At 70.8% G+C, this 57671-nt stretch carries 45 protein-coding genes (2 of these 45 only partly in view); 29 read left to right on the top strand and 16 right to left on the bottom strand.

What is annotated here, in order from left to right:
* The 4 genes from SPR02S_RS18030 to SPR02S_RS18015 all read left to right on the top strand — a co-directional run.
* Positions 1-958: the 3' portion of an anti-sigma factor family protein gene (locus SPR02S_RS18030; protein WP_078622927.1), read on the top strand. It extends 38 nt beyond the left edge of the window; 958 of the gene's 996 nt are visible here — the last part of the coding sequence; its start codon lies off the left edge, out of view; its stop codon occupies positions 956-958.
* A gap of 539 nt (positions 959-1497) precedes the next feature.
* Positions 1498-3579: a S1C family serine protease gene (locus tag SPR02S_RS18025; RefSeq protein ID WP_373283328.1), complete on the top strand. Its 2082-nt coding sequence runs from the start codon at positions 1498-1500 to the stop codon at positions 3577-3579.
* Between the two features lie 212 nt (positions 3580-3791).
* The gene (locus SPR02S_RS18020; protein ID WP_019058386.1) at positions 3792-4232 is read left to right on the top strand and encodes a sec-independent translocase; all 441 of its coding nucleotides are present in this window, start codon (positions 3792-3794) and stop codon (positions 4230-4232) included.
* A gap of 244 nt (positions 4233-4476) precedes the next feature.
* Entirely contained in the window at positions 4477-5136 is a 660-nt protein-coding gene (locus tag SPR02S_RS18015; protein WP_019058385.1) for a hypothetical protein, read from the top strand.
* Between the two features lie 77 nt (positions 5137-5213).
* Here SPR02S_RS18015 and SPR02S_RS18010 read toward each other — a convergent pair whose 3' ends face one another.
* From SPR02S_RS18010 to SPR02S_RS18000, 3 genes are read right to left on the bottom strand one after another with little or no spacing between them, the layout of a single operon-like run.
* Positions 5214-6347, bottom strand: coding sequence for an Mrp/NBP35 family ATP-binding protein (locus SPR02S_RS18010; RefSeq protein WP_026150655.1), 1134 nt, complete (start codon positions 6345-6347; stop codon positions 5214-5216).
* Positions 6348-6390: 43 nt separating this feature from the next.
* Positions 6391-6996 (bottom strand): DUF1003 domain-containing protein, encoded by a 606-nt coding sequence (locus SPR02S_RS18005; RefSeq protein ID WP_019058383.1) that lies wholly within the window; start codon positions 6994-6996, stop codon positions 6391-6393.
* Positions 6986-8386, bottom strand: coding sequence for a magnesium transporter MgtE N-terminal domain-containing protein (locus SPR02S_RS18000; RefSeq protein WP_019058382.1), 1401 nt, complete (start codon positions 8384-8386; stop codon positions 6986-6988). The genes SPR02S_RS18005 and SPR02S_RS18000 overlap by 11 nt, the downstream gene beginning before the upstream one ends.
* 245 nt (positions 8387-8631) lie before the next feature.
* Here SPR02S_RS18000 and SPR02S_RS17995 point away from each other — a divergent pair, with 245 nt between their 5' ends.
* Positions 8632-9351, top strand: coding sequence for a LolA-like protein (locus SPR02S_RS17995; RefSeq protein ID WP_019058381.1), 720 nt, complete (start codon positions 8632-8634; stop codon positions 9349-9351).
* 6 nt (positions 9352-9357) lie between these two features.
* Here the strand turns inward: SPR02S_RS17995 and SPR02S_RS17990 are convergent, their stop codons facing one another.
* Together SPR02S_RS17990 and SPR02S_RS17985 are read right to left on the bottom strand one after the other, a co-directional pair.
* The gene (locus tag SPR02S_RS17990) at positions 9358-9873 is read right to left on the bottom strand and encodes a hypothetical protein (protein ID WP_019058380.1); all 516 of its coding nucleotides are present in this window, start codon (positions 9871-9873) and stop codon (positions 9358-9360) included.
* 23 nt (positions 9874-9896) lie between these two features.
* A complete protein-coding gene (locus SPR02S_RS17985) occupies positions 9897-11015 on the bottom strand; it encodes a magnesium and cobalt transport protein CorA (RefSeq protein ID WP_019058379.1) in 1119 nt (372 codons plus the stop codon).
* 536 nt (positions 11016-11551) lie between these two features.
* On the opposite strand from SPR02S_RS17985, the gene SPR02S_RS17980 reads away from it, so the two are divergent.
* Complete coding sequence (locus tag SPR02S_RS17980; RefSeq protein WP_019058378.1) at positions 11552-12148, top strand: suppressor of fused domain protein; 597 nt, start codon at positions 11552-11554, stop codon at positions 12146-12148.
* A 54-nt stretch (positions 12149-12202) separates the two neighbouring features.
* Here SPR02S_RS17980 and SPR02S_RS17975 read toward each other — a convergent pair whose 3' ends face one another.
* The gene (locus tag SPR02S_RS17975; protein WP_019058377.1) at positions 12203-13459 is read right to left on the bottom strand and encodes an MFS transporter; all 1257 of its coding nucleotides are present in this window, start codon (positions 13457-13459) and stop codon (positions 12203-12205) included.
* Between the two features lie 171 nt (positions 13460-13630).
* Between SPR02S_RS17975 and SPR02S_RS17970 the strand changes: the two genes are divergently transcribed.
* The 3 genes from SPR02S_RS17970 to SPR02S_RS17960 all read left to right on the top strand — a co-directional run bounded on the left by SPR02S_RS17970 (position 13631) and on the right by SPR02S_RS17960 (position 15993).
* Positions 13631-14272: a DUF6758 family protein gene (locus SPR02S_RS17970; RefSeq protein WP_026150653.1), complete on the top strand. Its 642-nt coding sequence runs from the start codon at positions 13631-13633 to the stop codon at positions 14270-14272.
* A gap of 199 nt (positions 14273-14471) precedes the next feature.
* Entirely contained in the window at positions 14472-15329 is an 858-nt protein-coding gene (locus SPR02S_RS17965) for a PHP domain-containing protein (protein WP_019058375.1), read from the top strand.
* A gap of 58 nt (positions 15330-15387) precedes the next feature.
* Entirely contained in the window at positions 15388-15993 is a 606-nt protein-coding gene (locus tag SPR02S_RS17960; RefSeq protein WP_019058374.1) for a MarC family protein, read from the top strand.
* A gap of 168 nt (positions 15994-16161) precedes the next feature.
* Here SPR02S_RS17960 and SPR02S_RS63985 read toward each other — a convergent pair whose 3' ends face one another.
* Positions 16162-16314 (bottom strand): DUF8834 family protein, encoded by a 153-nt coding sequence (locus SPR02S_RS63985; RefSeq protein WP_019058373.1) that lies wholly within the window; start codon positions 16312-16314, stop codon positions 16162-16164.
* A gap of 195 nt (positions 16315-16509) precedes the next feature.
* On the opposite strand from SPR02S_RS63985, the gene SPR02S_RS17950 reads away from it, so the two are divergent.
* Positions 16510-17403 carry an NYN domain-containing protein gene (locus SPR02S_RS17950; protein ID WP_019058372.1) on the top strand — a complete coding sequence of 298 codons (894 nt, stop codon included), beginning with the start codon at positions 16510-16512 and terminating at the stop codon, positions 17401-17403.
* Positions 17404-17410: 7 nt separating this feature from the next.
* Here the strand turns inward: SPR02S_RS17950 and SPR02S_RS17945 are convergent, their stop codons facing one another.
* Both SPR02S_RS17945 and SPR02S_RS17940 read right to left on the bottom strand, forming a co-directional pair.
* The gene (locus SPR02S_RS17945; protein ID WP_086021630.1) at positions 17411-18289 is read right to left on the bottom strand and encodes an alpha/beta fold hydrolase; all 879 of its coding nucleotides are present in this window, start codon (positions 18287-18289) and stop codon (positions 17411-17413) included.
* Between the two features lie 147 nt (positions 18290-18436).
* Positions 18437-21121: a DEAD/DEAH box helicase gene (locus tag SPR02S_RS17940; protein WP_019058370.1), complete on the bottom strand. Its 2685-nt coding sequence runs from the start codon at positions 21119-21121 to the stop codon at positions 18437-18439.
* Between the two features lie 481 nt (positions 21122-21602).
* Between SPR02S_RS17940 and SPR02S_RS17935 the strand changes: the two genes are divergently transcribed.
* Positions 21603-22340 carry a ferritin-like fold-containing protein gene (locus tag SPR02S_RS17935; protein WP_020684183.1) on the top strand — a complete coding sequence of 246 codons (738 nt, stop codon included), beginning with the start codon at positions 21603-21605 and terminating at the stop codon, positions 22338-22340.
* Between the two features lie 37 nt (positions 22341-22377).
* Here SPR02S_RS17935 and SPR02S_RS17930 read toward each other — a convergent pair whose 3' ends face one another.
* The 4 genes from SPR02S_RS17930 to SPR02S_RS17915 all read right to left on the bottom strand — a co-directional run bounded on the left by SPR02S_RS17930 (position 22378) and on the right by SPR02S_RS17915 (position 24280).
* Positions 22378-22647 carry a hypothetical protein gene (locus SPR02S_RS17930; RefSeq protein WP_026150652.1) on the bottom strand — a complete coding sequence of 90 codons (270 nt, stop codon included), beginning with the start codon at positions 22645-22647 and terminating at the stop codon, positions 22378-22380.
* A 191-nt stretch (positions 22648-22838) separates the two neighbouring features.
* Positions 22839-23066 (bottom strand): DUF3107 domain-containing protein, encoded by a 228-nt coding sequence (locus SPR02S_RS17925; RefSeq protein ID WP_019058367.1) that lies wholly within the window; start codon positions 23064-23066, stop codon positions 22839-22841.
* 144 nt (positions 23067-23210) lie between these two features.
* On the bottom strand, positions 23211-23855 hold the full coding sequence (locus SPR02S_RS17920) for a TetR/AcrR family transcriptional regulator (RefSeq protein WP_019058366.1): 645 nt from the start codon (positions 23853-23855) through the stop codon (positions 23211-23213).
* 242 nt (positions 23856-24097) lie between these two features.
* Positions 24098-24280: a hypothetical protein gene (locus SPR02S_RS17915; RefSeq protein ID WP_019058365.1), complete on the bottom strand. Its 183-nt coding sequence runs from the start codon at positions 24278-24280 to the stop codon at positions 24098-24100.
* A 217-nt stretch (positions 24281-24497) separates the two neighbouring features.
* On the opposite strand from SPR02S_RS17915, the gene SPR02S_RS55885 reads away from it, so the two are divergent.
* The 12 genes from SPR02S_RS55885 (at position 24498) to moeZ (ending at position 40388) form a co-directional block, all read left to right on the top strand.
* The gene (locus SPR02S_RS55885; RefSeq protein WP_026150651.1) at positions 24498-25703 is read left to right on the top strand and encodes an alpha/beta fold hydrolase; all 1206 of its coding nucleotides are present in this window, start codon (positions 24498-24500) and stop codon (positions 25701-25703) included.
* Between the two features lie 630 nt (positions 25704-26333).
* Positions 26334-27836, top strand: coding sequence for a DUF3152 domain-containing protein (locus tag SPR02S_RS17905; protein ID WP_086021629.1), 1503 nt, complete (start codon positions 26334-26336; stop codon positions 27834-27836).
* Positions 27837-27892: 56 nt separating this feature from the next.
* The gene (locus SPR02S_RS66150; RefSeq protein ID WP_317773309.1) at positions 27893-27985 is read left to right on the top strand and encodes an Ms4533A family Cys-rich leader peptide; all 93 of its coding nucleotides are present in this window, start codon (positions 27893-27895) and stop codon (positions 27983-27985) included.
* Positions 27986-28177: 192 nt separating this feature from the next.
* A complete protein-coding gene (locus SPR02S_RS17900; RefSeq protein ID WP_019058361.1) occupies positions 28178-29896 on the top strand; it encodes an ABC transporter substrate-binding protein in 1719 nt (572 codons plus the stop codon).
* A gap of 4 nt (positions 29897-29900) precedes the next feature.
* A complete protein-coding gene (locus SPR02S_RS17895; RefSeq protein WP_019058360.1) occupies positions 29901-31052 on the top strand; it encodes an ABC transporter permease in 1152 nt (383 codons plus the stop codon).
* The gene (locus tag SPR02S_RS17890; RefSeq protein WP_019058359.1) at positions 31049-32047 is read left to right on the top strand and encodes an ABC transporter permease; all 999 of its coding nucleotides are present in this window, start codon (positions 31049-31051) and stop codon (positions 32045-32047) included. Before SPR02S_RS17895 ends, SPR02S_RS17890 begins: the two co-directional genes overlap by 4 nt.
* The gene (locus tag SPR02S_RS17885; RefSeq protein WP_019058358.1) at positions 32044-33669 is read left to right on the top strand and encodes a dipeptide ABC transporter ATP-binding protein; all 1626 of its coding nucleotides are present in this window, start codon (positions 32044-32046) and stop codon (positions 33667-33669) included. Before SPR02S_RS17890 ends, SPR02S_RS17885 begins: the two co-directional genes overlap by 4 nt.
* Before the next feature lie 324 nt (positions 33670-33993).
* Complete coding sequence (locus SPR02S_RS17880; RefSeq protein WP_078622930.1) at positions 33994-35724, top strand: DUF3492 domain-containing protein; 1731 nt, start codon at positions 33994-33996, stop codon at positions 35722-35724.
* Positions 35721-37304, top strand: a complete 1584-nt coding sequence (locus SPR02S_RS17875) for a hypothetical protein (RefSeq protein ID WP_026150648.1) — start codon at positions 35721-35723, stop codon at positions 37302-37304. The genes SPR02S_RS17880 and SPR02S_RS17875 overlap by 4 nt, the downstream gene beginning before the upstream one ends.
* Positions 37305-37449: 145 nt before the next feature.
* On the top strand, positions 37450-38409 hold the full coding sequence (locus SPR02S_RS17870) for an NAD-dependent epimerase/dehydratase family protein (RefSeq protein WP_019058355.1): 960 nt from the start codon (positions 37450-37452) through the stop codon (positions 38407-38409).
* Complete coding sequence (locus SPR02S_RS17865; protein WP_019058354.1) at positions 38397-39146, top strand: spherulation-specific family 4 protein; 750 nt, start codon at positions 38397-38399, stop codon at positions 39144-39146. The genes SPR02S_RS17870 and SPR02S_RS17865 overlap by 13 nt, the downstream gene beginning before the upstream one ends.
* A gap of 63 nt (positions 39147-39209) precedes the next feature.
* On the top strand, positions 39210-40388 hold the full coding sequence (gene moeZ / locus SPR02S_RS17860) for an adenylyltransferase/sulfurtransferase MoeZ (protein ID WP_019058353.1): 1179 nt from the start codon (positions 39210-39212) through the stop codon (positions 40386-40388).
* 110 nt (positions 40389-40498) lie between these two features.
* Here the strand turns inward: moeZ and SPR02S_RS17855 are convergent, their stop codons facing one another.
* The 3 genes from SPR02S_RS17855 to SPR02S_RS17845 form a co-directional block, all read right to left on the bottom strand.
* A complete protein-coding gene (locus SPR02S_RS17855; protein WP_019058352.1) occupies positions 40499-42055 on the bottom strand; it encodes an alpha/beta hydrolase in 1557 nt (518 codons plus the stop codon).
* Between the two features lie 137 nt (positions 42056-42192).
* Positions 42193-43737 carry an alpha/beta hydrolase gene (locus SPR02S_RS17850; protein WP_019058351.1) on the bottom strand — a complete coding sequence of 515 codons (1545 nt, stop codon included), beginning with the start codon at positions 43735-43737 and terminating at the stop codon, positions 42193-42195.
* A 117-nt stretch (positions 43738-43854) separates the two neighbouring features.
* Positions 43855-46605, bottom strand: coding sequence for a lysylphosphatidylglycerol synthase transmembrane domain-containing protein (locus tag SPR02S_RS17845; RefSeq protein ID WP_019058350.1), 2751 nt, complete (start codon positions 46603-46605; stop codon positions 43855-43857).
* A gap of 186 nt (positions 46606-46791) precedes the next feature.
* Here SPR02S_RS17845 and SPR02S_RS17840 point away from each other — a divergent pair, with 186 nt between their 5' ends.
* The 6 genes from SPR02S_RS17840 to SPR02S_RS17815 all read left to right on the top strand — a co-directional run.
* Positions 46792-47178 (top strand): MGMT family protein, encoded by a 387-nt coding sequence (locus SPR02S_RS17840; RefSeq protein WP_019058349.1) that lies wholly within the window; start codon positions 46792-46794, stop codon positions 47176-47178.
* Between the two features lie 257 nt (positions 47179-47435).
* Positions 47436-50879: an ATP-dependent helicase gene (locus SPR02S_RS17835; protein ID WP_078622925.1), complete on the top strand. Its 3444-nt coding sequence runs from the start codon at positions 47436-47438 to the stop codon at positions 50877-50879.
* Between the two features lie 100 nt (positions 50880-50979).
* Complete coding sequence (locus SPR02S_RS17830; RefSeq protein ID WP_019058347.1) at positions 50980-54558, top strand: ATP-dependent helicase; 3579 nt, start codon at positions 50980-50982, stop codon at positions 54556-54558.
* A 70-nt stretch (positions 54559-54628) separates the two neighbouring features.
* Entirely contained in the window at positions 54629-56041 is a 1413-nt protein-coding gene (locus SPR02S_RS17825; RefSeq protein ID WP_019058346.1) for a dipeptidase, read from the top strand.
* Between the two features lie 152 nt (positions 56042-56193).
* Complete coding sequence (gene nudC / locus SPR02S_RS17820) at positions 56194-57138, top strand: NAD(+) diphosphatase (RefSeq protein ID WP_019058345.1); 945 nt, start codon at positions 56194-56196, stop codon at positions 57136-57138.
* Positions 57139-57178: 40 nt separating this feature from the next.
* Positions 57179-57671 carry the 5' portion of a class I SAM-dependent methyltransferase gene (locus SPR02S_RS17815; RefSeq protein WP_026150647.1) on the top strand. It continues 128 nt past the right edge of the window, so only the first 493 of its 621 coding nucleotides appear in the window; it begins with the start codon at positions 57179-57181; the stop codon falls past the right edge of the window.

Below are 57671 nucleotides of genomic sequence, written 5' to 3'. Positions count from 1 at the left end.
GGGAGACCGACTTTCCGCCCTGGTGGACGGGGAGCTCGGTCATGAGTCGCGCGAGCGCGTACTGGCGCACCTGGCCACCTGTACGAAGTGCAAGGCCGAGGCCGACGCGCAGCGCCGACTGAAGAACGTGTTCGCGGAAATGGCCCCACCGCCCCCTTCCGAGAGCTTCCTGGCCCGCCTCCAGGGGCTTCCCGGGGGAGGCGGAGACACGGACGGCGAGGAGCCGCCCGGTGGAGGACTCTTCGCCGCCGGGATCGGTGTCTTCGGCGTCAAAAGAGACGGGCCGCTCGACGCGTTCGAGTTCGGCTACGTCCCTGCGACCCCGCACGTCGCCAGGGCCCTGACTCCTTCCTCCTCGTCTTCGTCCCGGTCCGCCCGTGAAGGCTTCCGTATCCATGACGTCAGCCGGCACGACGCCGACCGCTCCGCCTCGCGCGGGATGCGGTTCGCGTTCGTCGCCGCCGGGGCGGTCTCGCTGGCCGCGATCGCGCTGGGCGGGGTGGCCACGGTCGCGCCGGGCGACACGGCGGCGGAAGCGCGGGGCGGTACGGGCGTGACACCGGCGCGTACGCAGGGCGCGGGCGTGGCGGCGACCACCGACGCGGGGCGTCGCCGCGCGGTCGGCCCCCTGCTCGCCCAGGGCACCAGCCAGCGCTCGATGCTCGGCGACACCGCGGTCCCGCCGACCTCGGTCTCCGCCCCCCTCCTCCCCGGAGTGCCGTCACCCGCGGCAGTCCAGGGCGACGAGGTCCTGCACACGCTGACCGCGCCGGTGATGGCCGGGGCGGCGGTCATGTCCCCCCTGATACGCCCGGTCAACGCGACCGCGCCGGTCGCCCTCACGTCCTGGTCCACGGCCCCGGAGGTCATGGCCCCGGGCCTGCTCCGAGCACCGGCTCCTGACGCCACCTCGTCCCCCTCTTCCACCCCCTCGTTCCCCGCTCACCCGCTCCGCTGACCGGCCCCTGCGCCACGGCCCGCGAACCTGGTTGAATCCGGGGAGTACGGGGTGGCGCTGCCAGTTGTGGGGGGACCATGGACGAGGGGATGCGGGAACCGGAGCCTGCGAGGACGAAGTGGTGGGGGCGGGGGCGGCGCCGGGTGGGGGAGACGGAGCCTTCGACACCGGGTGCGGCTAGGGCTGTCGCTACGGAGAGTCCGACACCGGGTGTGGTTGAGGCGGAGCCGGCGGGTGCTGGGCCGGGGGCGGTGGGTGATGCCGGGTTCCGTGGGGTTGGCGTCGGCGGGGATGTCTGTGCGGATACCGGGGGTGCCGGGGCTGACGACGGGGACTTTGCGTTGCGGCCGCCGGGGGCTCCGACTGACGGTGTGGCTACGGGTGTTGACGATGACGTCGAGTTGGGGCGTCGTGCTCTGGGGGGCTTGAGCGGCGGCGCGGCTGAGAAGGGTCGCGGCGATGCCGAGTCGGGTCGGCTTGTGGGTGGGGCGCCAACTGGGCGTGCGGTTGCGGGTGTTGGCTCTCAGTCGGGCCACCTAATGCCGGGGTTCTCGGCTGGCGGCGAGGTCGTAGACGCTGGTGGTGATTCCAAGGTGGGCAACTCCGGGTTGGTGTCCTCGCCCGGTGGTGTGCCCGTAGACGCTGGCGGTGACTTCGAGTTGGATCACCCCGCGCCAGTTCCCCCGGCCGGCAGCGTGGCCGTAGACACCGACGGCATTTCGGAGTCTGCCCACGCCGGGTCTGCCCACCCCGAGTCCGCTCACCCGGAATCGGTCTCCCCGAGCGGTGCCGAGCCTGCAAGCGCCCGCGCTGGTTTCGAACCGGAACCCTCCGTGCCCGGACCCCCGGCACTCCCCGGCGCGGTCCTCCCGGCCGCCGAGCGACCCAAGCCCCTGCACGACCCCGACCCCTACAGCACCCCGCCGTACGGCGAGCCTGGCCCGTGGGCGCCCGCGCCGCCCGTTCAGCACCCGGTGGTGACCTCTGCGCCCGGCGTGGCCGCACAGGCCGCTACAGCAGCTCCCGGCACTCCCGTTCCACCGGTGCCGTGGACCGCTCCTGCGTCTTCTGGTGTGCCTGTGCCATCGTTCGCCGACATCACGCCCCTGGGTGTTTCAGTTCCGCCGGTGCCGCGGACTGCTCCCGCGTCCCCTGGCAGCCTCGTGCCGCCCGTCGCCGACAGTGCGCTCCCGGACGTCCCCGTCCCACCGGTCACGCAGACCGCTCCCGCGCCTCCGGCCGGCGTCCCTGCGCTGTCTTTCGCCGACGCCGCGCTACCTGGCGCCCCAGCATCGGCCCTCGCGGACACCCCACCTTCCGGAACCTCTGCACTACCTATCCCCGGCGCCTCGACCCCCGGCACCTCCGCACCCCCCGTCCCCACCCCAACCGCCAACACCAACCCCTGGCACCGCTACGACCCCTGGGCACCCCCCGCCCCCCTCCAACAAACCGGCACCCCAACCCCCACCCCCGAGCAGCACCGCGCCCGCACCCGGAAACTCCTCGTCGCCTCCGCGGTCGCCCTCGCTCTTCTCTCGGGCGGGGTCGGCGGCGTCGTAGGAGCGCATCTGGAGCGGGATGGGGTCGGTGGAGACGTTGTGTTGCCGCAGGTCGGGAAGGCGGACACCGGGCGGGCGCCGGACAGCGTTGCCGGGATTGCCGCTCGGGCGTTGCCCAGTGTGGTGACCTTGCATGTGAGCGGGGATGCGGAGTCGGGGACCGGTACCGGGATCGTGTTGGACACCCGGGGGCACATCCTCACCAACAACCATGTCGTGGAGCTCGCCGGTAGTGGCGGGGCGATATCCGTCAGTTTCAGTGGGGGACAGACCGCGAAGGGCAAAGTCGTCGGGCGGGACACCGGCTACGACCTTGCCGTCGTGCAGGTGAGTGGGGTGCGGGGGCTGACACCGATGCCGCTCGGGAATTCCGACAACGTGCGGGTGGGGGACCCTGTCGTCGCGATCGGTGCGCCGTTCGATCTCGACAACACCGTGACCTCCGGGATCATCAGCGCCACGGAGCGGCCGATCACGGCCGGGGGTGAGGCCTCGGACGGGAGTGACGTGTCGTATGTCGATGCTTTGCAGACCGACGCGCCCATCAATCCCGGCAACTCCGGTGGGCCGTTGCTCGATGCGGACGGGCGGCTCGTCGGGGTCAACTCGGCTATTCGGTCCGCCGATGACGGGGCTGGGGACGGGGACGGGGACGGGGACGGGACGGAGAGTGGGCAGGGTGGGTCCATCGGGCTCGGGTTCGCCATTCCCGTGAATCAGGCCAAGCGTGTTGCCGAGGAACTGATCAACAGCGGCAGGGCCACGCATCCGGTCATCGGCGTCACCCTCGACATGGACTACACGGGAGACGGGGCGCGCGTCGCCACGAAGGGCGGCGACGACGGGCCGGCCGTCACCGCCGGCGGCCCCGGTGCCAAGGCCGGGCTCAAGGCGGGCGACGTCATCACCGAGGTCGACGGCGAGCGCGTCCACTCCGGCGACGAACTCATCGTCAGGACCCGAGCTCATCGGCCCGGCGACCAGCTGCGGCTGACGCTCGACCGGGACGGCAAAAACCTGACCGTGTCGCTCGTTCTCGGGTCCTCGACCGGTGGATGAGCCGGTGATTGACAGAAACGTCACAGGTGAGAGCCCCGCGACCCGTCCCACTAGGCAAACAACCCGGAAAACCGGTCCCGTACACCCACTCGTAGCCCCCGGGACAGTACCGGTCGGGTGGGATCGCCGGGTACCGTGGACCCGGCCCGGACCACGGAAGACCCGCACAGACCCCGAGGGCCGAGGACCGAGGACATCGCAAGGAGCTTCAGGTGTTCAATGACATAGGACCGCTCGAGCTGGTGACGATCATTGTGCTCGCCGTGCTCGTCTTCGGTCCGGACAAGCTCCCGAAGGTCATCCAGGACGTCATGCGGACGATCCGGAAGATCCGAGAGTTCTCGGAGAGCGCCAAGGCGGACATCCGCGAGGAACTGGGTCCGGAGTTCAAGGACTTCGACTTCGAGGACCTCAACCCCAAGACGTTCCTGCGCAAGCAGCTGGACAACGACGAACTGGGGCTCAAGGAGATCCGCAACGGCTTCGACCTGAAGAAGGAGATGGCCGAGGTCACGGAGGCCGTGCAGAGCGCGGACACCCCCTCGTCCTCCTCGCCTTCCGCTTCGTCGTCCAGCGGCCGGCTCGACATGACCAAGAAGCCCGAGGAGCCGGAGAAGGACGAGCGCCCGCCCTTCGACGCGGACGCCACCTGACCCTCCCGGCCTCCCGGGCACCTTCCGAGCCCCCCTCGTAATCACGTCTCACGTGACGCGTCTCATACCTTCGCCACGCCCTCGTACGGCCTGAACACGGCCTTTTCGCGCCTCGCGCGCCGGGCGCTTTCCGGGCTGCCTCGCACGAGGTGGCTATGCTGCCGAGTTGTTGTGCGGACCGGGCGAGTCGCCCGAAGGGGGGCGGGCCGCCCCGGTCCGACGAGAACGAGGAGGCGTCCGGAGCATGGAGACGACGAGTCGGGTAGGCGCGCAGGCGCCGGCCGCGGAGGGTGGACAACCACTCCCCTCCGCCCGGCGCACGGTCGACGGCTACCTGCTGGCGCCCTTCCCGTGGTACGGCCTCGACGAGGCCTTCACGGGACCGCGCTGGCTGATGCAGGTGGGCATGGCGGCGGACGGAGCCGTCGAACACGGTTCGATCGGGCACGGCGACGAGCCCTCCGTACGCAACGAAGGCACGGAGGACAAGGAGAAGTTCGCGGTCGTCGTCACCGTCGCGGGCAACCCCGCCCGGCGCACCGCCGACGGCACGGGTCTCCTGGAGGCCACCTCGGTCTCCTCCGCGGCCTGGCTCGCCGGTGTGGGGCTGCTGTCCTTCACCTGGCCCGGGCAGATGGACCACACGCTGCGGGACGACTGGCTGGAGCAGCAGACCGAGACGGCGTGGGTGCTGGCGGATGACCTCGCCGGCGACGACTGGTCGACCCTGTCCCTCCCCGTGGACGGCGTACCGACGCCCTTCCACTACCGCGAGTCCGAGTTCGGCTGGGTGCTTGCCGGGTCGACTCAGGAGGGCGTGCACGTGGGGGCGTACGGGAGGGGCATGAGCGCGTACGGGCTCGGCTTCGCCATGATCAAGGACATCGCTACCTACGCCCAGTAGCGGCGACTACGACGATGGGGGCGCCGTCCGGTGAGACGGCGCCCCCATCGTCGTAGAAAAACCGCGTAAGAAGATCCCTAGAACTTGTTTCTCGGGGTGATCCCCAGCGACATGCCCGAAAGACCGCGCTGCCGGCCGCCCAGCTTGCCCGCGATCGCCCGCAGCGCCGCCCCCGCCGGGGAGTCCGGGTCCGTCAGGACGACCGGCTTGCCCTCGTCGCCGCCCTCGCGGAGGCGGACGTCGATCGGGATGGAGCCGAGGACGGGGACCGACGCGCCGGTCGTGCGGGTCAGGCCGTCCGCCACCGACTGGCCGCCGCCCGTGCCGAAGACGTCGACCATCTCGCCGCAGTGCGGGCACGGCAGGCCCGCCATGTTCTCGACGACGCCGACGATCTTCTGGTGGGTCTGTACGGCGATGGAGCCGGCCCGCTCGGCGACCTCGGCCGCCGCCTGCTGCGGGGTCGTCACGACCAGGATCTCGGCGTTCGGGACGAGTTGGGCGACGGAGATCGCGATGTCGCCCGTGCCCGGCGGGAGGTCGAGGAGCAGGACGTCCAGGTCGCCCCAGTACACGTCCGCCAGGAACTGCTGGAGCGCACGGTGCAGCATCGGGCCGCGCCACACCACCGGTGCGTTGCCCGGCGTGAACATGCCGATGGAGATGACCTTCACGCCGTGTGCCGACGGCGGCATGATCATGTTCTCGACCTGGGTGGGCGTGCCGTCGGCGCCCAGCATGCGCGGCACGGAGTGGCCGTAGATGTCGGCGTCGACGACACCGACCTTCAGGCCGTCGGCGGCCATCGACGCCGCGAGGTTCACCGTCACCGAGGACTTGCCGACGCCGCCCTTGCCGGAGGCGACCGCGTACACGCGGGTGAGGGAGCCGGGCTGCGCGAAGGGGACCTCGCGCTCGGCCTTGCCACCGCGCAGGGCGGTCGCGAGTTCCTTGCGCTGCTCGTCGCTCATCACGTCCAGGGTCACGTCGACACCGGTGACGCCCTCGACACCCAGGACCGCCTCCGTCACGCGCTGCGTGATCGTCTCCCGCATCGGGCAGCCGGAGACCGTCAGGTACACGGTGACCGCGACCGCTCCGTCCGCACCGATCTCCACCGACTTGACCATCCCCAACTCGGTGATGGGTCGGTTGATCTCGGGGTCGTTCACCGTCGACAGCGCTTCACGCACCGCGTCTTCCGTAGCCATAGGGTCGATGGTACGGCGCCGCGCGGGGCCCGAGGTAAGTCGGTCACCGGTCGTCTACGTCACGTCCGTGCGACCGTTCTGCCGGGAATACGACGTGCTTGTGGTGACCGTTGCCGTGTCCGTCCCCGCGTTCGTCGAGTTCCTTCACCAGGTCCTGCAGCTCGGAGCGGATCCAGTCCCGGGTCGCCACCTCGCCGAGGCCGATGCGCAGGGCGGCGATCTCGCGGGTGAGGTACTCGGTGTCGGCGATCGACCGCTCGTTCTGCTTGCGGTCCTGTTCGAGGTTGACCTTGTCGCGGTCGTCCTGCCGGTTCTGCGCGAGCAGGATCAGCGGGGCCGCGTAGGAAGCCTGGAGCGACAGCATCAACGTCAGGAAGATGAACGGGTAGTTGTCGAAGCGCACATCCCGCGGCGCGAAGATGTTCCACAGCACCCACGCGATGATGACAACCGTCATCCAGACGATGAACCGTCCGGTGCCCAGGAACCGCGCGATCCGCTCCGACAGCCGCCCGAAGGCCTCCGGGTCGTACTCGGGCAGGAACCGGCGCCGGGGCGGACGCGGCTGGTCGAGCCGGGCCCGGGTCCGGGTGGTGGCGGTCGCGCCCGCCGGTGTCCGCTCGCGCGTGGACTCGCGCTCAGGAGTCATGAGCCGCCACCTCCTCCGCCTCTGCCGAAGCGTTTGCCGATGTATCCGCCGCTGCTGTCTCTTCCGATGCCTCTGCCTCGTTCTCGCGGTCGCCCTCGCCCTCGCCCTCGCCCGCGTTCTCGCCTTCGCCTTCGTCGAGGTGGAACTCGGTCTCCCGCCAGTCCTCCGGCAGCATGTGGTCCAGCACGTCGTCCACCGTCACCGCGCCCAGCAGCGACCCGGTCTCGTCGACCACGGGCGCCGCGACCATGTCGTACGTCGCGAAGAACCCGGCGATGAGCTGGAGCGTCGCGTTCGGGTCCAGCGGCTGGAGGTCGTCGTCGATGATCGCGCTGACCAGGGTGTACGGCGGGTCGCGCAGCAGCCGTTGGAAGTGGACCGTGCCGAGGTACTTGCCGGTCGGGGTGTCGTCGGGCGGGCGGCAGACGTAGACCTGGGCGGCGAGGGCCGGGGACAGGTCGGCGCTGCGGACGCGGGCGAGCGCGTCGGCGACGGTCGCGTCGGGCCGAAGGATGATCGGCTCGGTCGTCATCAAACCGCCCGCGGTGTGCTCCTCGTACGACATGAGGCGGCGTACGTCCGCTGCCTCGGAGGGCTGCATCAGGTTCAGCAGGCGCTCCTTGTCGTCCTCGGGGAGTTCGGAGAGCAGGTCGGCCGCGTCGTCCGGGTCCATCGCCTCCAGGACGTCCGCCGCGCGCTCCTCCTTCAGCTTGCCGAGGATCTCGATCTGGTCGTCCTCCGGGAGTTCCTCCAGGACGTCCGCGAGGCGGTCGTCGTCGAGGGCGGCGGCGACCTCGGCCCGGCGCTTGGGGGAGAGGTGGTGCAGAACGTTGGCCAGGTCGGCGGGGCGCAGCTGCTCGAAGGTGGCCAGGAGGCTCTCCGCGCCCTGTCCCTGCTCCTCCAGGGAGAAGCCGGTGACGGCGGACCACTCCACGGTCAGGGTCTCGCCCTTGGCCCTTCTGAAGGCGCTGCCGGTCCGGCCCTTCCGTACGAAGACCCGGTCGATCTCCCAGTCCCGGCGGGCCGGCAGGTGCTGCACCGACAGGTCGAGGACGCTGACCTCCTCGCCGGTCTCCGTGAGGGTCACGCGCCGGTCCAGGAGTTCGCCGAACACCAGCCGCTCGGTGGGCCGTTGCTCGAAGCGGCGGACGTTCAGCACGCCGGTGGTGATGACCTGGCCGGACTCGATGCCGGTGACCCGGGTCATGGGGAGGAAGATGCGGCGCCGGGTGGAGAGTTCGACGACCAGGCCGAGCAGCCTGGGGGGCCGCTGGCCGACGCGCAGCATGGCGACGAGGTCGCGCACGCGGCCCACCTGATCGCCGTTCGGGTCGAAGACGGCGACACCGGAGAGGTGCGAGACGAAGACCCGGGGAGCGCCCGCTGCCATGGCCGCACCTCCTTCTTTCTTTGCTGATCCGCTGATGGATTCTCTGGCTTCCGGATCGGTTCCCGGATGGGTCTCCGGATCGATTTCCGGATGTTCCGAAATGCCTGCTCGGACGGGCTTCAGGCTAGCCCGTCCCTATGTGATCCGCGCTGGTGGGCGGTCCGGACGGACTGGCTCCGCCGACGCCTCGCGGCCCCGGTACGCTGCCGTACGCCATCGCCCCCCGCACGGAAGGCAACCCACCTGTGACTGCGCTCCCCCAGGTCCGAAACCGTCGTGCGGCGCTGCTCGGCGCGGTCTGTGTCCTGACCCTCGCGGGATGCGGCGGCGGGGATCCGGACGCGGGGACCAACGGGGTCGGCAAGCTCGCCGCCGACAAGATCCAGTCGAAGTCGGTGACGGCCGCGGGCGCCGCCGACGCGGTACGGCTTTCGGGGACCGTCCTCACCAGCGGGAAGGCGTACACGCTCGACATGCGGCTGACGTCCGACGGCGGCAGCGGGTCGGTCACCTCGAAGGGGTCCACCTTCGGGCTGCTGCGGATCGGTGAGCAGCTGTACCTGAAGGCCGACGCGGACTTCTGGAACGACAACGGCGACTCGGGCACCGGCGACAAGCTCCACGGCAAGTACGTGAAGGTGCCGCAGGGCGACCCCTCGTACAAGAAGTTCAGTGGTTTCACGGACAAGGACGTCCTCCTCTCCAGTCTGCTGACCCTGCACGGCTCACTCGCGACGGACGGACACCACGACCAGAACGGCGTCCGGACGATCCGCATCACCGGCGACAAGGGCTCCGGCGGCACCCTCGACGTCTCCCTGGAGGGCAAGCCGTATCCGCTCCGGCTGGTCCGCGCGGGCGGCGCGGGCACGCTGACCTTCTCGGACTGGGGCAAGAGCTTCACGGTGAAGGAACCCGCGGACGACGACACTGTCGACTACGGGAAGCAACTGCCGTCTTCCTGAAGGTACTTACCGGCGTTTGCGTTTCTTCAGGAGCAGGCGCGGCAGGCTCGCCGGGATCGGCTGACGGGTCGTCGCCGGGGTCGGCAGCGGAGGCTCCGCCAGCGAACCCGCCGGCAGGTCGGCCGTCGCTCCCGTCGGCTCCAGGCGCAGCACCCGGCACTCGCGGGCCCAGCGGGCCGTCATCGCCTCGCCGTCGGGGGCGTTGAGGCGCTTGCCCTTCAGCTCGGCGACGGTTGTCGTCCAGGCCTCGGAGTCCGGGGCCAGTTCGACGACCTTCGCGGTCCATGTGACCAGCCGGCCGCCCTTGTCCTTGCTGCGGACCGTGACCTCGGCGGGGCCGCCGTCGGTCAGCCCCGGCAGCGGCTGCTCGCCCGGTCCGTCGCCGATCAGGCAGGCCGCGCCCTCGTGCCAGACGTGCCACAGCGCGCGGGCCGGGACACCGGGACCGCCCACCCAGACGAGGCCGGACTTCTTCGTGGCCTCCTCGACGAGGGCCTGGTCGAGCGGCTCGCTGCTAGTCATGGCGCTCAGCCTATCCAGGCCGCTCACAGCCAGCCGTTGCGCTTCAGCGTGCGGTGGATCGCCAGACAGACCGTCACGGTGAAGGCGAGCACCGCCGGATACCCGTACTTCGCGTGCAGTTCGGGCATGTGCTCGAAGTTCATGCCGTAGACGCCCGTCACCATCGTCGGTACGGCGATGATCGCGGCCCACGCGGTGATCTTCCGCATGTCCTCGTTCTGGGCGACGGACGCCTGCGCGAGGTTGGCCTGGAGGATCGAGTTCAGCAGCTCGTCGAAGCCGATGACCTGCTCGTGGACCCGGGCGAGGTGGTCGGCGACGTCGCGGAAGTACTTCTGGATGTCCGGGTCGATGAGCCGCATCGGCCGCTCGCTCAGCAGCTGCATGGGACGCAGCAGCGGCGACACCGCGCGCTTGAACTCCAGTACCTCGCGCTTGAGTTGGTAGATCCGCGCCGAGTCGACGCCGCGCGAGACCCCGCCCTTGCGGCCCGGCGTGAACACCTCGGTCTCGACCTCGTCGATGTCGTCCTGCACCGCGTCCGCGACCGCGACATAGCCGTCGACGACGTGGTCGGCGATCGAGTGCAGCACCGCCGAGGGACCGCGCGCGAGCAGCTCGGGGTCGTCCTGCAGCCGGTGCCGCAGCGCCCGCAGCGAGCCCTGGCCGCCGTGCCGGACGGTGATGAAGAAGTCCCGCCCGGTGAAGCACATGACCTCGCCGGTCTCAACTACCTCGCTGTTGGCGGTGAGTTGGTCGTGCTCGACGTAGTGGATGGTCTTGAAGACGGTGAAGAGGGAGTCGTCGTAGCGCTCCAGCTTGGGTCGCTGGTGGGCCTGTACGGCGTCCTCGACGGCGAGCGGGTGGAGTCCGAACTCCCGGGCGATGACGGCGAATTCGGCCTCGGTCGGCTCGTGCAGGCCGATCCACACGAAGCCGCCGTCACGGCGCACCAGACGCATCGCCTCGTGCGGGGTGAGCGGCTTGCCGATGTCGACGCGGGCACCGTCGCGGTAGACGGCGCAGTCGACGACGGCCGAGGGGGTGCCGGGGTCGCGGGTCGTGTCGTACGCGCCGCCGTCCTTGCGCAGGGAGGGACGGGACGGGCGGACCACGGCACGCAGGTCGCGGATCATCGACATGGCGGGCTCCTTCGCGACGAGCAACGAAAGGCGCCAACGACGGTTGGAACTGCCCGGAATGGGGACGTCCTGAGTGCGGATGTTTGGCACGTCCACAAAGCGGGGAGCACCGCACCGTCGCGGTGGCGAACTTCGCTACTGATACAGGCACTTGATACAAGCACTGACTTCGGAACAGACAGACAGATCGGTCGGATCGAATACACCGGACAGATCAGGCAGATCAGGAAAAAGAAACGAAGTGCTCTTCCGCGACAGTGAAGAAGTGCGAGAGGCGGCGGCAGCCGGCTGGAGGCTAGAAGCAGAGCCAGAGCGACGACATCAGCGGCCGGAAGAGCGGGTGGTACTGCCAGGCCGACTTCGGTCCATTGCAGCCCCACCTCCTCCGGCCGGTCCCCCGTGGGGGAGTGTCAACGGCGTCGGGACTTGATCGCGACGCTTCTGCGTGCTGCCCCGAACGACCGGCCAAGACTATCAGCCGACTGAACTGTCAAGGCGCTGCTTTGCCCGGTACTGACGAGTTCTATGCTCGCCGCATGGTTGATGTTCTTGCTCTGGTCGAGGCACGGTTGCGTAGCGCGCTGGGCGATCCGGACGCCCGCGCTGCGGTCACCTTCCTCGGCACGGACCGCGTCGAGGTCCTGCGTTTCCCGGGCGACAACCAGGACGGCACCGTCGTCCGCTACGCCACCCTCGGCATGTCCGCGCAGCCCATGAGCGACCCCACGGCGATGCTCGCCGACCCGGTCGCCGGCCCGCGCGCCGAACTGGTCCTCTCCGTCCGCGGCGGCCTCGCCGACACCGACAAGGTGCTCCGGCCCCTCGCCGTGCTCGCCGCGTCCCCGCAGGTCGAGGGCGTGGTCGTGGCCCCCGGCGCCTCCCTCGACGTGGGCGAACCACTGTGGCCCGGCGCCCCGTTCACCTCGGTACTGGTCGCCGAGCCGGGCGGCCTGATCGAGGACCTGGACCTGGACGAGCCCCTCGACCCGGTGCGCTTCCTGCCGCTGCTCCCCATGACCCCGAACGAGGCCGCCTGGAAACGCGTCCACGGCGCCCAGGCCCTCCAGGAGCGCTGGTTGACGAACGGGACGGACCTACGGGACCCGTCCCGTAAATCCGTCCCGCTCGACTGACAGTCAGAGTGAGCAAGCTCACCCGCGAGCTCCCCAACGGCGGCCGTCAATCGGCTAGTTGGCGAACACCGCGACACTGTCCTCCACCGCGTGCTTCGGCTCCAGCTCCTCGGCCTCGTGCGTGAGCGCGTTCCGTCGTACGAGGACCACCAGCGCGCCCAGCGCCGCGGTGACCGCCGCGACCACGAACGGGATGTGGATGTTGCTCCACCCCTCGATCTTCGGCGCGAAGAACGGTGCGGCAGCGGCGGCGAACCAGCGGACGAAGTTGTAGCCCGCGCTCGCCACCGGGCGCGGCGCGTCCGAGACGCCGAGGGCCAGCTCGGTGTAGACGGTGTTGTTCACGCCGATGAAGGCGCCGGACAGGATCGTGCAGACGACGGCAGTGGTGTGGCTGCCGTAGCCGAGGACCAGGACGTCGACGGCGAGGAGCACCAGCGAACCGCCGAGCACCTTCAGGGAGCCGAACCGGGCCTGGAGACGCGGGGCGACGAAGACCGAGAAGACGGCGAGCAGGACGCCCCAGGCGAAGAACACGGCACCGGACTTGTACGGGGTCATGTTCAGCACGAACGGGGTGAAGGCCAGCACGGTGAAGAACGTGTAGTTGTAGAAGAAGGAGGAGACGGCCGCGGAGGCCAGACCGCCGTGGCCGAGCGCCTTCAGCGGGTCGAGCAGTGACGTCTTCTGGGCCGGCTTCGGCTGTTCCTTCAGGAACACCGTGATGCACAGGAAGCCGATCGCCATCAGGAACGCGGTGCCGAAGAAGGGGTAGCGCCAGCTCTGGTTGCCCAGCAGGGCGCCGAGCAGCGGGCCGCAGGCCATGCCGAGGCCCAGGGCGGACTCGTAGAGCAGGATCGCCGCGGCACTGCCGCCGGCCGCCGCGCCGACGATGACGGCGAGGGCGGTCGAGACGAAGAGTGCGTTGCCGAGACCCCAGCCCGCCCGGAAGCCGACGAGTTCGCCGACCGAGCCCGAGGTGCCGGCGAGACCGGCGAAGACCACGACGAGGGCGAGGCCGAGCAGCAGGGTCTTCTTGCCGCCGATCCGGCTGGAGACGAAGCCGGTCACCAGCATCGCGATGGCCGTGATCAGGAAGTACGAGGTGAAGAGCAGGGACACCTGGCTCGCCGTGGCGTCCAGGCCCTTGGCGATCGACGGCAGGATCGGGTCGACGAGTCCGATGCCCATGAAGGCGACGACCGAGGCGCCGGCGGTGGCCCAGACGGCCTTCGGCTGCCGCAGGATGCTGCCGGGGCCGGTTCCCGCGTCGGCTCCCGTGCCGGTTCCCGCACTGAAGGGGTCGTCCATGCTTCCTCCCAAGTAGTTGGTATATGCACATAGTAAGTTAGGCAAGGTAATGAATGCAAGCTACATCTAGTTTTGCTCGGTGAGCGGTCCCGGTTTCGCTCCGTGAGTGGTCCCGACCGGACGGGTGATCGTCCTTGACGTGGGGGAGTGAGGGTAGGACCGTGGGGCCCTATGAGGGGCGAACCCAGTTGCCCGAAGTGTGGTGGCCGGGTCAGGGCTCCCGGACTCTTCGCCGATTCCTGGCAGTGCGATGTCCACGGAACGGTGCATCCGCTGCAGCCCGTGATCCCGCCCAGCGTCGAGGCGCTCAGCGTTGTCGTGCATCGCACGCAGGTGCCCGTGTGGATGCCGTGGCCGTTGCCGGTCGGGTGGCTGTTCACCGGGGTGGCCTGTGCGGGGGACGACCGTAGTGGGGGGCGGGCTACGGCGGTCGCGTGCACCGGCCCCGGGCCGCTCGGGGGGATCGGGGAGTTGATCCTTGTCGCCGAGGAGCTGGGGGTCGGTCTTGGCGCGCGGTATGCGGGGATCGACGGGCCGGATCCTGGGCCGTACATGAGCGTGGAGAAGCCCGCGCAGGCGAAGTTGTTGGCTGCGGGGCGGCCTACTCCGTTGTGGCATGTCGCTACGGCGCCGGATGATCGGGCGGTGTTTGCGGGGGAGGCGTTGGGGTTGTGGCTGTGGGCCGTGGTGTGGCCTGAGCAGTCGGGGTTGTTGATGTATGACGAGCTGGTGCTGACCGATTTGCGGGATGCGGGGGCTGAGGTTGATCTGGTGCCGTGCGGGGCGTTGTCGCCGCGCTTGCTGAAGCCGTAGCGCCTAGGGGGGTGCCGGGTTCTGTTGTGGGGCGGGTGCGGGCCTGTTGTGGCTGGTCGCGCCCGCGCGGCGGAGCCGCAAATTGATACAGCCCCGCGCCCCTTGGTCGGCTGCCCTACGCGGTGTTCATGAGGCCCCCGGGGTTGCCGTTACCCTTGAGTGGTCCCTTTTCGTATCGTCACCGTCTGGAGTTCGTGTCGTGCGTATTGATCTGCACTGTCACTCCACGGCCTCCGACGGTACGGACACGCCCGCTGAGCTGGTGCGGAACGCTGCCGGCGTTGGGCTGGACGTCGTCGCGCTGACCGATCACGACACCAGTCGTGGGTATGCGGAGGCGATCGACGCGTTGCCCTCGGGGCTCACTCTTGTCACCGGGGCCGAGATGTCCTGTCGGATCGACGGGGTGTCCATGCACATGCTGGCCTACCTCTTCGATCCGGAGGAGCCGGCGTTGCTCGCCGAGCGGGAGTTGGTTCGGGACGATCGGGTGCCTCGGGCTCGGGCGATGGTGGGGCGGCTTCAGGAGTTGGGTGTGCCGGTGACCTGGGAGCAGGTTGCGCGGATCGCCGGGGAAGGGTCCGTCGGGCGGCCTCATGTGGCCACCGCGCTGGTCGAGTTGGGTGTTGTGCCCACGGTGAATGACGCGTTCACCGGGGAGTGGCTCGGCGACGGTGGGCGCGCTCATGTCGCCAAGCATGAGACCGATCCGTTCGAGGCGATTCGGCTGGTGAAGGCCGCGGGGGGTGTCACCGTGTTCGCGCACCCGGGTGCCAGCAAGCGGGGGCACACCGTGCCCGAGGCCGCGATCGCCGAGATGGCCGCCGCCGGGCTCGACGGTATCGAGGTCGAGCACATGGACCATGACGCCGAGACTCGGGTGCGGTTGCGGGGGCTCGCCAAGGAGCTCGGGCTGCTGGTCACCGGGTCCAGTGACTATCACGGGAGCCGCAAGAGCGTGCGGCTCGGGGAGTACACGACCGATCCCGAGGTGTACGGCGAGATCACGCGCCGCGCTACCGGGGCTTTCCCGGTGCCGGGGGCCGGCGGAGTCTGACCCCGCCTCCATCCGTTCGGCTCCGCTCACTCTCACCTGCAAGGCTTGTGGCTCACCCATGTTCGACGTCGCCGTCTTCGGCTCTCTCTTCCTGACCCTTTTTGTCATCATGGATCCCCCTGGGATCACCCCGATCTTTCTCGCGCTGACCTCCGGACGACCGTCCAAGGTGCAGAAGCGGATGGCCTTCCAGGCCGTGTGTGTCGCCGGTGGCGTGATCACCGTCTTCGGGCTGCTCGGGCATCAGATCCTCGACTATCTGCATGTCTCCGTGCCCGCGCTGATGATCGCCGGCGGGTTGTTGCTCCTGCTGATCGCGCTCGACCTGCTCACCGGCAAGACCGACGAGCCCAAGCAGACCAAGGACGTCAACGTCGCCCTCGTACCGCTGGGCATGCCGCTGCTCGCCGGGCCCGGTGCGATCGTGTCCGTCATCCTCGCCGTGCAGAAGGCCGACAGCGTGGCCACGCAGGTGTCGGTGTGGACGGCGATCCTCGCCATCCATGTCGTGCTGTGGGTGGTGATGCGGTACTCGCTGCTGATCATCCGGGTCATCAAGGACGGCGGGGTCGTGCTCGTCACGCGGCTCGCGGGGATGATGCTGTCCGCCATCGCCGTGCAGCAGATCATCAACGGGATCACCCAGGTCGTTCGCGCGAGCTGAGCCCCCGGCGCCCGGCGCAACGCAGAACCCCCGCACGGCGTCGGTGCCGTACGGGGGTCCTGAAGTGTGGTCGCGATCCGCATGAGGGTCGCGGGCTCTGTCGTAGGTATTACGTCGTCAGTGTTACGTCGTAGGTCTTACGTCGTGGGTGTTACGCGGCCTCGAGTGTTACGAGGCCTTGGTCTCGGCGGGGCGGATCCACAGTCGCTGTCCTATGGCGGCGGCCTGTTGCACGATCCGATTGACGGAGGCGGCGTCCACGACGGTGCTGTCCACGGTGGTGCCGTCGACCTCGTCGAGACGCATGATTTCGAAGCGCATGGCTTCTCCCTTCGTCTGGTCATCCTCCTGAGGAGAACTACTCGGTTACGTACGTAGTCAACGGGATGCGTGTTACAAACATTCCCTACGCTAAGGAAATTTTTCGCACGCCTAATTACTGACCGGTAAGAGATCGGCGTGGGACTGACCGGGACCGGTTGTGTTCGCAGCGTGACCGCCGGGACAATGGAGGCAATGAACGACGACCTCGCGGCCCTCAGCGCCCGCATCGACCGCACGAACGAGCTGCTCCAGCGCGTGCTCGCCGAAGTGGCGAAGACGCCCTCGACGCATGCGATCTTCGTCGACGCCGGGTATTTGTATGCGGCCGCGGGCCGGCTCGTCTCCGGGACCGAGGACCGACGCACCTTCGACCTCGACACCGAGGGTCTCATCGAGGCCCTCATCGACAAGGCCCGCACGATCTTCGCGGACAGCCGGCTGCTGCGGGTGTACTGGTACGACGGCGCCCGGCGGCGCATCCACACCTCCGAGCAGCAGTCCATCGCCGAACTCCCGGACGTGAAGGTGCGGTTGGGCAACCTCAACGCCAACAACCAGCAGAAGGGCGTCGATTCACTCATCCGCTCCGACCTGGAGTCCCTCGCCCGGCACCGCGCCATCAGCGACGCGGCCCTCATCGGCGGCGACGAGGACCTGGTCTCGGCGGTCGAGGCGGCCCAAGGGTACGGCGCCCGCGTCCACTTGTGGGGCATCGAGGCCCCGGAGGGCCGTAACCAGGCGGAGCCGCTCCTCTGGGAGGTCGACAGCCAGCGCACCTTCGACCTCGACTTCTTCAAGCCGTACGTGTCCCGGCGCGCGTCCGCCGTCTACGAAGCCACCGCCACCCGGCCCACCCGCGACGACGTCCGCTTCGTGGGCGCGCAGATCGCGGCGAAGTGGCTCTCGGCGCGGGGGCGGGAAGCGCTGGTCGAACTGCTGCCCGGGCATCCGTATCTGCCGGGTTCGGTCGACCAGGATCTGCTGGTCGAGGCGGAGGGGCTGCTGCAGTACTCGCTGCGCGGGCAGGCCGATCTGCGGCGGGCGCTGCGGGACGGGTTCTGGGAGCACCTGCAGACGCAGTACTGACCGCTGTCTAGCGAGAGTTGTCGTCCCAGAAGTCGGCGATCGCCTTGGCCGTCGCGGCCGGCTGGTCCGTGTTCGGTGAGTGCTCGGCTCGCGCGATGACCGTCCGCCGCGCCTTCAGCCGTACGGCCATGTCGTCCAGGAGCGGCACCGGCCAGGTGTCGTCGCGCGAGCCAGACAGGACGTGGACGGGGAGGGGGGCCGCGGCCAGTTCGGCCACTCGGTCCGGCCCTCCGCACAACTGGCGTCCCGCGGCGAGGAGTTGAGCCGGCTTCGTGCCCAGCCAACGGCGGCGCAGGTCCGCCCGGTCGTCGAGCCCCTCGTCCAGCCCACCGCCGGTCTCGGTCTCCTCCGGCGTCTCCATCGCCTGGATCGCGTCCCACACCTCGGCCATCGACATCACGGCGAGCGCGTCCCGCAACAGCTTCACGCGCTGCTGCTGGGAGGCGGAGATCTCCGCCGGCCCCGATGACATCAGCGTCAGCGACACGAACGGCGTGGGGTCCAGCAGTACGGCGGCCCGTGCGACATGCCCGCCGAAGGAGTGCCCGAGCAGGTGCACCGGCGCGCCCACGGTCTCGGCCAGCGCGAGCACGTCCCGCGCCAACTCGTCCTGGGCGTAAGGGGATTCGTCGTCCGCCGGCCCGTCCGTCTCGTACTGGCCCCGCCCGTCCACGGCCACGGTCCGGTACCCGCGCGCCCCGAACGCCTCGTGCAAGGGGTTGAAGTCCTCCTTGCTCCCGGTGAACCCCGGCAGCAACAGCGCGACCCCCTTCGGCTCGACACCGTCGCCCACGGGCGAGTCCACGACGGCGAATTCACCGCGAGCGGTCCGCAGGGGGTACGCGCGAGCACCGGGGGGCGGGGTGAAGGAGGGCGGCCTACTCATGGGTAGAGGTTAACCGCCGAGGCTGAGCGGGCTGGGTACGGGAGGGGTAACCGGGGTCAACGGGCTGGTGGGCGGCGCGGAGAACGCCGATGGCCCGGCCCACGTGAAGTGGTCCGGGCCATCGGCGTTACGGCGTTACTGAGCTGGTCAGCCCTCGGTGGTCTCCGCCGCCACCGTCGCCGCGGTCTTGCGCGGACGGCGCACCCTCGGCTTGGCCTCCGGTGCCTCCGCCGTCTCCGTGACGACCGGGGCCTCGGCGGCCTTGCGGGTCGTACGACGACGCGGCTTGACCTCCGCCTCCTCGGCCACCTGCGCCGGGATCTCGGCGGTGGCGGCGGCCTTGCGGGTGCGGCGCGGCTTGGCCTCGACAGCCTCGGCCGTGTCGACAGCGGCAACCGCTGCCTTACGGGTCCGACGCGGCTTGGCCTCGACCTCCGGTGCCTCTACGGCAACGGCAGCTGCGGCCGTCTTACGGGTGCGGCGCGGCTTGCTCTCGACAGCCTCGACCGTGTCCACGGCAGCCTCGGCGGCAACCGCAGCCTTGCGAGTGCGACGCGGCTTGGTCTCGGCGACGACCTCCGCCGGTGCCTCCGCGACTACGACGGCAGCGGCCGTCTTGCGCGTACGGCGCGGCTTCGTCTCGACGACCTCGGCGGTGTCCACGGCGACGACCTCGGCCGGAGCCGCGGTCTTCCGGGTCCGCCGCGGCTTGACCTCCGCCACGACCGGCGTCTCCGCGATCTCCACCACCGGCTCCGCGACCTTGCGGGTACGGCGCCGGGGCGCGGCCACTACGGCGCTGCCCGGCTCCTCGACCACCTGCGCGGGGATCTCGGCGACGGCCTTGCGGGTCGCGGTACGGCGACGCGGCTTGGTCTCCTCGACGGCCTCGACGGTGTCCACGGCGACGACCTCGGCCGGAGCCGCGGTCTTCCGCGCCCGGGTCCGGCGCGGCTTGGCCTCGACGGCCTCGGCCGTGTCGACCGCGGCCACGGCGGCGGGTTCGGTCGTAGCGGTGCTTACGGCCTCGACCGGCTCCGCGACCTGAACGGCCCGCGCGGCCTTACGGGTCCGGCGGCGCGGCTTGGTCTCCTCGACCGGAGCCTCGACCACGGGGGCCTCGACCACCGGGGTCACCACCTCGGCCTCGACCACCGCGACCGTCGGCTCCGCCGACTTCCGCGTACGCCGACGGCGCGACGTCGTCGGGGCGTCCAGGGTCGAACCCTCGGCCGTGGCTACGGCGCTCTCCGCGACCTCGGCCACGGGCGTGACGGGCGTGGAGGTGACTGTCGTGGCCGGCAGCTGCTCTCCCGTCGCTCCGTTGCGGTTGCGGCGACGACGGCGCGGGGTGCGGGTCGCGGTGTCCTCGGACGCGGTCACCGCGGTCTCCTCCGGAGAGGACGACGTCACGGCCGTAGCCGCCGAAGTCCCTTCCATCGGGGCGCCGTTGCGGGTCCGACGGCGGCGGCGCGGGGTGCGTGCCGCGCGCTCGGTGTCGGCGGAACGGGACTCGTCGCGGGTGTCACGGCTGTTGTCACGGCCGCTGTCGCGACCGCCCCTGCCGGCATCACGACCACTGTCACGGCCACCACGACCGCCATCGCGACCGCCCCGGCCACGCGGGCCGCCGCGACCGCCGGTCTCGCCGAGGTCCTCGACCTCCTCGGCGGCCAGCCCGGCGCGCGTGCGCTCCGAGCGGGGCAGGACACCCTTGGTGCCCGCGGCGATGTTCATCTCCTCGAAGAAGTGCGGGGAGGTGGAGTACGTCTCCGGCGGGTTCGGGAAACCGAGGTCCAGCGCCTTGTTGATGAGCTGCCAGCGCGGGATGTCGTCCCAGTCGACGAGGGTGACCGCGATGCCCTTGGCGCCCGCGCGGCCGGTGCGGCCGATGCGGTGCAGGTAGGTCTTCTCGTCCTCGGGGGACTGGTAGTTGATGACGTGCGTGACGCCCTCGACGTCGATACCGCGGGCGGCGACGTCCGTGCAGACGAGCACGTCCACCTTGCCGTTGCGGAACGCGCGCAGCGCCTGCTCGCGGGCGCCCTGGCCGAGGTCGCCGTGGACCGCGCCGGAGGCGAAACCGCGCTGCTGGAGCTGGTCGGCGAGGTCGGCCGCCGTGCGCTTCGTACGGCAGAAGACCATGACCGGGCCCCGGCCCTCGGCCTGCAGGATGCGGGCGACGAGCTCGGGCTTGTCCATGTTGTGCGCGCGGTAGATGAACTGCTTGGTGTTCGCGACCGTCGCGCCCTCGTCGTCCGGCGAGGTGGCGCGGATGTGCGTGGGCTGCGTCATGTAGCGGCGCGCGAGACCGATGACGGCGCCCGGCATGGTCGCCGAGAACAGCATCGTCTGACGCTTGGCCGGCAGGAAGTTGATGATCTTCTCGACGTCGGGCAGGAAGCCCAGGTCGAGCATCTCGTCGGCCTCGTCCAGGACGAGCGACCTGATGTGCTTGAGGTCGAGCTTCTTCTGGCCGGCGAGGTCGAGCAGGCGGCCCGGGGTGCCGACGATGACGTCGACGCCCTTGCGGAGCGCCTCGACCTGCGGCTCGTAGGCCCGGCCGCCGTAGATGGCGAGGACGCGCACGTTGCGCACCTTGCCGGCGGTCAGCAGGTCGTTCGTGACCTGCGTGCACAGCTCGCGCGTGGGGACCACGACGAGGGCCTGCGGGGCGTCGGTCAGCTGCTCGGGCTTGGCGCGGCCGGCCTCGACATCGGCGGGGACGGTCACGCGCTCCAGGAGCGGGAGGCCGAAGCCCAGCGTCTTGCCGGTGCCGGTCTTGGCCTGGCCGATGACGTCTGTGCCGGAAAGGGCTACGGGGAGCGTCATCTCCTGGATCGGGAAGGGGGAGACGATACCGACGGCCTCAAGGGCCTCAGCGGTCTCGGGAAGGATTCCGAGCTCTCGGAAAGTAGTCAGGGTGCTGCCTCTTCTGTGTGCGCGGTGCGAGGCGAGCGCGGGGGTCGTGTCAGGACCGTGCCGGGGGACGTCGGCTGCCTTACGGACAACCCGTGAGGGCAAGCCGTGAAGCACGGGACCACTGCCGACGCTCTAGCGCTCGAACCGCTGAGGGTCCCCCTCCGAACGACGTACGCAACATGCCGTACGGGCGAGGAGGGCTGTCGGGTCGGAGCCGATCGGGCCACCGACCGGGCATCCTCATTCGTGCGGCCCGGCGAATACTCGGCGGGCGCATTACCACCATACCCCGGAATCGCGCACATGCGTTGGCCGATTTGGTCACGTAGTCGTCGTCACACTGATTGACCAGGGACTTCAGCCGTGCTGTGAGCGGGCTATTGTGCGCTTCATGACGACCGCTGACAACGCCTCCGACGCGCCCGCCGAACCCACCGGAGTCGCCGCCCAGGACTGGGCCACGGCCTCCGCCGACCCGCAGTACCGCAACGCGGTCGTGGACCTGTTGGGCGCGCTCGCGTACGGCGAGCTGGCGGCGTTCGAACGCCTCGCGGAGGACGCCAAGCTGGCGCCGACGCTCGCGGACAAGGCGGAGCTGGCGAAGATGGCGTCGGCCGAGTTCCACCACTTCGAGCAGCTCAGGGACCGGCTCACGGAGATCGGCGCCGAGCCGACCGACGCGATGCAGCCGTTCGTCGCCGCGCTCGACGGCTTCCACAAGCAGACGGCGCCCTCGGACTGGCTGGAAGGGCTCGTCAAGGCGTACGTCGGCGACTCGATCGCCAGCGACTTCTACCGTGAGGTCGCCGCCCGCCTCGACGGGGACTCCCGCTCACTCGTGCTCGGGGTGCTCGACGACACCGGGCACGCCAGTTTCGCCGTGGAGAAGGTGCGCGCGGCGATCGACGCGGACCCGCGCGTGGGGGGCCGACTCGCCCTGTGGGCACGGCGGTTGATGGGTGAGGCGCTGTCGCAGTCCCAGCGGGTGGTCGCCGATCGGGACGCGCTGTCGACGATGCTCGTGGGTGGCGTGGCGGACGGCTTCGACCTCGCCGAGGTCGGCCGGATGTTCTCCCGGATCACCGAGGCGCACACCAAGCGGATGGCGGCCCTGGGGCTCGCCGCCTAGACACGGCTACGGCTTCGGGGGCGTGCGGCCGGTACGGCTATGCGGGGGCGGATCGTCCCCGGAGCCGCCTCGCCGGTCGAAGGAGCAGCGAGAGCGAGGCCGCCGAGACGACCGCCGCGCCGAGCAGGCTCGGCAGGCCGCTGCCGGGGCCGAGCGCGCTGTGGGTGACGAAGTCACCGAAAAGGGCTCCGGCGACACCCGTGGAGAACACCAGGGGGCGGGTCGGCAGACGGTGTGCGAGCCGGTGTGTGGCCGCCCACGCGAGCAGCACACCCAGCACAGCGGAGCCGAGCGCTTCCAGGATCATCACGGGGGTCCTTCCCACGGCCGACGGCGTTGTGCGGTCGTAGCCGGTCATACCCGTGACCTGCGGAATGCAATCCTCACCTGTGGGGGACTTGTGCTCCATCTGTGGCGAAAAAAATGATGAAACCAGCGGTGGGAACGCGAGGGGCCCGGCGACCTGCACGGTCGCCGGGCCCCTCGTTCCGTTTGTGACTACAGCGCGCCGAAGCCCACCTTGCGCGGGGCCGCCTCGCCGAGCTCGACATAGGCGAGCCGGTCGGCGGGGACGAGGACCTTGCGGCCGTGCTCGTCCACCAGGCTCAGCAGCGGAGCCTTCCCGGTCAGTGCCTCGGCCACGGCCTGCTCGACCGCCTCGGCGCTCTGACCGGTCTCCAGAACGATCTCGCGAGGCGTGTGCAGCACGCCGATCTTGACCTCCACGCTATGTCCCTCCGACGGTCAGCAAAGTGCGCGATCTTCCGCGCTGTACCCAGCACACATTAGCCCGGTGAGGGGACGTACATGTTCCGCGCCGAGAACGCCACGAGCGAACACCCTTCGGGAACAAACGCCGTTCTACGGCGCTCAGTGGTGCTGTTCGCTGCCGTGCAGCGGGAAACCGGCGATGCCGCGCCACGCCAGCGAGGCCAGCAGCTGGACCGCCTGGTCGCGCGGGACGCTGCGGTCGCTGTGCAGCCAGGAGCGGGCGACGACCTGGGCGAGGCCGCCCAGACCCGAGGCCAGCAGCATCGACTCGGCCCGCGACAGGCCGGTGTCCTCGGCGATGACTTCGCAGATCGCCTCGGCGCACTCGTTCGTCACCTTGTCGACGCGCTCGCGCACGGCGGGCTCGTTCGTCAGGTCCGACTCGAAGACCAGACGGAAGGCGCCGCCGTCGTCCTCTACGTAGGCGAAATACGCGTCCATGGTCGCCCGGACGCGCTGCTTGTTGTCCGACGTCGACGCGAGCGCGGTCCGTACCGACTGGATCAGCGACTCGCAGTGCTGGTCGAGGAGGGCGAGGTAGAGGTCGAGCTTGCCCGGGAAGTGCTGGTAGAGCACCGGCTTGCTGACGCCGGCCCGCTCGGCGATGTCGTCCATCGCGGCCGCGTGGTAACCCTGTGCGACGAAGACCTCCTGGGCAGCGCCCAGCAACTGGTTCCGTCGGGCACGGCGCGGCAGGCGGGTGCCCCGCGGGCGCGCCGCCTCTGTCTGCTCGATGGCTGTCACGCCGCCTCCCAAATGTCGTCCTCATGCGGTGAGCGCCGCGCCGCCATCGTACTTTTCGGTAACCGTGGTGTGCGCGGTGCGAGCGCAGAATTTCACGTACCGGACGATGGTGAAAGCCGTGCGAATGCGCTTAGAAGGGGATGTAGGGGGCGCGGGTGGTCGGAGGTAAGTGGCTTCTTCTTACTGAAGGGGCCCGGTCCGCCTACTGAAGAGGCCGGTCGAGATCACCGGTAGTTGTTCTGTCACCGGTAGTCGTCTTCGTCGAGGGGGACGACGCGGGCCTGTTCCGCCACGTCGGCCTCGTTGGCCTTGCTCGGGTCGACGTCGGTCGGTTGTTCGGGAGCGTCGTCCTCGGGGGCTTCGGTGTCGAACGGGATGTCGCTCTCGTCCTCGAACGTCGTGGGATCGCTTGGGTCGACGGTCATGGCGGGCTCCCTTCCTGTGTACGAGCCTAGGAGACGTCGGGCAGGGGTGCCATGGCTGACGCGGTAGGGCTTGCCGTAGGGCGCGCGAGGGGTGTCGTAGGACGTGCGAGGGGGTCGTAGGACGTGCGAGGAGTGTCGTGGCGCGCGCGAGGGGTGTCGTGGGGCTTGTGACGGCGAACACACGAGCTACTGCGTGATCGTCTCGTAACATTGCCGCATGTCTTCGACAGAGCTGCCTTCCGTGTCGGCCGCCAGTGTGCTCCCCAAAGTGGCGCCCGTCAGGGTCGGCGAGGGGGAGCGGCTCAGGTCGGTCGGGCTGCCGGGGATCACGCTGACGGTGCGGTCGAGAGCGGCGGTGCGCGAAGGGTTGCCGCCCGCGCTGTACGTCCACGGGCTGGGCGGTTCCTCGCAGAACTGGTCGCAGCTCATGGCCGAGCTCGACGGCCTGGTGGACAGCGAGGCCCTGGATCTGCCGGGCTTCGGCGACTCCCCGCCACCGGACGACGGCGACTACTCCGTCACCGGGCACGCGCGCGCGGTCATCCGTTACCTCGACGCGGCCGGGCGCGGCCCGGTGCACCTCTTCGGCAACTCGCTCGGCGGCGCGATCACGACCCGCGTGGCCGCGGTCCGCCCGGACCTCGTCCGCACACTCACGCTGATCTCCCCGGCCCTGCCGGAGCTCCGCGTCCAGCGCTCGGCGGTACCGACGGCGTTGCTGGGCGTACCGGGGATCGCGTCCCTGTTCACCCGCATCAGCAGGGACTGGACGGCCGAACAGCGCGTCCGCGGCGTCCTGGGTCTCTGCTACGGCGATCCCGGCATGGTGACGCCGGAGGCGTTCCGCCACGCGGTCGAGGAGTTGGAGCGACGACTCCAACTGCCGTACTTCTGGGACGTGATGACCCGTTCCTCCCGGGGCATCGTCAACGCGTACACCCTGGGCGGCCAACACGGCCTCTGGCGCCAGGCCGAACGCGTCCTCGCCCCCACCCTCCTCGTCTACGGCGGCCGCGACCAACTGGTCGGCTACCGCATGGCCCAGCGCGCGGCCCGCGCCTTCCGCGACTCCCGCCTGCTGTCCCTGCCGGACGCGGGGCATGTCGCGATGATGGAGTACCCGGAGACGGTGGCGGCGGCGGTCCGTGAACTTCTCGCGGATGCGGGGGAGTTGGGGGAACTGGGGCAGCCCGGAGAGGCGGCGGGAGCCGGTGCCGGTGGCTCCGGGGATGCCGGTGCCGTGCGGGGACGTCGTGCGGTTGAGGCGGACGGTTTCGGCCGAGGTGGCGTGGGCGGTGCGCGGGGGTCCCGGGGCGGCGGTTCGGTGAGTACGGTGAGTGATGCCGACGGTGCGGGAGCGGGCGCGGGGTCCGGATCCGGTGCCGGGGGCGATGGCAACGACGATACGAACGCGGGGAGTTGAGGGGGCGACGTGGGACGCCATAGTCGCCGTAGGTCCTCTGCGAAGGGTGACTCCGCGGATGTAGGCACAGGGGCGGGCAAGGGTGCGCGGGGCGCGCCGGGCGCTCAGGACTCCCGGGAACCTCAGGAGACGCGAGGCGATCTGGGGTCTCAGGGGACTCAAGGGACTCAAAGGGGGCAGGGGGACCGGCCTCGGCCTGGAGGGCCTGGATCAGCACCTGGACCGATACCGGTACCTGCCCGACAGCAGCCTTCGGGGGGCGGGTACCCGGGGTATGGGGCGTCGAGCCTTCCGGACGGGACGCCGGCGCGTGGGGTGCCGGGCTTGGTCGATGGGTCGGCTGCGCGGGCAGTTCCGCGAGCCCAGGGGGCGGCGCCTGGTCAAAGGGGGCCGCGTCTTCCCGATGGGACCCCGGCTCACGGGTCGCCGCGTTTCTTCGGCGGTAGTCCTGAGGTAGGAGACTCGCGTCTGCCTGGAGGCCCGCGTCTCCCTGATGGCGCTCCCGCGCGCGGGGTCCCGCCTTTGCCGGACGGCTGGTCCGCGCAGGGTGCGCCGCGTTCCGCTGACGGTACTCCGGCTCACGGCGCTCCCCGGCTTCCGGATGGCACTCCGGTTCGTGGTGGTCCGCGCGTGCAGGATGGAACCTCCGCGCAGGGCACTGCTCGCTTCTCCGATGGCACTCCGGCCCATGGGTTTCCGAGGCTTCCGGATGGCACTCCGGCTCGTGGTGGTCCGCGCGTGCAGGATGGAACCTCCGCGCAGGGCATCCCCCGCTTCCCCGACGGCACCCCGGCCCACGGGTTTCCGAGGCTGCCCGATGGCACTCCCGCGCGCGGTGTTCCCCGGTTGCCCGACGGAACTCCCGCCCACGGCACGCCCCGCGCTCGTTCCGGTCACCCCGAGCAGTCTGAATCCGGGGGCGGTTGGGGTGAGTTGAGGGGGCGGACCGGTGTGGGACCGTGCGGGTCGCTCGGCGCTTCTCTGGACCCGCGGAGCGCGTCCGGTATCCCCGGCGCCCCCGGCGTGCCCCAGACCCCCGTCGCCGGTATGCCCTCCGGGCCGGGGCCGGGGCTTCCCATACCGCGGCAGCGCCAGGCTCCTCCAGTCGGTCCCCGGCGGCGGGGGCAGGCCGGTCGTGGGCCCCGGCAGGACTACGTAGACGCTTTCGAAGCGGACGGCGACGACGTCTTCGCGCCTCGGACCGGTGTCGCGACGCACCCCTCCGACCCGTACGGCTCCGTCACCGACTGGACCCCCGAGAGCGACACCGGCGCCGACGCCGACGCCGACGACGCGCCCCCTGCCGACAGCGGCACCGACCCCGCGCCCGGCAAGGGGCGTAAGGGACGGACGTACACCGGTATCGCGGCTGCCGCCGTCACCACCGTGCTGGCCGTCATCGTCGCCGGGCAGGTCGCCAAGGACGGTGACGGCGACGGTGCGCGGTCCCAGGCGGCGACCGATCGGGCCCGGGATGCCAGAGAGACGGCCTCGCCGCAGGCAAGCCCGTCCAGTTCGCCGCGCCTGGTGGCTTTGACGTACGCCCAGAAGATGGCCAAGAAGTATCCGCTCGGCGCCAAGCTCAAGGGGCCGGACAAGTTCGACGCGGTGCCCGGTGTCGACAAGGCGCCCGGCAAGGGGCGCAAGTACACGTACCGCGTGGATGTGGAGCAGGGGCTCGGGCTCGACGGCACGCTCTTCGCGCAGGCCGTGCAGAAGACGCTGAACGACAAGCGGAGTTGGGCCCACAACGGCGCCCGTACCTTCGAGCGGATCTACACGGGCAAACCGGACTTCGTGATCACCCTTGCCAGTCCTGGTACCACCGCCACGTGGTGTGCCAAGTCGGGGCTCGACACCACCGAGGACAATGTGTCGTGCGACTCGGCGGCCACCGAACGCGTGATGATCAACGCGTATCGATGGGCGCAGGGGTCGTCAACATATGGGGACAAGATGTACGCGTATCGACAGATGTTGATCAACCATGAGGTCGGTCATCGTCTCGGCTACGGGCACGTCACCTGCGACAAGGACGGCGAGTTGGCGCCGGTCATGCAGCAGCAGACCAAGTTCCTCGACCATGACGGGATCCACTGCCTGGCGAACCCCTGGCCGTACCCGGGCAGTTGACGGGCGACGCTTATGTCACATTGACACGAGCCGCAACTTCCATCATATTTTTGCGCATGTGGTCTAGTCATGTCCCGAACCGCGCCGCCATCGAGCTGGCGCTCATCGGCGTGACCCCGCTCTGCGTGGCCGACATTCTCTGTCGCTGAACACCGCCTCTGGCGTTTGTGTCGCGACCCGCACCACCATGCCCTTGCCGTAGGACCTTGGCAGGGTTTTTCGACGACCTGACGCCGGGGCGGACGGCTGTTCGCTTCCGTCTCATCCCTCGTCCATCCGTCTCACTATTCGAGAACTCCCGGAGAGTTCCCGAGAAACCACCCCGAGAGGTCGTCATTCCGATGCGTCAACCGTCCATCATAGCCCGGCGCGTGGCCGTGGCATCCGTCAGCCTGGCCGTGGCAGCGGGCGCCGCCGCCTGCGGGCCGAAGGACAACGATGCCAAGGGCTCCGGTGGCGACTCCACGCCCCACAAGGGCGGCACGCTCACGGTGCTGAACTCGCAGCCCCAGGAGGACTTCGACCCGGCCCGCCTGTACACCTCCGGCGGCGGCAACGTCCCGTCCCTCGTCTTCCGCACCCTTACCACTCGCAACCGCGAGAACGGCGCGGCCGGCGCGAAGGTCGTCCCGGACCTTGCCACCGACACCGGGCGCCCGAACAAGGACGCGACCGTGTGGACGTACACCCTGAAGAAGGGCCTCAAGTACGAGGACGGTACGGCGATCACCTCGGCCGACATCAAGTACGGCATCGAGCGCTCCTTCGCCGCCGAACTCTCCGGCGGTGCGCCCTACTTGAGGGACTGGCTGGTCGGCGCGGCCGACTACCAGGGGCCGTACAAGGACAAGAAGGGGCTCAGCGCGATCGAGACTCCTGACAGCCGGACCATCGTCTTTCATCTGAACAAGCCCGAGGGCGAGTTCCCGTATCTCGCCACGCAGACGCAGTTCACACCCGTCCCGAAGGCGAAGGACACGGGGACGAAGTACGAGCAGCACCCGATCTCGTCGGGGCCCTACAAGGTCGTCAGCAACCAGAACGACGGTGAGACGATCGTCCTGGAGCGCAACACGTACTGGTCCACGGCCACGGACGCGGAGCGCAAGGCCTACCCGGACAAGATCGACGTGAAGTCGGGGCTCGACTCGTCCGTGATCAACCAGCGGTTGTCGTCGTCCCAAGGCGCGGACGCCGCTGCCGTGACGACGGACACCAACCTCGGGCCCGCCGAACTCGCCAAGGTTTCCGGTGACAAGGAGCTGGCCGCGCGGGTCGGCACCGGGCACTTCGGTTACACGAACTACATCGCGTTCAACCCGACGGTCGCGCCGTTCAACAACGTCAAGGTGCGGCAGGCGATCTCGTACGCCATCGACCGTTCGTCGGTGGTGAACGCGGCGGGCGGTTCGTCGCTGGCCGAGGCCGCGACCACCTTCCTGCCGAACCAGAAGTCCTTCGGCTACGACCCCTACGACCTGTTCCCGGCGGGCGCGTCCGGCAACGCGGCGAAGGCCAAGGAGCTGCTCAAGGAGGCCGGTTACCCGAAGGGGATCACGGTCACGCTGACGCACTCCAACGACAAGGACTTCGAGACCAGCCCCGAGATCGCGACCGCGATCCAGGACGCGCTCAAGAAGGCCGGCATCACCGTCAAGCTGCAGGGCCTGGAGATCAACGACTACAAGGACAAGATCCACAGCGTCAAGACCGAGCCGGGCTTCTTCCTCGCCCACTGGGGTGCCGACTGGCCCTCCGGCGGTCCCTTCCTCGCCCCGATCTTCGACGGCCGCCAGATCGTCAAGGACGGCGCGAACTTCAACACCGGCCTGCTCAATGACAAGTCGGTCAATGCCGAGATTGATTCGATCAACAAGTTGACGAATCTTGACGAGGCCGCCAAGCGCTGGGGTGCACTGGACAAGGAGATCGGCGAGCAGGCCCTGACCGTGCCGCTGTTCCACCCCGTCTACAAGCGACTGGTCGGCAAGGACATCAAGAACGTCGTGATCAGCGACTGGACCGGCGTCCTGGACATCTCCCAGGTCGCGGTCAAGTAACCCCATGAGTGAGGCACTTGTCGCCTCCCAGGCCGCCGGGACGGACATCTCCGTCCCGGCGGGCTCGGGGGCCCGTCAGTTCTGGCGGCGGCTGCGCGCGCAGCGCGCCGCCCTCGTCGCGGCGGTCGTCGTCGCCCTGCTCGTCCTGGTCGCGCTCGCCGCGCCGCTGCTCACCGCGATCGAGGGCCAGGACCCCTTCACCTACCACCCCTCGCTGATCGACTCCGCGCGCGGGGGCGTGCCGACCGGCTCCTTCGGGGGCATCACCGGCGGCCACTGGCTCGGCGTCGAACCGCAGACAGGGCGTGACCTGTTCGCCCGGCTCGCGTACGGCGCCCGGGTCTCGCTCGGCGTCGCGCTGGGGGCGACCGTCGTGCAGGTCACCATCGGGGTCGTGATCGGTGTCGCCGCCGCGCTCGGCAGCCGATGGGTTGATCAACTGTTGAGCCGGATCACCGACATCATCGTGGCGATGCCGTTGATGATCATGTCGTTGGCGCTGCTGGCGATCGTGCCCAGCAGCTTCCCGCGCCCTCTGCTCGTCGCGCTCGTCATCGGGCTCATCGCCTGGGGCAATATCGCGAAGATCGTGCGCGCCCAGACGCTCACCCTGAAGGAACTCGATTACGTCTCCGCGGCCCGGCTCAGCGGCTGGGGCACCTGGCGCATCGCCCGCCGCGAACTGCTGCCCGGGCTCGCCGCGCCCGTCATCACCTACGCGGCACTCCTCGTACCGATCAACATCAGTACCGAAGCAGCGCTGTCCTTCCTCGGCGTCGGCGTGAAGCCCCCGACGCCCTCCTGGGGACAGATGCTCACCGCCGCCGACGTCTGGTACCAGGCCGCCCCGCAGTACCTGCTGCTGCCCGCCGGCGCCCTCTTCGTCACCGTTCTGGCGCTGACCGTCCTGGGCGACGGCATCCGCACGGCCCTCGACCCGCGCGCGGCCTCCCGCCTGCGCATCGGCACGGGCCGCAAGCGCGAGGCGAAGGCGGACGCGAGCGGCAAGAAGGTCGCGGTGGACGCGAGCGGCAAGAACTTCGCAGCGGACGCCGATTCCGGCCGGTCAACACTTGATCCGAGCATCAAGACGATCAAGTCGGCCGACGCCAACGGCGTGAAGGACGCCAACGGCGAGAAGGAGGACCCGGCATGAGCGGCTTCGGAGGCTTCGTCCTGCGCCGAGGCATCGGCACCGTGATCACCCTGTTCGCCATCTCGGTGATCGTCTACGTGGTCTTCTTCGTCACCCCAGGGAACGTCGCCCAGATCACCTGCGGCCCGCGCTGCTCCCCGGAGCAAGTGCACCAGGTGGCCCAGCAGTTGAGGCTCGACGACCCGCTGTACCTGCGCTACTGGCATTTCCTCCAGGGCATCCTCGTCGGCCAGGACTACTCCACGGGCACCTCCGTGGAGCACTGCTCGGCGCCCTGCCTCGGGCTGTCGTACCAGGGCGATCAGCAGGTCACCCAGCTGATCCTGGCGAAGCTGCCGGTCAGCCTGTCGCTCGTGTTCGGCGCGATGGTGCTGTGGCTGATCCTCGGTGTCGGCACGGGCGTCCTGTCGGCGTGGCGGCGCGGCCGGTTCACCGAGCGCCTGCTGACCGGCATCACCCTCGCGGGCGTCGCCACCCCGGTGTTCGTGATCGGCCTGGTGCTGATGATCGTCGTCTGCGGGCAGCTCCAACTGCTGCCCTTCCCGCAGTACGTGAGCCTCACCGACGACCCCGAACAGTGGGCCTGGAACCTGCTGTTGCCCTGGCTCTCGCTGGCCCTCATCGAGGCCGCCGCGTTCGCCCGGCTCACCCGGGCGTCGATGCTGGAGACGCTCGCCGAGGACCACATCCGCACCTTCCGCGCGTACGGCGTCGGTGAACGGTCGATCATCGGGCGGCACGCGCTGCGCGGGGCGTTCGCGCCGATCATCGCGCTCAACGCCAACAACGTCGGCTCGGCGGTCGGCGGCGCGGTGCTCACCGAGACGCTCTTCGGGCTGCCCGGCATCGGACAGGAACTCGTCCATGCCGTCAATGTCGTCGACCTTCCGGTGGTGGTCGGCATGGTCCTGGTCATCGGCTTCTTCGTGGTCATCGCCAACGCCGTCGCGGACGTGCTGTACGCGGTGGCCGACCGACGGGTGGTGCTCGCATGAGCCAGGTGAACAGTTCGGTGGAAGGCTCGATGGACGTCTTGGTGGAAGTCACCGACCTGACGGTCGGGTTCGGGTCGCTGCGGGCCGTCGACGGCCTCTCCTTCCGGCTGGAGAAGGGCGCCGCGCTGGGCCTGGTCGGCGAGTCCGGCTCGGGCAAGTCCACGGTCGCCTCGGCCCTGTTGGGGCTGCACCGCGGCACGGGGGCCGACGTCGGCGGCTCGGTGCGCGTCGCCGGCATCGACGTACAGGAGGCGTCCGACGCGGACCTGCACCGGCTGCGCGGCGGCAAGGCCGCGATGGTCTTCCAGGACCCGCTGTCGTCCCTGGACCCGTACTACGCGATCGGCGACCAGATAGCCGAGGTGTACCGGGTGCACACGCGCGTGTCCCGTCGGGCCGCACGCGCGCGTGCCGTCGAGGTACTGGACCGGGTGGGAATTCCGGACGCGCTACGGCGATCCCGTTCGCGCCCGCACGAGTTCAGCGGTGGCATGCGGCAACGCGCCCTCATCGCGATGGCGTTGGCCTGCGAGCCGGACCTGCTGATCGCCGACGAGCCGACGACCGCGCTCGACGTGACCGTCCAGGCGCAGATCCTCGACCTGCTGCACACGCTGCGCGAGGAGACCGGCCTGGGGCTGCTGCTCGTCACGCACGACGTGGGCGTCGCCGCCGAGAGCGTCGACGAGATCCTGGTCATGCGGCACGGGCGGGCCGTCGAACACGGGCCGGTGGACACCGTCCTCGGTGCGCCGACCGAGCCGTACACCCGGGACCTGCTCGGCGCGGTCCCGCGTGTGGACGTGCCGCGCGCGCCCTCCGAGGCGTCCTCGGCGGCCCAGGAGGTCGTCCTGGAGGCGACGGGCCTCCGGCGTGAATTCGGGCGCGGGAAGCGGGCGTTCGCGGCCGTGGACGACGTCTCGCTGACCATCCACCGGGGCGAGACCCTCGGCATCGTGGGCGAGAGCGGCAGCGGCAAGACGACGCTGGGCCGGATGCTGGTCGGACTCCTGAAGCCGACGGCCGGCGAGATCAAGCCCGGCGGCGGCGTCCGTCCCGACGTCCAGATGGTCTTCCAGGACCCCGTCTCCTCCCTCAACCCCCGCCGCAGCGTGGGCGAGTCGATCGCCGACCCGCTCCGCGCGCGTGGCGAACGCGACGAGGAGAGCATCCGGGGGCGCGTACGTGAACTCCTGGAGCGCGTGGGGCTCGAAGGGGCGCACTACGACCGCTACCCGCACGAGTTCAGCGGGGGCCAGCGTCAGCGCGTGGGCATCGCGCGGGCGCTCGCGGCCGACCCGCGCGTGATCGTGTGCGACGAGCCGGTCTCCGCGCTCGACGTCACCACACAGGCCCAGGTCGTCGCCCTGCTCGGTGAACTCCAGCGCGAACTCGGCCTCGCGCTCGTGTTCGTCGCCCACGACCTCGCCGTCGTGCGCCAGGTCAGCGACCGGGTCGCGGTGATGCGACGCGGGAGGATCGTTGAACAAGGCCCCGCCGACGAGGTCTACGACGCCCCGCAGGACCCGTACACGAAGCAGCTCCTGGCCGCCGTACCGGCCCTCGATCCGCAGGTCGCGGCCCGGCGGCGGGCGGCGCGACGGGAGTTGGCGACGACGTGACGGTGCCGTCGCGACGACGAAACGGTGCTGTCCTCGCGACGGGACGGTGCCGTCCTCACGACGAAACGGTGCCGCCCCGCGACGTGACGGCCTCGTCGCTACGGCACCGTAGCGACGGCACGCCGGCGGTCTGACGTTCCGTGCGCGATTGATCTCTTAGCGCGACTGAACGCGACCCGCACGGGAAAGTTACGACCGTTCACCCCTTTTGGTGGCGCGATGGACAACCGTCCGTCGCGCCACCGCCTTGTCCGCATACGTTCGTCCCGCTGCGAGCCGCCGGGTCAACGGCGGCTCCCCATATGGGAGATCGGGGGTGTGCCCGTGCGCATAGGACTGCTTACGGAGGGTGGCTATCCGTATGTGAGCGGTGACGCCAGACTCTGGTGCGACCGGCTCGTACGCGGGCTCGGGCAGCACGAGTTCGACATCTACGCGCTCAGCCGCAGCGAGCGCCAGGAGGACGAGGGCTGGCTCGAACTGCCGCCCCAGGTCAACCGGGTGCGTACCGCGCCGCTGTGGACCGCCGAGGACGACGGGGTGACGCTCGGGCGCCGTGCGCGCCGGCGGTTCGCTGAGAACTTCGAGGAGCTGGCCGCCGTGCTGTGCGCGGGGGACGGGCAGGCGCCGGAGGTAGCGGACGGGGTGCAGGGCGAGCCGGGGGAGCCCTCCACCGATGTGGCGGACCGTTTCGCCAACGCGTTGTACGGGCTCGCGGAACTCGCCCGCGACGAGGGCGGACTCGTGGCCGCGCTGCGCTCCGAGAGCGCCGTGCGTGCGCTGGAACGCGCCTGTCGTGCGCCCGGCGCACTCCGCACGGCACGCGAGGCGCGCGTACCCGAACTCCTCACCGTCGCCGCGCACTTGGAACGCGCCCTGCGCCCCCTCTCGCTCGACTGGTACGAGGACGACGCCCTCGGCTCCGTGGACCTCTGCCACGCGACGGCCGGCGGCACCGCGGCCCTGCCCGGACTGCTCGCCCGGCACTTCGCGGGCGTACCGCTGCTGGTGACCGAGTACGGCGTGCAGTTGCGGACGCACTACCTGGCCTCCGCCGACGCGCCGCCCGCCGTACGGGCCCTGCTCGCCGCCTTCCACGGCAGGCTGGCCGCCGAGATCTACCGGCGGGCCACGCTGATCACCCCCGGCAACAGCCACACCCGCCGCTGGCAGGAACGCTGCGGCGCCGACCGTACGAAGCTGCGCACGGTCTACCCCGGCATGGAGGCGTCCCGCTTCGCGGAGGTGGGCGAGGCGCCCGACGGCGCGGACCCGGACACGCTGGTGTGGGTCGGCCGTATCGAACCCGCGAAGGACCTGATCTCCCTGCTCCACGCTTTCGCGGATCTCCGCAAGGAGGAGCCCAAGGCGCGCCTGCGGATCGTCGGCGCGCCGTCCGGTATCGAGGGTGAGGCCTACTTGGGCCACTGCCGGGCGCTGGCCGCGCAGCTCTTCCCCGACGAGGCCGATGGTGTGCACGCGGTCGGCGACAACCCGGTGTCCTTCGAGGAGATCGGCGGCCCGGAAGCCCCCACGCTCGCCGAGGTGTACGCGGCCGGCACGGTGATCGTCCTCTCCAGTGTCGTCGAGGGCTTCCCGCTCAGCCTGGTCGAGGCCATGTTCTGCGGCCGGGCGACCGTTTCCACGGACGTCGGCGCGGTGGTCGAGGTCATCGGCGGTACGGGGCTCGTCGTGCCCCCGCGTAATCCGCGGGCGCTCGCGGAAGCGTGCGTGAGCCTGTTGCGCGACCCCGCGCGCCGTGAGCGCCTGGGCGCCGCCGCGCGCGCCCGCGCCCTCGAACTGTTCACCGTCGAGCAGAACATCGAGGCATTTCACGGCATTTACCTGGAGATCGTCTCGCACGCCCCGGTCCGCCGGGTCGTCCTCGACGAGGCAGGCGAACCCCTCCCCTTTGCGGCCCCCGCCGAGGCCCACGTCCCCGGCCGCTGGACCGGCCCCATGGCCCGCGTCGTGGCCCGCGGCGGCCCCACCTGGGCGACGGGAGCGCCGGTACGCGCCACAACTCCCTTGCCGACGACGGAGGCAGCCCGATGAGCGGCCTCGGCGAACTCGACCGCCCTGGGACACCCGGTAGCGCGGAGGCGTGGGACGCGCGCTCGGAGGAGTGGCTCGGGGGGAGCGGGGAGCCGGGGGCGGAGGGAGAGGCGCCGAGGGTGAAGGGAGAGGTGCCGGGCGAGCTGTCGGCTGTCGGCCAGGGCGCCGGTGACGTCCGGGGCGCCGTTGACCGTGACGAAGCGGTGTCGGTCGTCGGCCAGGGCGCCGGTGATGCCCGTGTCGCCGCAGACCGTGACGAAGCGGTGTCGGTCGTCGGCCAGGGCGCCGGTGATGCCCGTGTCGCCGCAGACCGTGACGAAGCCGTGTCGGTCGCCGGCTCAGACGCCTACGACACCGCTCCGATCACCGCCGCCCCTGGCCCACGCGCCGCCGGCCCCGAAGGCGACGCCGAGCAGCCACACCCCCGTACAGCGCCCGAGCCGACCTCCCGCGCAACCGACCGCAAACCCGCCCCCACCCGCCGCGGCGCAGCCGACCCGGTCAAGGCGCTGATGCACCGTCACCGCGAGCTGTGCGAACGGGCCGTCGACCCGCTGGAGATCGCCGCCGGGCTGGAGGCCCACGGCGTCACCGATCGGACCGCCGCCCGCTTCCGGCACCGGGACGTGTTCGCGCTCGCCGAGGAGATGTACGCACGCGTGCCCCGCGACGAGGCGGCTGCCCCGCCCTCCGACGCCGTAGCCGCGCAGCCACCCCGCGCAGGCTGGGCCGTACTCGCCCTCCTGCCCGGAGTCCTGTGCGCCGCGGCCGTGATCGGGGTGCGGCTCACGGACGGTCGGCTGCGGCTGACGGCGGCTGTCGTCGGCGTTCTCGCCGTGGCGCTCGCGGTGCGCATCGCCCTCGGCCGCGGCCCGCTGAGCAACCCGCCCGGCACACACGCGTGGCGCACGCCCCCCGGCACCCGCCTGTGGACGTACTGGCTGCTGGCCTACGCCCTCCTCGGCGACGGACTGCTCCGCGCCGCGGCGGACGGCGGCCCCGACGGTCTGCCGACCGGCCTCGCGGGCGGACCCTGGCCCACGGCCACCGCACCGGTCCTGGCCCTCACCCTGGCCTGCGCCCCCGCGGCCTGGTGCGCCCACCACTTCGCCGTACGCGCCGGCCGCAAGCTCGCGACGAGCCGCGGTCTGGAGGACTTCGCCGACTCCGTACGACCGCTGCTGCTCGGCACGTTCGCCCTGTTCCTGTGCGCCCTGACCGCCCTCCTCGCCCTCTGCGGCGCGGCCCTGGACGAGCCCGCCGCGTACGCCCAGGCCCTCACGCTCGGCGCCCTGTTGCTGCTCGCCCGCCTCCTCACCGTCCACGGCTTCACTCATGCCCCGACGCTCGCCCTCGGCGCGGCGGCGGCGACGGAAGCGATGGCCCTGTCCCTGGACCTCATCGGCCGGCTCCCCGGCTGCGGCTTCCTGGCCACTCCCGTGGAAACCGTCCTGGACTCCTGGGGCCCCGGCGGCATCCCCGCCCTGGCCTGCGGAGCAGCCGCCCTGACCCTCCTGTTCCACACCACCCGCACGCTGACCAGAGCCTCCGCGCACGCGCCGGCGAACGAGCCGAGGTGACGACGCCGATGACCCGCACCAACCAGACGCGTCACCCAGCCGCAGGCGCCCGGCCCCACGGCCGGAGGCAACCGCATCACCCCTGTGAAGGAGAACACCAGATGATCACCTCCCGATCCGGAGAGTCGGCCCCGGGAGCCGTCCGATGAGGGTCCTGCTGATCGGAGCCAACGGCTACCTCGGCCGCTTCGTCGCCGACCGCCTGCTCGCCGACCCGGCCGTCCAGCTCACCGCGCTCGGCCGCGGCGACGACGCCGACGTCCGCTTCGACCTCGCGACCGGCAGCCCCGGAGCGCTCACCCGCTTCCTGGACGCCGTCCACCCCGGAGTCGTCATCAACTGCGCCGGTGCCACCAGAGGCGGCGCCCGCGAACTCACCCGGCACAACACCGTCGCCGTCGCCACCGTCTGCGAGGCCCTGCGCCGCAGCGGCTGCGGCGCCCGGCTGGTGCAGATCGGCTGCGGCGCGGAGTACGGCCCCAGCCAGCCCGGTTCCTCCACGGCCGAGGACGCCGTACCCCGCCCCGGCGGCCCGTACGGCGTCAGCAAACTCGCCGCCACCGAACTGGTCCTGGGCTCCGGTCTCGACGCCGTGGTGCTGCGCGTCTTCTCGCCCGCCGGACCCGGCACCCCCGCCGGTTCCCCGCTCGGTCGGCTCGCCGAGGCCATGCGCCGGGCCATGCAGTCCGGCGACGGCGAACTCAAACTCGGCGGCCTCGGCGCGCAACGCGACTTCGTCGACGTACGGGACGTGGCCCGCGCCGTCCACGCGGCCTCGCTCTCCGCCGCGCAGGGCGTCATCAACATCGGCTCGGGCCGCGCGGTCCGGCTGCGCGACGCCGCCGCCGTCCTCGCCCGCGTCGCCGGATACGGCGGCGCCCTGCACGAACTCGACGGTCCGCCCGGCCCGTTGCGGGCGGCCATCGGGCACCCCCGCACCGACCCCGACCACGCCGCTCCGGCCGCGTACCCGTACCCGGACGGCTGCGGGAGCTGGCAGCAGGCCGATGTGCGCACCGCCCGCGACCGGCTCGGCTGGCGGCCCCGGATCAACCTCGAAGAGTCCCTCGCCGACATCTGGATGGAGGCGGCATGCCGCATCTGACCAGCGCGACCCCGGGCACCGCGAGCACCGGCGTCCGCACCGGCTTTGGCATCCCCGGCTACGCGCACCCCCTGGTCGCGCCGACCGAGTGGGGCGACCTCACCCGCCCCGGCACCCCCTTGCACTGGGTCGTCCTCAACGTCTCCTCCGGCCCGGGGACCCGCCCCGACCCGCACTGCCTGGAGGCGGCCGGGCGGCTCCGCAACACCGGCGTCCGGGTCCTCGGCCACCTGGACGCCGCCCACGGAGCCCGCACCTTCGGCGATCTGATCTCCGAGGCACACCGCTACCGCGACTGGTACCAGGTCGACGGCTTTCTCCTGGACCGCTGTCCCACCGACCGGGCCTCGCTGCCCGAGGCCCGCCGCACGGTCACCGCGCTCCGCGAGATCCGTGACGGCGCCCACATCGTCCTGGGGCACGGCACCCACCCGCACTCCGGATACGCCGAGTGCGCCGACCAGTTGGTGACCTTCTCCGGGCCGTGGAGCGACTACCGCTGGTCGCAGGTGGCCGAGTGGACCGCCGACCACCCGCCCGAGCGCTTCTGCCACTTCGTGCACGGCGTCCCGCGCGGCCATCTCGACGAGGCGCTGCGCATCGCCCGCTGGCAGGGCGCCTCGACCATCTACTTCACCGACCGCACCGATCACGGCGGCCGCACCGACCCGTGGGAGACCATGCCCGGCTACTGGGACGAGATCGTCTCGCGGATCGGAACGGGTGTCTCGGAATGAAGAAGGGCATGGCAGTGTTACGGGGAGAACAACTGTAGTGATTGACCGACCAACGGAGTCCCCGTGTCGCTGCCACCCCTGGTCGAGCCGGCTGCCGAGCTCACCGTAGACGAGGTCCGCAGGTACTCCCGCCACCTGATCATCCCCGACGTGGGCATGGACGGGCAGAAGCGGCTGAAGAACGCCAAGGTGCTCTGTGTGGGCGCCGGCGGTCTGGGCTCGCCGGCGCTGATGTACCTGGCCGCGGCGGGCGTGGGCACGCTCGGCATCGTGGAGTTCGACGAGGTCGACGAGTCGAACCTGCAGCGCCAGATCATCCACAGCCAGGCCGACATCGGCCGCTCCAAGGCGGAGTCGGCCCGCGACTCCGTGCTGGGCATCAACCCGTACGTGAACGTGATCCTGCACGAGGAGCGGCTCGAGGCCGAGAACGTGCTGGACATCTTCCGCGAGTACGACCTGATCGTCGACGGCACGGACAACTTCGCGACCCGGTACCTGGTCAACGACGCCGCCGTGCTGCTGAACAAGCCGTACGTGTGGGGCTCGATCTACCGCTTCGACGGCCAGGCCTCCGTTTTCTGGTCCGAGCACGGCCCCTGCTACCGCTGCCTCTACCCGGAGCCCCCGCCCCCCGGCATGGTCCCCTCCTGCGCCGAGGGCGGCGTCCTGGGCGTGCTGTGCGCGTCCATCGGCTCCATCCAGGTCACCGAGGCGATCAAGGTCCTCACCGGCATCGGCGACCCGCTCGTCGGCCGCCTGATGATCTACGACGCCCTGGAGATGCAGTACCGCCAGGTCAAGGTCCGCAAGGACCCCAACTGCGCGGTCTGCGGCGAGAACCCGACCGTCACCGAGCTCATCGACTACGAGGCCTTCTGCGGCGTCGTCTCCGAGGAGGCCCAGCAGGCGGCCGCCGGCTCGACGATCACTCCCAAGCAGCTCAAGGAGTGGATCGACGACGGCGAGAACATCGAGATCATCGACGTCCGCGAGGTCAACGAGTACGAGATCGTCTCGATCCCCGGCGCCAAGCTGATCCCGAAGAACGAGTTCCTCATGGGCACCGCCCTGGAGACGCTCCCGCAGGACAAGAAGATCGTCCTGCACTGCAAGACGGGTGTCCGCAGTGCGGAAGTCCTCGCCGTCCTCAAGTCGGCCGGCTTCGCGGACGCGGTCCACGTCGGCGGCGGCGTGATCGGCTGGGTCAACCAGATCGAGCCCGACAAGCCCGTCTACTAGACACACGCTTTCCCGGGAGGGGCTCAGCACCACAGGTGCCGGGCCCCTTTCCGCTGCCCGGGCCGAGGCTCGGGCAGCAATCCGGGCAGCGGTCCGGGCGGACGCTCGCGCTACGAGGCGCAGACCTTCCCGTCCTTGGGCGCGGTCCCCTTCAGCAGATACGCGTTCACCGTCGAGTCCACACAGTCGCTCCCGCTCCCGTACGCCCCGTGCCCCTCGCCCTTCCAGGTCAGCTCCACACCGACGCCCTTGCCCAGCTCGTCGGCCATCTTGCGGGCACCCTCGTACGGCGTCGCAGGATCCCCGGTGTTGCCGACCACCAGGATCGGCGCCGCACCCGGTGCGCTGACCTCCGGGGTGTCGTACTGCCCGGCCACCGGCCAGTCGTGACACCACCCGGCCGTGTCCCAGCCCAGGAAGTCGCCGAACACGGGGGAGATCTTCTCGAACTCGGGCAGCCGCTTCTGCGTCTGCGCGGGCGTCGGCCGCTGCTTGTCGTCCAAGCACGATATGACCCGTTGGGACTGGGTCGTCGTGCCGTAGTGCCCCGCGCTGTCACGGTCGTTGTAGCCGTCGGCGAGCGCCAGCAGCTCCGAACCGTCGCCCTCCTCCGCGGAGTTCAGGGCGCTGGTCAGGGTGGGCCAGCTCTGCTTGCTGTACAGCGGAAGGACGATGCCGGTCAGCGCGAGCGTCTGGGTCAGCTTCCGCCCGGTCGAGGTCGCCAGCGGCTTGGCGTCGATCCGCTTCAGCAGGGCCGCGATCTTCTTCGAACCCTGAGCCGGGTCCTGGTCCCTCGACTTGAGGTAGTCGTCCAGGGCGCGCTGGAAGCCCCGGGTCTGGTTCAGCGCGTGGCCCACCGTGTCGGCGCTCGGGTCGACGACCCCGTCCAGGATCAGCCGCCCCACCTTCTTCGGGAACAAGTGGGCGTAGACACCGCCGAGTTCGGTGCCGTAAGAGATGCCGAAGTAGTGCATCTTCGTGTCACCCAGGACCTGGCGCATCAGGTCCATGTCGCGGGCCGTGTCGGTCGTCGACACATGAGCCATCAGCTTTCCGGCGGCCTTCTCGCAGCCCTTGCCGAAGGCGGTGGCGTCCTGGAAGTAGGCCTTCTCCTCGGCCGGCGTGTCCGGCGTGGCGTCGATGTCCTCGACGGCCTGGATCGCCTTGTCGCCGCGGCAGCGGACGCCCTCGCTGGCGGCGACTCCGCGCGGGTCCCAGCTCACCAGGTCGTAGCGCTCGTGCAGCGCGGAGACCGTGGTGGCGTACGCCGGCATGTAGTCAACGCCCGAGCCGCCGGGACCGCCGAAGTTGAACAGCAGCGAGCCGATGCGGGCGCCGCCCGTCGACTTGGAGCGGATCAGCGCGAGCCCGATCGTCGAGCCGCCCGGCTTCGCCCAGTCCAGCGGCACCTTGAGCGTCGCGCACTGCCAGTCGCTGCTCGGCGCGGCAGAGTCGGCGGTGGCCTTGCAGCGCCCCCAGTCGAGCTTCTGTCCGGTCAGCGACGCGGGCAGCGCAGACGTCGTGGAAGAGGACGAGTCGGCTGCCGACGGCTTGGCGTCCCCCGCGCCCGCGCCGTCCTTGCCGTCGTCGGACGAGCCGCTGCTACAGCCGGCCGTCAGCAGTGCGGCGGCGGCCATCAGGGCCGTCCACCGTACGAATCGCGCCATGTGCATTCCCCCCTCGCAGGCCGTCCGCGTCACGCCGCGGATGGCGGTCAGGCCATAGTAGGCGGCCCGAGCCGAGCCCGTGACGGCCTGTGGATAACCTGTTGACCTGCGCTTTTGCCCGGATTTCGAGGGTGGGTTCAGGAGCAGACGGTGCCGACCGCCGGGACTTTCCCGTTCAGCAGATAGCCGTTCACGGCACTCTGCACGCACTTGTTCTTGCTGTCGTACGCGCCGTGCCCCTGGCCCTTGTACGTCAGCTCGACCGCGACGCCCTTGCCGAGCGCGTCCACCATCTTCTTCGCGCCCTCGTACGGCGTGGCCGGGTCACCGGTGTTGCCCACGACGAGGATCGGCGCCGACCCGGCCGCGCTCACGTCGGGATGGTCGGCGGCGCCCGGCACGGCCCAGTCGGTGCAGCTGACCATGCCCCAGGCGAGGAAGTCGCCGAAGAGGGGAGAGGCGGCCCGGAACTCGGGCAGCTTCTGTTCCACGTAGTCGGCGGTGTATCTCGGCTTGTCGTCGGCGCAGTTGATGGCGATGTTCGCCGCGGTGATGTTGCTGTACTCGCCGTTCTCGCTGCGCCCGTTCATCGAGTCGGACAACGCCATGAGGACCTTGCCGTCACCGCTGTAGGCCTGTTCGAGCCCCTCGGTGAGGTACTCCCAGAAGTCCTTCGAGTACAGCGCCTGCGCGATGCCGTTGGTCGCGGCGGTCTGGGTCAACTGACGGGGGAAGATGCCCGGGATCGGCTTGCTGTCGAGACTCTTGAGCAGCTTGGCGATGCGGTCCTTGACGTCCTGCGAGGTGTCGCCGAGCGGACAGTCCGTGGTCTTCGACGTGCAGTCGTCGGCGAAGTTGTCGAGCGCGAGCTGGAAACCCTTCGCCTGTCCCAGGGAGCCCTGTTCGGAGTTCTGCGTGGGGTCGACGACCGCGTCGAACACGGCGCGTCCCACGTGCTTCGGGAACAAGCGGGCGTAGACGCCGCCCAGTTCGGTGCCGTAGGAGATGCCGAAGTAGTGCAGCTTGCCGTCGCCCAGGACCTGGCGCATCAGGTCCATGTCGCGGGCCGCGTCGGTGGTGCGCACCTGGGGGAGCATCTTCTTGGAGTTCTTCTCGCAGGCCGCGTTGAACTGCTTGGTGTTGGCCAGGAGCTTGGTGCGCTCGGCCGCGGTGTCCGGGGTTGCGTCCTGCTGGAAGTACTGGTCGAGCTGGGAGTCGCTCTCGCACTCGACGCCGGCGCTGCGGCCCACTCCGCGCGGGTCGAAGCTCACCAGGTCGTAGCGGGTGCGCAGGGTCGCGTAGTCCTCGCCGAACGCGGGCAGCGTGGTGACGCCCGAGCCGCCGGGGCCGCCGAAGTTGAAGACGAGCGAGCCGATCCGCTTGCTCGCGGCGCCACTCGCCTTCGCCCGCACCAGGGCGAGTCCGATCGTGTCGCCCTTGGGCTTGCTCCAGTCGAGCGGCGCCTTCATGGTGGCGCACTGCCACTTGGTGCCGTTCGGCAGCGGCGACGGCGCGGCGCCGCCGCCCTCGGCCTCGGACGGGGCCGGGCAGTCCTTCCAGCTCAGCTTCTGGGCCGTCGGATCCTTGTCCTCGGAGTCGCCGCCGCAGCCCGCCAGCGTGGCGGACAGCAGGACGACGGTGGCGGTCAGGGCAGCGGCACGCAGCCGGGAGGGGGTCGGCATGACCCCATCCTGAGGTCGTACCCGGTGGGACGCTCGGGGTGCGGGCCGTACGAGGTACGCACGCGTGCGTGCCCTGTATCCGTACGCGCGCGTGCTCAATGCGTACGCGTACGTGCTCTACAGGGAGCCCTTGCGGGACAGGTGGTTGAAGAACAGCCAGCCCGGCAGCACCGGGATCCACAGTGTCAGCAGCCGGTACAGCAGCACCGCCGGAGCGGCGACCTCCTTGGGGAGGCCCACGGCGATCAGACCGAGGGTCAGGCTCGCCTCGACCGCGCCCACACCGCCCGGGGTCGGGGCCGCGGAACCGAGCGCGTTGCCCGCGAGGAAGACGACGGCGACGCTGGCCAGGCTGAGCGACGTCGACTGGTCGCCGAACGCCCGGATCGACGCGTCCAGGCACATCACGAAGCAGGCCGTCAGCAGCAGCATGCCGCCGATGCCGGTGACCAGCTTCTGCGGCCGCTGCAGCACGTCCAGCATGCGCGGGATGACACCCGCGAAAAGCGACCGCACGCGCGTGACGAGGAACTTCCGCAGGAACGGCACCGAGGTCACCACGAGCACGAGCACCGCCACCGTCAGCAGACCGGCGATGACCGTCCGGGACGGCGACAGCGACGGCGTCTTCTCGGTGCCGGTCAGATAGCCGAACGACAGCAGCATCAGGATGTGGCAGCCAAGACCGAACAGCTGCGACGCGCCGACACTCGCCACCGCGAGCCCGGGCCGCACCCCGGCACGCTGCAGGAAGCGCGTGTTCAGGGCGACACCGCCGACCGCGGCCGGGGCCACGATCTTCACGAACGATCCGGCGACCTGCGCCGCCACGGCCCGCAGGAACGGCACCCGCTCCGGCACGAACCCCAGGAGGGCCATCGCCGCCGCGAAGTAGCTCAGCGCCGAGAACAGCACGGCCGCGGCCACCCAGCCCCACTGGGCGTTGGCGACGAGCGGACCGAACTCGATGTGCGTGAGCTGCGTCAGCAGGAAGTAGGCACCGATCGCGCCCGCGATGAAACTGATCAGGGTCCGCGGCCGCACCCGCTCCAGACGGGCCGGTTCGACGTGCGCCTGCGGTCTGATCAGCAGCACCTGATGACGGATCTGGGTGAGCAGATCCTCCTCGCGCGCCTCGTCCAACGCCTCGTCGATGGCCCGCTTCTCTGCCCGCTGCTCCGCCCGCACGGCCTTCTTGTCGGGTTTTTCGAGTACGGGCGTGGAGCCCTCCGAAGCCTCCTCCGCACGGGCCAGCCTGGTCTGCCGGGACGCCTCCAGGATCGCGTCGCGCTCCCGCTGAGCGCGTTCCCGGGACAGGCGTCGCAGCGTCGCGCGCGTGGAGCGCGACAACGCGATCGGCTGGAGCATCGGCAGACAGTCGGCCACGGCGTCGGGACCGAGGACACCGACCGCCGAGGCCACCGCGCGCTCGGCGCCCACCCGCAGACCGATCGTCGTCACCAACTGGGCGACATCCATGCGCAGCAGCAGCTCACCGGCCGCGATCTCACCGCCGCGCAGGTCCGTGAGGATCACCGTGCCGGAACGATCCACCAGAATGGCGTCACCGGCGAGCCTGCGGTGGGCGATGCGCCGCGACTGCAGCGCCTGCACCTGGTGCCAGGTGAGGCGCAGCAGATCGTCGGTGATCTCCTCGTCCGCGAGCGAGTCGAGCGTGCGTCCACCGGTGTGCTCGTAGACGAGCATCACGGCGTCGGGGCCGAGTTCCGAGGTCGCGATCAGCTTCGGGGCGTTGGCCCCGGCCGCGATCGCCGCGTACGCCAGCAGAGCCTCCTGCTCCAGCGCCTGGCGCAGCGACTGGAGGCTGCTGCGGGTCGCGAAGCCGCGCAGCGTCAGGTTGCGCCACGCGCGGTAGAAGAAGCCCTGGGCCTGCTGCTCCCGGTCGACCACGGTGACGTCCAGCGGTGGACCGTCCTCCAGGGTCACGAAGTAGCGCCGGCCGCGGTCGCCGTTCTCCGTGTCGACGGCCTCCTCGCGGGCCGCGCCCACGGGGTGGAAGCCGACCGTCCGCAGGCCCGCCATCAGCGTCCTGCCGGTGGGCCGGACGTTCGGCGAGCCCACCGCGTACAGCGTCCCGTAGGCGACGGTCCAGCCGATGAGCACCGTCAGGATGATCGAGAACGGTGTCGTGTACCCGGTGACCAGCATCGAGAAGGCGTCCAGCAGCAGCACGATCCACAGCACGGAGCGCCAGCGCGGCCTCCGGGACATGCCTACGGCCGTCATGTAGGCGATGACGGGCGCCAGATAGCCGTGCACCGGGTCGGTGAGGGCATGGATGTCACCGGGGGAGGGCTGGGTGAGCGCCTCCTGGATCGAGCCCGGGGCGGCCTTGGCGACCCACAGGTCCGTGGCGAGTGTCACTCCGTGTGCGAGGACCGCCGCGAGCACGCCGTCGGCGATACGGAGCCCGTCCCGCTTGATCAGCCGCTCGATCGCGAAGGCGACCGGCACCAGCAGGATGGCGATGCTGGACGCCAGCCCCGCGATCTTGATCAGCAGGTCGGGCGCCTGGCCGGTGCCCTTGTTGATGTCCTGTTCGAGCCCCGAGGTCGTGCCGTGCGCGAACGCGGCGATCGCGAGCAGTACGACGATCGCGAGAAAGCCGACCAGGAGGCGCATGAGATCGGAAGGGCGGTGCACGCGCGCGGGGAGCAGCGGTTCGTCGCCCTCGACCTCTTCGGCGTGCGTGTCGTCGTCGCAGTCGCCGAGGCCCGGCGCGGGTGTCTCGGTGGGATCAGCGGGCGCCTCCACGGGCTCCTGCTCGTGGGCGTCGGCGGTGTCCGGGCGCGACGCAGCGTCAGAGGTGCCCTCCGCGTCTTCGGGGTGCACACCCTGCTGCTTCATCGTCTCTTCTTGATCTCGTATCACCGTTCACCGCCCGCACGATGGTGGCATGCCCCACCGACACACGGGGGCATCAGGGTGCAAATGCGGGGGCGCACAGTCTGCCCCACGCGCCGCTCCGGGGCGAGGGATACGCAGAGTCGCCAGCGCGTCGCGTTGTCGGTGGGGTGCGGCAGGATGGGACGGATGAGCGAGGAGAGCCTTCCGGACGACACCGGCCCCGAGCACGGCGACGCGCTGCCCGAATACGCGGAGCGTGTCCTCGACGTGGCCGAACGGATTCCGCCCGGGCGCGTCATGACGTACGGCGATGTCGCCGAATGGCTGGAGGAGGGCGGGCCGCGCCAGGTCGGCCGCGTGATGGCCCTCTACGGAGGAGCCGTTCCGTGGTGGCGGGTCGTCCGCGCGGACGGCACGCTGCTCCCGGGCCACGAGCTGCGGGCGCTCGACAACTACCGCGCGGAGGGCACTCCTCTGAAGGAGGCGAGCAGAGCCGCCGAGGGTCACCTGCCGCGCGTCGACATGAAACGGGCGCGATGGGACGGCGGCGAGCGCGCGGACGGTCACACCTGACAGCTTCCGCCATCGGCCGCGCCCCGGGGCGACCTGTGGCCCGTACGGGGGAAACCCGGCACGTCCGTCGCATGCCGTACGTTCGAGGGGCGAGGGACGCGAGGGTCGCGCGAGCCGTGAGGGAACGCGCGGAAGTCCTGCTTCCCCGCGACCCGTCGGCGTAGCGTCGGCTGCACCTGTCCCCCTCACCTCGCGGTCACCGCTCTCCACACGCGGTGGTCAGGCAACCAGCACACCCACCAGGACCGGCGAACCACGTGAGCTCCTCTTCCTCCACCAGGCGCCTGTCGCACCCCCAGGGGCGACAGGGGAGCCGTGGCGCTTACCGACTGGTGCGTACCCCGCCGACCCGGCCGACTCCCCCTCGTCTGGACGCGCCACAGCGCTCGGTGGTTGACCACGAAGCCGGTCCGCTGCTCGTCCTCGCAGGTCCGGGCACCGGCAAGACGACCACCCTGGTGGAGGCCGTCGCGGCCCGGATCGCCCAAGGAGGTGACCCCGCGCGGATCCTCGTGCTGACGTTCAGCCGCAAGGCGGCCGTCGAACTGCGCGACCGCATGGCACTGCGCATCGGAGCCGCCCGCGCGCCCCGGGCGACCACCTTCCACTCGTTCTGCTACGCCCTGGTCCGCGCCCACCAGGACAGCGACCTGTTCGTCGAGCCCCTACGGCTGCTGTCCGGGCCTGAACAGGACGTCGCCGTACGCGAACTGCTCGCCGGCCAGCCCGACCTGGAGCGGCTCGGCCTCGCCCACGTGCGCTGGCCGGACGAACTGCGGGCCTGCCTCACCACCCGCGGCTTCGCCGACGAGGTCCGCGCGGTGCTCGCCCGCAGCCGTGAACTGGGCCTGGGCCCGGACTCCCTGGACGCCTTCGCCCACCGCATCGGTCGCCCCGACTGGCGTGCCGCCGCTGCCTTCCTCGCCGAGTACCTCGACGTACTCGACCTCCAAGGAGTGCTCGACTACGCGGAACTCGTCCACCGCGCGGTGCTCCTCGCCCAGCGCCCCGAGGTCACCGAGCGGCTCGCCGCGGAGTACGACGCCGTGTTCGTGGACGAGTACCAGGACACCGACCCGGCCCAGGTACGGCTGCTGCACGCCCTCGCCGGCGGCGGCCGCAACCTCGTCGCCTTCGGAGACCCCGACCAGTCGATCTACACGTTCCGGGGCGCCGATGTGAACGGCATCCTGGAGTTCCCGAGCGCCTTCCCGCGCGCGGACGGCACCCCGGCCCCCGTGGAGGTGCTCCGGACCTCCCGCCGCTCCGGCGCCGCCCTGCTGACCGCCACCCGCCTGCTGACCCAGCGCATGCCCCTGACCAGACTCCCGGCACAGAAGGTCCGCGCCCACCGCGAGTTGTCCCCGGTACGGGACGGCGGTCGCGTCGAGGTCTACACGTACCCGACGCCCGGCACGGAGCTGGACAACATCGCCGACATCCTCCGCAGGGCACACCTGGAGGACGGCGTCCCCTGGAACGACATGGCCATCCTGGTACGCGCCGGCTCCCGGACGATCCCCACGATCCGACGCGCCCTCACGGCGGCCGGCGTCCCCCTGGACATCGACGGCGACGACCTGCCCCTGCGCCACGAACCGGCGGTGGCACCGCTGTTGACGGCGTTGCGGGCGGTGGCGGCAGCGGAAGCATCAGTACGGCCCGAGGACGACACCGAAGCCGTACGAGCCGCGGGGGAGGCCGACGACGTAGAAGACGCCGTGCCGGAAGCCGACGACGGACAGGCAACGGCAGACGCCGAGCACCAGCACGAACAGGCCACGCCGGAAGCCGATCCCGAAGAGCCCGCCGCCCCCTCCTGGCTCGACACCGAAACCGCTCTCACCCTGCTCGCCTCCCCCCTCGCCGCCATGGACGCCGCCGACCTGCGCCGCCTGGGCAGGGCGCTGCGCGAGGAGGAGCGGGCCGGTGGCAACCCCGTGCCGCCGCCCTCGGACGAGCTGCTCACGCGGGCGCTCGCCGAGCCGGAGCGGCTGGTCGCGCACGACCCGACGTACGCGCGGGGAGCCCAGCGCCTGGGCGCGCTGCTGCGCAAGGCACGGGAGCGGCTGGCGGGCGGCGGTACGGCCGAGGAGGCGCTCTGGGACCTCTGGCAGGGCACACCGTGGCCCGGGCGCCTGGAGCGGGCCGCACTGCGCGGCGGCGCGGCCGGGCGGAACGCCGACCGCGACCTGGACGCCGTCTGCGCGCTGTTCGCGACCGCGGCCCGCGCGGAGGAGCGTACCGGCGGCCGGGGCGCCCTCAACTTCCTGGAGGAGATCGACGCCGAGGACATCGCCGCCGACACGCTCACACGGCGTGCGGTACGCCCCGACGCCGTACGCCTGATGACCGCGCACCGCTCCAAGGGCCTGGAGTGGAACCTGGTCGTCGTAGCAGGCGTCCAGGAGGGCCTGTGGCCGGACCTGCGCCGACGCGGCTCCCTCCTGGAGGCCGACCGCATCGGCCGCGACGGACTCGCCGAACCGCTCACTCCGGGGGCGCTGCTCGCCGAGGAACGCCGCCTGTTCTACGTCGCCGCCACCCGCGCGCGTGAACGCCTCGTCGTCACCGCCGTGAAGGCACCCGCGGACGACGGCGACCAGCCGTCCCGCTTCCTCACCGAACTCGGCGTCGAGCCCAAGGACGTCACCGGGCGCCCGCGCCGCCCGCTGTCGGTCGCCGCCCTGGTCGCCGAGTTGCGCGCCACGACCGTCGACCCGCGCGTGTCCGAGACGCTCAGAGAGGCCGCCGCGCGGAGGCTGGCCCGGCTGGCCGCGCTGGCCGACGACGAGGGCCGCCCGCTGGTCCCGTCCGCGCACCCGTACCGCTGGTGGGGCATGTACGACCCGACCGAGAGCAAGGTGCCGCTGCGCGACCGCGACCAGCCCGTCGTGCTCTCCGGGAGCGCCCTCGACCAGCTCGCCAACACCTGTGCCCTGCAATGGTTCCTGGGCCGTGAGGTGAAGGCCGACGCGCCCGCGACCACCGCCCAGGGCTTCGGGAACGTGGTGCACGTCCTCGCCGACGAGGTCGCCTCCGGACGCACCCCCGCCGACCTCGCCGCCCTCATGGAGCGCCTCGACACCGTGTGGAACGCGCTCGCCTTCGACGCGCCCTGGAAGTCGGCGCAGGAGAAGGACAACGCGCGCGTGGCGCTCGAACGCTTCCTGAAGTGGCACGTCGACTCCAACGGCATCCGCACCGGCCGTACGCCCGTCGCCAGCGAGCACGACTTCGACGTCACCCTCGAAGCGGGTGACTACGAAGTGCGCATCCGCGGCTCCATGGACCGCGTCGAGGCGGACGGCGAAGGACGCGCCTACGTAGTCGACTTCAAGACCGGCAAGCAGACGCCGACCGCCCGCGAGGTGGAGCGCCACCCCCAACTCGCCGTCTACCAACTCGCGGTCCGCGAGGGCGCCGTGGACGAGGCCTTCGACGGGGTGCGCCCCGAAGCGGGCGGCGCCGAACTAGTCCAGCTGCGTCAGGGCGCCGCGCAACGGGACGGCGGTGAGACCCTGCCCAAGGTGCAGGCCCAGGAGCCCTTGGAGGGGGAGTGGGCCGGTGAACTGCTGGCCACGGCCGCGGGCAAGGTTCTCGACGAGCGGTTCACGCCGACGGCCGGGCAGCACTGCGCGCACTGCGCGTTCCGGGCCTCGTGCAGCGCGCGGCCCGAGGGACGACACGTCGTCGAGTAACTCGCGTGACGTATCGCACCACATGTGCTGACCTGCGCTTCTTCTGCCCCTGAGGGCGATTGGTCCTCGACTGTCAGTGGCCGCCGCTAGCCTTCCCGACATGCCCGCCCGTATCACCGATCCCGATCAGCTCAAGGAGCTCCTCGGCATCCCCTTCACCCCGGAGCAGACGGCCTGCATCATCGCGCCGCCCGCCCCGCAGGTGATCGTGGCCGGAGCCGGGTCGGGCAAGACGACGGTGATGGCGGCCCGCGTGGTGTGGCTGGTCGGCACCGGCCAGGTCGTCCCCGAGCAGGTCCTCGGCCTGACCTTCACCAACAAGGCCGCCGGTGAACTCGCCGAGCGCGTCCGCAAGGCGCTCATCAAGGCGGGCGTCACCGACCCCGACGTCATCGACCCGGACAACCCCCCGGGCGAGCCCGTGATCTCGACGTACCACGCCTTCGCGGGCCGCCTCCTGGCCGACCACGGCCTGCGCATCGGACTCGAACCGACGGCCCGCCTGCTCGCCGACGCCACCCGTTTCCAACTCGCCGCGCGCGTGCTGCGCGAGGCCCCCGGCCCCTACCCGGCGCTCACCCGCTCCTTCCCGGACCTCGTCAGCGACCTCCTCACCCTCGACGGCGAGCTGTCCGAACACCTCGTACGCCCCGAGGAGTTGCGCGTCTACGACGCCGAGCTGCTGCGTGCATTGGAGGGCCGCAAGCTCAGCAACGCCGAGCTGCGCAAGGTCCCCGAGGCGGCCTCCGCGCGGCGTGAACTCACCGAGCTGGTGAGCCGCTACCGGACCGCCAAGCGCGAGCGCGACCTGCTCGACTTCGGTGACCAGATCGCCCTCTCCGCGAGCCTGGCCCGCACCCGCCCCGAGGTCGGCGAGATCCTGCGCGACGAGTTCCGGGTGGTGCTGCTCGACGAGTACCAGGACACCTCGGTCGCCCAACGCATCCTCCTGGCAGGCCTGTTCGGCGCCGGCACGGGCCACCCGGTGACCGCCGTCGGCGACCCCTGCCAGGCGATCTACGGCTGGCGCGGCGCGTCCGTCGCCAACCTCGACGACTTTCCGGAGCACTTCGCGCACGCCGACGGCCGCCTCGCCGCCCGCCAGTCGCTCAGCGAGAACCGCCGCAGCGGCGGCCGCCTCCTCGACCTCGCCAACAACCTCGCGGAACCCCTGCGCGCCATGCACGCGGGCGTGGAGGCCCTCCGCCCGGCCCCCGGCGCCGAGCGCGACGGCATGGTCCGCTGCGCGCTGCTGCCCACCCACACCGAGGAGATCGACTGGCTCGCCGACTCCATCGCCCACCTCGTACGGACCGGGAAGGCGCCCGGCGAGATCGCCGTCCTGTGCCGTACGGCCACCGACTTCGCCGAGATCCAGGGCGCCCTCGTCGCCCGCGACATCCCGGTCGAGGTGGTCGGGCTCTCCGGGCTGCTGCACCTGCCCGAGGTCGCCGACCTCGTCGCCGTCTGCGAAGTCCTCCAGGACCCCGGGGCCAACGCCTCCCTGGTCCGGCTGCTGACCGGCCCACGCTGGCGCATCGGCCCGCGCGACCTCGCCCTTCTGGGCCGACGCGCCCGGCTCCTGGTGTCCCACGCGCGCGTGGGGGACGACGAGGACCCCGACCGCCGACTCGCCGCAGCCGTCGAGGGGGTCGACCCCTCCGAAGTGATATCGCTGGCCGACGCCCTCGACACGTTCCTGGAGACACCCCTCTACGGCGCCGACCGCACCGGGGACGACGACGGGCTGCCCTTCTCACCGGACGCGCGCGTGCGCTTCGCCCACCTCGCCACCGAGCTGCGCGACCTGCGCCGCTCCCTGTCCGACCCCCTGATGGACGTCCTGCACCGCGTCCTCGCCGTCACCGGCCTGGAGGTCGAACTCGCGGCGTCCCCGCACGCGTTGGCCGCCCGCCGCCGCGAGACCCTGTCGAACTTCCTGGACGTCGCAGCCTCCTTCGCCGCGGGCGACGGCGAGGCCACCCTGCTCGCCTTCCTGGGCTTCCTGCGCACCGCCGCCCAGTACGAGAAGGGCCTCGACAACGCCCTCCCGGGTGGCGAGAACACCGTCAAGGTCCTCACCGCGCACAAGTCCAAGGGCCTGGAGTGGGACGTCGTGGCCGTTCCCGGCCTGGTCACCGGGACCTTCCCCAGCAGCCAGGGCCGCGAGAAGTGGACCGCCCAGGGCAAGGTCCTGCCGCACGCCCTGCGCGGCGACACCGCCACCCTGCCCGACGTCGCGTCCTGGGACGCCAAGGGCCTGAAGGCCTTCCACGAGGCCATGAAGGACCACCAGCACACCGAGGAACTCCGCCTCGGCTACGTCACCTTCACCCGCCCCCGCTCCCTACTGCTCGGCTCCGGCCACTGGTGGGGGCCCACGCAGAAGAAGCCCCGCGGCCCCTCCGACTTCCTCCAGGCCCTGTACGACCACTGTGCGGCCGGGTACGGCGAGATCGAGGCCTGGGCGGACCAGCCCGAGGAGGGCGAGGAGAACCCCGCCCTGCACACGGCCACCGCCGACCAGGCCTGGCCGCTGCCCCTGGACGACGCGGCGATGGCCCACCGCCGCAAGGCCGCCAAGCTGGTCATGAATCACTTGGAGTACCTCGCCTCCCACGACGAGGGCCACCCCGCCGCCACCCACGACCCGAACACCCACGACGACCCGGACTGGCCCCCACCACCGGACGACGACGAACCGCCTTACGACGAGCCCCCCTTCGGGGAGCCTCCCTACGAGGAATCGCTCCCCGAAGCCGAAGGCCACGGCCAAGGCGAACGCGAACGCGAACGCGAAGACAGCCTTCCGGAGGGCGACCCCGCCGACTGGGACACCTGGACCACGGATCGCCCCACCGTCCCGCACCAGGCGACGGCCCCGCACGCCACCGAACACTCCAGTGCGCCAGGGGGCGCACGCCCGCACCCCGTCGAACCGCCCGGTACGCCCCTCACCCCCGAGGAAGCCCGCGCCATCGACTCCTGGGACCGCGACCTCGACGCCCTCACCGGCGAACTCCTGCGCGCCCGCCGGAGAGTCACCGACGTACCCCTACCGGCCTCCCTGACAGCAACGCAGTTGCTGCTCCTGGCCGCCGACCCGGACGCCCTCGCGCAGGAACTCGCACGCCCGCTGCCGCGCCCGCCGCAACCCGCCGCCCGCCGGGGCACCCGCTTCCACGCCTGGGTGGAGTCACGCTTCGAAGAGCTGACCCTGCCCATGCTGGAACCGGACGAACTGCCCGGCAGCGAGGCCGAGATCGCCGACGAACGCGACCTGGAAGCCCTCAAGGAAGCCTTCGAACGCACCGAGTACGCCCGGCGCACGCCCTACCGCGTCGAGACCCCCTTCCAGCTCGCGATCGCCGGCCGCGTCGTACGGGGCCGTATCGACGCCGTCTACAAGCAGGGCGACGGTGACGAAACGACGTACGAGATCCTCGACTGGAAGACCAGCCGCACCCGTACCGCCGACCCGCTCCAGCTCGCGATCTACCGGCTGGCCTGGGCCGAGCGGCAGGGCGTGCCCCTGGAGGCGGTCACGGCCGCGTTCCTGTACGTGCGCGGCGGCGAGGTCGTACGGCCGGAGAACCTCCCGGACCGGGCCGTACTGGAGCGGCTGCTGCGGGAGGAGGCGGGCGCGCAGGCGGAATCACCGGGCGCGCAGGGGGAGTGACAGGCCGCGCAAGCAAACTGTGAGGAACCGCCCACCGAGGATGTCAGTGCGGGCCGATAGGCTCGTGACCATGAGCCACACCGTTGACAGTGCCGTCAGCGCGGTCCGCACGTACATCGAGCAGCACCGCGCGGTCTTCCTCGACGACCTCGCCGAGTGGCTGCGCATCCCGTCCGTGTCGGCACAGCCCGACCACGCGCCCGACGTCCGGCGCAGCGCGGACTGGCTCGCCGCCACACTCCGGAAGACCGGCTTCCCGACCACCGAGGTCTGGCCGACCCCGGGCGCCCCCGCCGTCTTCGCCGAGTGGCCCTCCGACGACCCCGAGGCACCCACGGTCCTCGTCTACGGCCATCACGACGTCCAGCCGGCCGCCCGCGAGGACGGCTGGGACAGTGAGCCCTTCGAGCCCGTCGTCCGTGAGAACCGCCTCTACGCGCGCGGGGCGGCCGACGACAAGGGCCAGGTGTTCTTCCACACACTCGGCGTCCGCGCCCACCTCGCCGCCACCGGCCGTACCGCCCCGGCCGTGCACCTGAAGCTCCTGATCGAGGGCGAGGAGGAGTCCGGCTCCCCGCACTTCCGGGCGCTCGTCGAGCAGCACGCCGGTCGGCTCGCCGCCGAGGCCGTGATCGTCTCCGACACCGGCATGTGGTCCGAGGACACCCCCACGGTGTGCACCGGCATGCGCGGCCTCGCCGAGTGCGAGATCCGGCTGCACGGCCCCGACCAGGACATCCACTCCGGCTCCTTCGGCGGCGCCGTGCCCAACCCGGCGACCGCCGCCGCCCGCCTCGTCGCCGCGCTGCACGACGAGCACGCACGCGTGGCCGTCCCCGGCTTCTACGACGGCATCGTCGAACTCACCGACCAGGAGCGCGAGCTCTTCGCCGAGCTGCCCTTCGACGAGAAGGAATGGCTGCGCACCGCCAAGTCGCACGCCACCCAGGGAGAGGCCGGACACACCACCCTGGAGCGCATCTGGGCCCGCCCCACCGCCGAGGTCAACGGCATCGGCGGCGGCTACCAGGGCCCAGGCAGCAAGACGATCATCCCGTCCTCGGCGATGGTGAAGCTGTCCTTCAGGCTGGTCGCGGGACAGGACCCCGACCACATCGAGAAGGCCGTCCGCGACTGGGCTGCCCAGCAGGTGCCCGACGGGATCCGGCAGGAGATCACCTTCAGCGCGGCCACGCGCCCGTGCCTGACGCCCCTGGACCACCCGGCCCTCCAGTCCGTCGTCCGCGCCATGGGCCGCGCCTTTGAGAAACCGGTCCTCTTCACGCGCGAGGGCGGCTCGGGACCGGCAGCCGACCTCCAGGAAGTCCTTGCGGCACCCGTCCTCTTCCTGGGCATCTCCGTCCCCTCCGACGGCTGGCACGCTCCGAACGAGAAGGTCGAAATCGACCTCCTCCTGAAGGGCGTCGAAACCACCGCCCACCTGTGGGGAGACCTCGCCGACACCTGGCGCCGCGCGCCCTGACGAACCCGCGATCCGGAACGGCTACGTGCGGGGCACACTGGAAGAACCGCCCCGCACGCCCTGTCCCCGCCGGACCCGGTCGCCTCCTGCCGAACGTCCCGCTGAACCGCCCGCCGAAACAATCCGCATTGCCGGGGGAGTTGGAAGCACCCGTGACCACCTGGACCGACCACACAGCCGACCGACCCATCTCGCTCACCGCCCCGAGCGGCATCGACCGAGCCGCCCACCACCGGCTCGACGAGGCCTGGCTCGCCGCGGCGTGGAGCCACCCCACCACCCGCTGCTTCGTGGTCTCCGGCGGCCAGGTTCTCATCGACGAGACACCCGACGGCAAGACCGAACTCGTCATGACCCCGTCCTTCGAGGCCCCCCTCACCGAGGCACACCGCTACTTCCTGGGCACCGACGACGACGGCGTCAGCTACTTCGCCCTCCAGAAGGACGCCCTGCCCGGCCGCATCGACCAGTCGGCGCGACCCGCTGGCCTGCGTGAGGCCGGCCTGCTGCTGTCGCCCCGGGACGTGGGCCTGATGGTGCACGCGGTCGCCCTGGAGAACTGGCAGCGCCTGCACCGCTTCTGCTCCCGCTGCGGCGAGCGCACGGTGATCGCCGCGGCCGGCCACATCCGCCGCTGCCCGGCCTGCGGCGCCGAGCACTACCCGCGCACCGATCCCGCCGTGATCATGGCCGTCACCGACGAGGAGGACCGCATCCTGCTCGGCCGCCAGGTCCACTGGCCCGAGGGCCGCTTCTCGACGCTCGCCGGCTTCGTGGAGCCCGGCGAGTCCATCGAACAGTCGGTGCGCCGCGAGGTCTTCGAGGAGGCCGGCATCACCGTCGGCCACGTCGAGTACGTCGCCAGCCAGCCCTGGCCCTTCCCGTCCAGCCTCATGCTGGGCTTCATGGCCCGCGCCACCTCGACCGACATCAACGTCGACGGCGACGAGATCCACGAGGCCCGCTGGTTCTCCCGCGAGGAACTGCGCGCGGCCTTCGAGTCCGAAGAGGTACTGCCCCCGTACGGCATCTCGATCGCGGCCCGACTGATCGAGCTCTGGTACGGCAAGCCGCTGCCGACGCGCACCTTCGTCTGAGGCGACAAGGCGACAAAGGGGTGCGGATGACGGGGCGCGGATGAGTGGGGTGCGGGTTGCCGACCCGTACTGGAACCACAACGTCCACTACCACCCCGTGGTGGTGGACGCCGTGCCCGACGGCTGCCGCACCGTCCTGGACGTCGGCTGCGGGGACGGTCTGCTGGCCCGCAAGCTGGCGAGCAGAGCCGGATCGGTGACAGGCGTGGACCGCTCGCCGCAGATGATCCGGCTCGCCCGCGCGGACGTGTCGCCGGAAAACGTCACCTTCGTAGAGGCCGACTACCTCGACGCCACCTCACTCGCCGAGGGCACGTACGACTTCGTCAGCGCGGTCGCCGTCGTCCACCACACGGAGTTCGAGGACGCTGTGGCACGGCTGGTGAGCCTGCTGGCCCCCGGCGGTCGACTGGTGATCGTCGGCCTGGCGTACAACAGGACGTTCCTGGACTGGGTGATCGGCGGCTGCGGGCTGCCCGTGAGCCGGTTCCTGGCACGACGGAACGGCGGGAAACTCGGACCCGTCGGCATGC

This window comes from Streptomyces prunicolor NBRC 13075 (assembly GCF_000367365.1).
Taxonomy (GTDB): domain Bacteria; phylum Actinomycetota; class Actinomycetes; order Streptomycetales; family Streptomycetaceae; genus Streptomyces; species Streptomyces prunicolor.
The sequence above is the reverse complement of the archived record's forward strand: the minus strand, read 5'-3'. Positions and strand labels throughout refer to the sequence as shown.

Coding starts and splice junctions, on each gene's coding strand:
- SPR02S_RS17865 (WP_019058354.1), top strand. CDS start 38,397: ATGCCGCATCTGACCAGCGCGACCCCGGGCACCGCGAGCACCGGCGTC.
- SPR02S_RS17945 (WP_086021630.1), bottom strand. CDS start 18,289: ATGAGTAGGCCGCCCTCCTTCACCCCGCCCCCCGGTGCTCGCGCGTAC.
- SPR02S_RS17885 (WP_019058358.1), top strand. CDS start 32,044: ATGAGCCAGGTGAACAGTTCGGTGGAAGGCTCGATGGACGTCTTGGTG.
- SPR02S_RS17855 (WP_019058352.1), bottom strand. CDS start 42,055: ATGGCGCGATTCGTACGGTGGACGGCCCTGATGGCCGCCGCCGCACTG.
- SPR02S_RS18015 (WP_019058385.1), top strand. CDS start 4,477: ATGGAGACGACGAGTCGGGTAGGCGCGCAGGCGCCGGCCGCGGAGGGT.
- SPR02S_RS17980 (WP_019058378.1), top strand. CDS start 11,552: ATGGTTGATGTTCTTGCTCTGGTCGAGGCACGGTTGCGTAGCGCGCTG.
- SPR02S_RS17890 (WP_019058359.1), top strand. CDS start 31,049: ATGAGCGGCTTCGGAGGCTTCGTCCTGCGCCGAGGCATCGGCACCGTG.
- SPR02S_RS17895 (WP_019058360.1), top strand. CDS start 29,901: ATGAGTGAGGCACTTGTCGCCTCCCAGGCCGCCGGGACGGACATCTCC.
- SPR02S_RS63985 (WP_019058373.1), bottom strand. CDS start 16,314: ATGCGCTTCGAAATCATGCGTCTCGACGAGGTCGACGGCACCACCGTG.
- SPR02S_RS17850 (WP_019058351.1), bottom strand. CDS start 43,737: ATGCCGACCCCCTCCCGGCTGCGTGCCGCTGCCCTGACCGCCACCGTC.
- SPR02S_RS17950 (WP_019058372.1), top strand. CDS start 16,510: ATGAACGACGACCTCGCGGCCCTCAGCGCCCGCATCGACCGCACGAAC.
- SPR02S_RS17935 (WP_020684183.1), top strand. CDS start 21,603: ATGACGACCGCTGACAACGCCTCCGACGCGCCCGCCGAACCCACCGGA.
- SPR02S_RS17970 (WP_026150653.1), top strand. CDS start 13,631: ATGAGGGGCGAACCCAGTTGCCCGAAGTGTGGTGGCCGGGTCAGGGCT.
- SPR02S_RS17960 (WP_019058374.1), top strand. CDS start 15,388: ATGTTCGACGTCGCCGTCTTCGGCTCTCTCTTCCTGACCCTTTTTGTC.
- SPR02S_RS18010 (WP_026150655.1), bottom strand. CDS start 6,347: ATGGCTACGGAAGACGCGGTGCGTGAAGCGCTGTCGACGGTGAACGAC.
- SPR02S_RS17915 (WP_019058365.1), bottom strand. CDS start 24,280: ATGACCGTCGACCCAAGCGATCCCACGACGTTCGAGGACGAGAGCGAC.
- SPR02S_RS17990 (WP_019058380.1), bottom strand. CDS start 9,873: ATGACTAGCAGCGAGCCGCTCGACCAGGCCCTCGTCGAGGAGGCCACG.
- SPR02S_RS17985 (WP_019058379.1), bottom strand. CDS start 11,015: ATGTCGATGATCCGCGACCTGCGTGCCGTGGTCCGCCCGTCCCGTCCC.
- SPR02S_RS17845 (WP_019058350.1), bottom strand. CDS start 46,605: ATGAAGCAGCAGGGTGTGCACCCCGAAGACGCGGAGGGCACCTCTGAC.
- SPR02S_RS55885 (WP_026150651.1), top strand. CDS start 24,498: ATGTCTTCGACAGAGCTGCCTTCCGTGTCGGCCGCCAGTGTGCTCCCC.
- SPR02S_RS17940 (WP_019058370.1), bottom strand. CDS start 21,121: ATGACGCTCCCCGTAGCCCTTTCCGGCACAGACGTCATCGGCCAGGCC.
- SPR02S_RS17975 (WP_019058377.1), bottom strand. CDS start 13,459: ATGGACGACCCCTTCAGTGCGGGAACCGGCACGGGAGCCGACGCGGGA.
- SPR02S_RS66150 (WP_317773309.1), top strand. CDS start 27,893: ATGTGGTCTAGTCATGTCCCGAACCGCGCCGCCATCGAGCTGGCGCTC.
- SPR02S_RS17930 (WP_026150652.1), bottom strand. CDS start 22,647: ATGATCCTGGAAGCGCTCGGCTCCGCTGTGCTGGGTGTGCTGCTCGCG.
- SPR02S_RS17900 (WP_019058361.1), top strand. CDS start 28,178: ATGCGTCAACCGTCCATCATAGCCCGGCGCGTGGCCGTGGCATCCGTC.
- SPR02S_RS17870 (WP_019058355.1), top strand. CDS start 37,450: ATGAGGGTCCTGCTGATCGGAGCCAACGGCTACCTCGGCCGCTTCGTC.
- SPR02S_RS17875 (WP_026150648.1), top strand. CDS start 35,721: ATGAGCGGCCTCGGCGAACTCGACCGCCCTGGGACACCCGGTAGCGCG.
- SPR02S_RS18000 (WP_019058382.1), bottom strand. CDS start 8,386: ATGGCAGCGGGCGCTCCCCGGGTCTTCGTCTCGCACCTCTCCGGTGTC.
- SPR02S_RS18005 (WP_019058383.1), bottom strand. CDS start 6,996: ATGACTCCTGAGCGCGAGTCCACGCGCGAGCGGACACCGGCGGGCGCG.
- SPR02S_RS18025 (WP_373283328.1), top strand. CDS start 1,498: ATGCCGGGGTTCTCGGCTGGCGGCGAGGTCGTAGACGCTGGTGGTGAT.
- SPR02S_RS17825 (WP_019058346.1), top strand. CDS start 54,629: ATGAGCCACACCGTTGACAGTGCCGTCAGCGCGGTCCGCACGTACATC.
- SPR02S_RS17830 (WP_019058347.1), top strand. CDS start 50,980: ATGCCCGCCCGTATCACCGATCCCGATCAGCTCAAGGAGCTCCTCGGC.
- SPR02S_RS17840 (WP_019058349.1), top strand. CDS start 46,792: ATGAGCGAGGAGAGCCTTCCGGACGACACCGGCCCCGAGCACGGCGAC.